The organism is Modestobacter sp. KNN46-3, assembly GCF_011039295.1.
The window spans coordinates 1-55,556 of sequence record NZ_JAAKGN010000007.1; the positions used below are offsets into that span (position 1 = coordinate 1).

Genomic DNA, 55,556 nt, shown 5'->3' on the forward strand with positions numbered 1-55,556 from the left:
GGCCCCGTGCAGGCTGACCACTTCGACCAGCAGAAGCTGCTGGCCCTCGCTGCGGAGGACGTCGCCCTCGCGCAACTCGCCCACCGCAAGCGCACCCTTCCCGAGCTCGCCGCCGTCGAGGCCGCCCCGGGGGCGGCCGCCGGCTCCAGCGGCACCGCATCGACCAGCCCCACGGCCGCGGCCAGCGCGTCGCTGACGCCGTGGCCGGCGGCCCGGTCGGCGTTGGTGTGCGCGACGAACAGCCCGATGCCGGCGCGCACCAGTCGGTGCACCACGCGGCCCTTGGGGTCGTCGGCCGGCACGCCGTGCACCGGGGTGAGCAGCAGCGGGTGGTGGGTGACCAGCAGGTCGGCGCCGGCGGCGATCGCCTCGTCGACCACGGCGGAGGTCGGGTCGACGGCGAAGAGCACCGAACGGACCCCCTCCGCCGGGTCACCGCAGACCAGCCCGACGGCGTCCCACGGCTCGGCGAGCGACGGGTCATAGCGGGCCTCCAGCGCGGCGATCACCGCACCGAGGGACCGGCCGGAGCCGCTCTGCTCGGCTGCCGGGCCGCTCATCGCCCACCTCGCACCGCGGTTGCCACGGGGAGGGACTGTAGGACAGCACCCTCCGTGGCGTGGGCACCGCTGCGCCGTCAGGTGACCACTCGCACCATCGCTACCCGCGGCCCGTGCCGGTCCAGTCCGAGCTCGGTCTCCCGGCGGCGCAACGCCTGCAGCCCGGGGGTCAGCTCGGTGGTCACCGACCAGCCGTGCCGGGCGTAGAACGGGGCGTTCCACGGGACGTCGGCGTAGGTGAGCAGCGTGACCCGGTCGGCGCCGGACTGCCGGGCCGCGTCCAGGGACGCCGCCAGCAGCGCGGTGCCGATCCCCCGCCGGCCGTGCGCCGGGTGCACCGACAGCTGCTCGAGGTGGACGGCGCCGTCCACCAGCTCCAGGACGGCGAACCCGGCGACCGGGCGGCCGGCGACCAGCACCCGCCAGGCCCGGGCGCGCTCCCCGGCGGTCGCGGGCAGCGGGAGGTCGGTGATGCCCAGCGGGACGAACAGCTCGTCAGCGGCGGCCTCCACGGCCGGGAGCTGCTGCAGGTCCTCCTCGTCGGCCACCCGCACCGGCGGTCCACCTGTCGACATGTCGGCACCCTGACACGTCGACCGATCGACGTGTCGACCGCGGCGGCCCTGCTCGTCGGACCCCGAGTGCGCAGAACTGGTCGACGACACACGCGGACTCGCCGGCGCGGGCAGCACCAACTGCTCACTCGGCGGACGCCTGCACGTTCTGGTCGTGGACGCGGGGGTCTGTCAGCCTGCCGGACATGGAAACCGGGGCGGTCATCACGGCGACGTCAGGGCAGGCGCCCGCCGAGCAGGTCTCTCGGCGATCGGTGGTCGTCCTGGCCGCCGCCCTGCTGCTGCCCGTGCTGGCCTACACCCTGACCGTGCTCGTGCCCTTCGCGACCAGCGACCTGGACGAGCTGCCGCTCCCCGAGCTCGCCGCCGGGGCGCTCGCCCCGGGGTGGCCGCACAGCGGAGCGCTGGACCTCGCCGGGGTCGCCGCACTGGTGCTGGTTCTGCTGGGGGCCCTGCTGTCACTCGGCGGCGCAGCGCTGCAGCTGCTCGCCCTGCTGCCCGCCGACCGGCGCACCCTCACCCCCTGGGTCGCGGCGGCGCTCGCGCTGGTCGCCGTCGGCAGCGTGGCCACCCTGTACTGGTTCCTCTCGCCGTTGGGCAGCGCGCTGACCAGCTGGCAGCTGGACTGAGTCCCAGCTCGTCCTCAGCAGGCCGGTGGACATCGACCACGTGAACGATCGACGGCCTGCTGGTCCAGATGGGCCGGACCTGTCAGCCTTCCCGGCATGAGCGCCGTGGCACAGGGGACGGTCAGCGCCCCGCCCCGACCGGTGGGTCGTCGCCGGGTCGCCCTGCTCGCCGGGTCGACCCTGCTCGCGGTGGCGCCCTACCTGGCCGGCATCCTGGTGCCCTACTACGTCAACGACCTCGACGTCCTGCCGCTGGCCGAGGTGTCCAGTGGCGCGTACGACCCCAAGGACCTCTGGCCGCAGGGCCCACTCGCCGGCCTCACCCAGCTCGCCGGCCTGCTCGCCATCAGTCTGACGCCGCTCGGCCTGCTGGCCGTGCTCACCGCCGCACTGACCGGCCTGGCCCCGCGCCGTCGGCGGAGCGCCCCGGTGGTGACGGCCGGTCTGGCGCTGGTGGCCCTGAGCTGCCTCGCCGCACTGGCGTTCTACTTCTCCCCGATGGGCGCGGCGCTCATGTCGTGGCGGCTGGACTGAGGACGGACCGCTCTGCCCCGGGCCGTGCTGCTCAGTCCATCAGCGGGTCGGCGTCCTCGTCGGCGGTGTAGGCGGCCCACAGTGCGGCGTAGGCGCCGCCGGCGGCCAGCAGCTCGGCGTGCGGGCCCACCTCGACGACCCGCCCGCCGTCGAGCACCGCCACCCGGTCGGCGCGGGCCGCGGTGGTGAGCCGGTGCGCCACGACCAGCGTGGTCCGCCGCCGGGCGACGACGTCGGCCGCCCGGGTGACCGCCGCCTCGGTGGCCAGGTCCAGTGACGCCGTCGCCTCGTCCAGCAGCAGGACGTCGGGGTCGACCAGCTGGGCCCGGGCCAGCGCCAGCAGCTGCCGCTGCCCGGCCGACAGCGACCGCCCGCGCTCCCCCACCCGCGTCCGGTAGCCCTGCGGCAGCCCGGCGACCATCTCGTGCGCGCCCACCGCGCGAGCCGCGGCCTCCACCTCCGCGTCCGAGGCGTCCGGCCGGCCGTAGGCGACCGCGTCGCGCACCGTGCCGGCGAACAGGAACGCCTCCTGCGGGACGACGCCGAGTCGGGCCCGGTACTGCAGCAGGTCCAGCGAGCGCAGGTCGGCGCCGTCGACGCAGACCGCCCCGGACGTCGGGTCGTAGAAGCGGGCGACCAGCTTCACCACCGTCGACTTGCCCGCCCCCGTCTCGCCCACCAGCGCCAGGGTCTCCCCCGGCGCCACGGTCAGCGAGACGTCGCGCAGCGCCGGGGGCGGGGCGCCGCGGTAGCTGAACGTGACGTCGACCAGCCGCACCTCCCCCCGCAGCCGGCCCACCGGCGCCGGGTCGGCCGCGGCCGGGGTGGAGGTCGGCGTCCGCAGCAGGTCGCGCAGCCGGCGAAGCCCCACCGCGGCCTGCTGGTAGCTGTCGAACACCTGGGACAGCTGCTGCACCGGGGAGAAGAACGTGTTCACGTACAGCACGAAGGCCAGCAGGACGCCGGCGGTGATGTCGCCGGCAGCCAGCCGTGCGGCGCCCACCGCCAGCACCGCGGCGGCGGCCACCTCGGAGAGGAACTCGACGAACGGGAAGTAGGTGGCGATGTACCGCTGGGCCCGCAGCCGCACGTCGCGGTAGGCCTGCGCGTACCCGCGGAAAGTGGCGGTCGAGTGCTCGGCCCGGTCGAAGGCCTGGGTCACCCGGATGCCGGCGACGTCCTCCTGCAACCGGGCGTTGACCGCGCTGACCCGCTCCCGGGCCTCGGTGTAGGCCGGCACCGACCGGGACCGGAACCACACGGTGGTGACCGCCAGCACCGGCAGCGACGCGACGAGCACCAGTGCCAGCACCACGTCGTAGAGGAACACCACGACCAGCACCCCGACCAGGGTCAGCACGCTGATCACCGCCGTGGTCAGCCCGGTCTGCAGGAACGCCGACAGTGCGTCGACGTCGGTGGTCATCCGGGTCATGATCCGGCCGCCGAGCTCGCGCTCGTAGTAGTCCAGCCCGAGCCGCTGGAGCTGGGCGAAGGTCTTCACCCGCAGCGTGTAGAGCAGCCGCTCGCCGGTGCGCCCGGTGAGCCAGGCCGCGCCCCGTCCCACGAGCAGACCGGCGCCGACGACGAGCAGGGCGATGCCGGCGACGCCGAACAGCAGGGACGTCGACCCGGCGGTGATCCCGTCGTCGACGCCCTTGCGCACCAGCGCCGGGATCGCCAGCTGCGCCGCGGTGTCCAGCGCCACCAGGACCAGCGCGCCGGCCAGCGGCCACCGGAACGGGCGGATCAGCCGCCACAGCGAGAACTCCCGGTCGCCGGCGCGGGCGCGGGCGGCCGGCACCTCGGGGTCGTCGACGGTCGGGGGCAGCCGGGCGACCAGTCGGCGCAGCACCGGCGTGGGCGCCGCCGCCGCCATCGCCGAGCCCCGCCCGCCGATGGAGGGGGCCGCGGGCCGCGCCGGGCCGTCGTCCTCGGCGACCGGCTCGGGCTGCGGCCAGGCGGCCGGGGTGGTCCTGCCGGCCGGCGGGGCGTCGTCCGCGGCCGGCTCGCCGCCGGTGCCGGACAGCAGCAGCCGGTACAGCGGTGAGCGCGCCTCCAGCTCCGCCGCGGTGCCGACGTCGACCACCCGCCCGGCGTCCAGCACGGCCACCCGGTCGGCCAGCGCCAGGGTGGAGCGGCGGTGCGCGACCAGCAGCGTCGTCCGGCCCCGGGCGGCGGTGCGCAGGGCGGCGTGGATCCGGGCCTCGACCGCGGCGTCGACCGCGGAGGTGGCGTCGTCGAGCACCAGCACCCGCGGGTCGGTGAGCAGGGCGCGGGCCAGCGCGACCCGTTGCCGCTGCCCGCCGGAGAGGGTCAGCCCCTGCTCACCGACGACGGTGTCGTAGCCGTCGGGCAGCTCGCTGATGAACCCGTCGGCCTGGGCGGCGCGGGCGGCGGCACGGACGTCGGCGTCGCTCGCGTCCGGGCGGCCGAAGGCGATGTTGGCGCGCACCGAGTCGGAGAACAGGAAGCTGTCCTCGAAGACGACGCCGAGCGCGCCGCGCAGCGCACCGAGGTCCAGGTCGCGGACGTCCCGGCCGCCGATCCGCACCGCCCCGACGGAGACGTCGTAGAAGCGGGGCAGCAGGCTCACCACGCTGGACTTGCCCGACCCCGAGGTGCCCACCAGCGCCAGCGTCTCCCCCGGCTCGACCCGCAGCGACACCCCGGAGAGCACCGGGCGGCCCGGCTCGTACCCGAAGGTCACCCCGGCGAGCTCGACCGGCAGCGGGCCTGCGGGCAGCGGGTCGGTGCCGGACACCAGCGTCGGCCGGGCGTCGATGATCTCCAGCACCCGCTCCACCCCGGCCCGGGCCTGCTGCCCGAGGGTGAGGACGGCGGCGAGCTGGCGCACCGGGGAGACGAGCACGGCCAGGTAGGTGGCGAAGGCCAGGAAGGTCCCCAGCGTGATGGAGCCGCGCAGCGCCAGCCACCCACCGAACGCCAGCACCCCCACCTGGCCCAGCGCCGGGACCGCCTGCAGCAGCGGGTTGTAGCGGGCGGTGAACCGGACCACCCGCATCCGGGCGCCGAACAGCCGGCGGGCACCGCCGTCGAGCCGGTCGAGCTCGCGGTCCTCCTGCCCGAACCCCTTCACCACCCGCACCCCGGTGACCGCGGCCTCGACGTCCCCGGCCACCACCCCGGCCTGCTGCTGGGCGGCCCAGTTGGCCGGGAACAGGTCCCGGCGGGAGCGCAGCGCCAGCCACCACAGCGCCGGGCCGACGGCGAGCGCGACCAGGGTGAGCAGCGGGGAGAGCCACGCCATGACGCCGAGGGAGACGACGAACAGCAGCGCGCTGCCGGTGAGGTTGGGCAGGAACGCCAGGAGCCCCTGCACGAGGGTGATGTCGCTGATCGAGCGGCTGACCGTCTGGCCGGTCTGCAGCCGGTCCTGGGCCGGGCCGTCCAGCCGGGACAGCGCCGCGGCGACGTCGTCGCGCAGGTCCAGTTGCACGTCCAGCGACAGCCGCCCGGCCAGGTAGCGGCGGACGAAGCCGGCCGCGAACCGGAGCACCCCGGCCAGCACGAGCGCGACGAGGAACGGCGTGACGCCGACGGGGCGCCCGGACTCCGCGCCGGCCACGACCCGGTCGACCACCTCGCGGGTCAGCAGCGGCACCCCGGCGGCGATCACCGAGCCGATCAGGGCCGCGCCGAACGCGCCGATCAGGTCGGCCCGGTGGCGCAGGCAGTAGCCGACGAGCCGGCGGAGCCAGCCGCCCTCGGGCACCGGGTCGGTCCGGTCGGCGGACGGTGCGGCGGTCTCCTCGACGGTGGCCGTCACTGCCGGGCCGGGCCGGTGCAGCGGTGGGCTCCCGGGCACGGCACGGCGTCCAGTGTGCGACGTCCTGGCCCTGCCCGCCGCGCCCGGGTGGGAGGCTGATCCTGTGGCGGAGCGGGGGTTGCGGGCGCCGGCCTGGCTCGAGGAGCTGGTGCGCACCAGCCCGGCGAGCGTGCCGTGGCGGGACGTCACCCGTTTCGCCCTGGTCATCCCCGGCCCGCTGGCCCTCGCCCTGGCGATCGGGGGCGTGCAGGGACCGGCGGTGGGGGCCGGGGTCTTCGCCACCATGGGCGCGCTGGCCGCGACGTTGGCGCCGCAGTCGGGCCCGCTCCGGGTCCGGCTGCGCCGGGTCGCCGCGGCGTCGCTGCTGGGGGGCGTCGGCCTGCTCGTCGGGCAGGGCCTGACCGGCGGCGGCTGGCAGCCGGTGCTGCTCATGGTCGTCGTCTCGGCGGTCGCCGCCCTGCTGAGCTCGATCAGCGGCGCCTTCTCCCTGGGCGCCCTGCAGCTGCTCATCTACACCGCGATCTCCTCCGGGCTGGAGACCCCGCTGTCGGCCGGCGTGGAGCTCGGCTTCTTCCTGATCGGGGCGGCGTGGGGGGCCCTCGCCGTGCTGGTGCAGGCGCGCACCGAGCAGCTGGACCCCGACCGGTCCGCCGTGGGGGTGGTGTTCACCCGGGTCGCCGAGCTGCTCGAGGCGATCGGCACCGACCGCACCGAGGAGGCCCGCCGCGAGCTCACCCTGGCGCTGAACGCCGGCTACGACCGGGTCCTCTACGCGCGCAGCCGCTCGGCCGGCCGCAGCCGGGAGCTCGCCGAGCTGGCCGGGGTGCTCAACGCCGCCGCACCGCTGGTGGAAGGCGCGGTGGCCAGTGCCCGGGGCGGGGTGTCGGCCGACTCCCGGGACATCGGGGCCGCGCACGCCCTGGCCACCGCCGTCACCAGCCGCCGGCCGGTGCTGGGCGAACGGCCGCCGCCGGTCGAGGACGCACCCGCGCCGCGCCGGGCGGTCCGGCACGGCCTGCGGCTGGTGTGGAACGTCGTCGGCGACCCGGAGGAGCGGGCCTCGGCGGCGGTGGTGCGCCCCGAGCTGGAGTGGCGGGTGCGGCTGCACGACCTGTTCGACCGCACCGTGGGCAACGCCGACTCCCGGGCGTTCGTCGTCCGGCTCACGCTGTGCATGACGGTCGCCGAGATCGCCCGCCAACTGCTGCCCATCGAGCGGCCCTACTGGGTGCTGCTGACCGTGGCCATCGTGCTCAAGCCCGACTACGGCTCGGTGTTCACCCGCGCGGTCCAGCGCGGGGCGGGCACCCTGCTCGGCGTCCTGATCGGGTCGCTGCTGCTGACCTTCTTGGAGCGGGACGCCTGGGTGCTGCTCCCCCTGGCACTGTCCGCCGGTGCACTGCCGTGGGCCCGCAGCGGCAACTTCGGGCTGTTCTCCGTCTTCCAGACCCCGCTGATCATCCTGCTCCTGGACCTGGCCACGCCCAGTGGAGCCGGGCTGGTCGGTGCCCGGCTGGTCGACACCCTGATCGGCTGCGCGATCGTGCTGGTGTTCGGCTACCTGCTGTGGCCGCAGACCTGGCGGGCCCCGCTGGACGACGCGCTGCGCAGCGCGACCCTGGCGCTGGACCGCTTCGTCGCCGCCGCGTTCACCGAGGGGCCCGAGGCGACCCGGCGAGCCCGCCGGGGCAGCTACCGGGCGCTGACCGAACTGCAGACCCAGCTGCAGCGCCGGCTGGCCGAGCCGCCGCCGATCAGCAGCCGGGCGGCGGCCTGGTGGCCGGTCATCGTGCAGCTGGAACGGACGTCGGACGCCGTCACCGAGGCGGTCATCGCGCTGCGCGCGGGCGAACCGGCCCCCGACCCGGCGCAGGTCGGCGTGCTGCGCAAGGCGATCCGGGAGCTGGAGCGGGACCTGCGCGAACACCGCGCCCCCGACGACGCCGAGATCGACGCCGACGGCGTCCTCGCCCCGGTCGCCCGGGAGGTGGACGCCGCCCGCCGGCTGATCCGGGAGACCACCCCGGGCCGGCGGTCCGGCGTCCGCGGCACCGACGACTGATCCCGGCAAGTCGCTCGCTCACACCGCCGGTTCCCGCTACCGTTCCCGCTCGCCCGGGGTCAGCAGCCGGACGGCATCGCCGTCGCAGGTCCTGCGTGTCGGCTCCGGGCATGCCATGTCAGGGCAGACGTCTGCGGAACGTCCGGGGGTTCGACTCCTCAGGCCGTCCGGCGCACGGTCATCCCGGCGCGACCGGCCTGCGGCACCTCGGTGCCCCCCGTCCGTGCCCGACCGCGCGCCGGACGGTCGCCCCGGCGGGCAGCCGGTCGAGCGAACAGGGAGAGGGCGCCGGTCGTGCGCATCATCGTCGAGGAGTGGGAGCGGGTCCTGGCCTACCGGGACGGTCGCTTCACGGAGGTCCTGGCACCGGGACGGCACCGCCGGGCGCGGCGGCGGCAGCGGTTCGTCCGGGTCACCGTGCGGCCGCGGCTGCTCGTGGTGCCCGGTCAGGAGGTGCTGACCGCCGACGGGCTGACGGTCAAGGTGAGCCTCTTCGCGACCTGCCGGACGGTGGACCCCCGCCGCTGGCACGAGGCGGTCGAGGACGCCGACGCGTTCGTCTACGCAGCGCTGCAGGTGGCGCTGCGCGAGGCGGTCGCCGGGCGGACCCTCGACGAGCTGCTGACCGCCCGGGAGGCCCTGCCGGCGGCGCTGCACGAGCCGGTCGAGGCTCGGGCGGAGGCGGTCGGGGTCACGGTCGAGGACGTCGCCCTGCGCGATGTGATGGTGCCCGCCGAGCTGCGGCGGGCCGCCGCGGAGGTCGCCGCGGCGCGGGCCCAGGGGCAGGCCGCCCTCGAGCGCGCCCGCTCCGCGGTGGCGGCCACCCGGGCACTGGCCAACGCGGCGCGGATGGTCGCCGAGCAGCCGGCGCTGCTCCAGCTGCGGACGCTGCAGGCGGTCGAGGCCGGTGGGGCGACCGTCGTCCTCACCACCACCTCGGCCGGAACCGAGACCGGGGCACGGCCGGTGCCCTGACGTCGCCGACGCCGGCCCGCAGTTGCGGCGTGGGTGTGGGGGTGGGCGCGGCAGGGATCGAACCTGCGACCGCTCGCTTGTAAGGCGAGAGCTCTCCCGCTGAGCTACGCGCCCGTGCGGCCAGGGTAGCGGGAGGTCGCCCGGACCCTGGCCGCCCGAGGGACTGCGGTGGGACGGCGGCTCAGGCCGCGACGAGCTGCCCGACTGCGTCCTTCCAACCCGACTGCGCCCGCGCGTCACCGGGCTGGTTGACCTCGGTGAAGACCAGCGTGCCCCCGGCGTCGACCAGGAACGTGCCGCGCAGCGCCATCCCGGCCCGCTCGTTGAACACCCCGTAGGCCTCCGCGGTCGCCCCGTGCGGCCAGAAGTCCGACAGCAGCGGGAAGGTGAGCCCCTGCTCGGCCTTGAACGCCTTGAGGCTGAAGGTGGGGTCGGTGCTGATGGCGACCACCTGCACCCCGGCGTCGGTGTAGGTGTCCAGGTCATCGCGCAGCTGGCACAGCTCGCCGGTGCAAGTGCCGGAGAAGGCGAACGGGTAGAAGACCACGAGCACCGGCGCCCCCCGCAGCCCGGCCAGGGAGACCACCTGCTTGTCCTGGTCGGGCAGGCTGAACTCGGGGGCGGCGTCGCCGACGGAGAGGGTCATCCCGCGATCGTGCCCCACCTCCGGCGCCGGCGCCGGGTCGAGCTCAGCGGCGGGAGCGGGCTGCCTTCGGGGTGACCAGCCGGATGCCCGACCAGTCCTTGGCCGCGGAGATGCTGGAGGTCTGTGCGAGCCCGGCGGTGGGGGCGGCCTCGGTGACGTCACCGGGCTCGACGTGGCCGGGGCGCCCGGACTTCGGCACGAGCAGCCAGACGACGCCGTCCTCGGCGAGCGAGGCGATCGAGTCGACGAGGGCGTCGATCAGGTCGCCGTCCTCGTCGCGCCACCACAGCAGGACGACGTCGGCCACCTCGTCGGAGTCCTCGTCGACCATCTCGCCGCCCGAGAGCTCGACGACGGAGTCGCGCAGGTCCTCGTCGGCGTCCTCGTCCCAGCCGAGCTCCTGCACGACCATGCCCGGCTTGATCCCCAGCCGGGCAGCCATGCTGGTGCTGCCCGAGTCGACGCTCATCCCTGCTGTTCCTCCGTGTGCTCGGCTGCCCGGTCTGGCCCGGACGGTCTCGTGTGCTGCTGTGCGGTCTTGCGCGCCTCGTCGCGTGGTGCGCCGGTGCGATGGTCCTGGGGGGATGGTGCCCTGTCCTGGCCCAGACTGCCTGGTCGGGACCTCTCGTGGACTCGACCCGACCCCCTCTGCCCGGGTGGAAGGCGGCCCCTGGCGTGCCCGTCCCCCGCGTCTGGCGGGGTCCGGGCCCACGCTGTCCGGGCCACCGTTGCAGCGGAGCGTAGGGCATGGACGGGCAGGCGCAAGGCCCTGACCGGGCGGCACGGCTGCGCCGCCGTCCCGCCTGGCAGGACACGACACGGGGCGGACGTGACGCGCGCCGCCTCGGCAGGAGACGATGGGGGCATGAGCGCAACGCAGCAGTCGGACGGAGACCCCGCCCGCACCCTCGGCAGCCCCCGTGCGGTCATCACCGACGGGCGGGCCAGCCAACTCCCGGACACCGACCCGGAGGAGACCCAGGAGTGGCTGGAGTCCCTCGACGCGGTCGTCGACCACGCCGGTCGGAACCGCGCCCGCTACCTCATGCTCCGCATGCTCGAGCGCAGCCGTGAGCAGCAGGTCGGCGTCCCCGCGCTCCGCAGCACCGATTACATCAACACGATCCCGCCGGAGCAGGAGCCGTGGTTCCCCGGCGACCTGGAGGCCGAGCGGAAGATCCGCCACGCCATCCGCTGGAACGCCGCGATCATGGTGCACCGCGCGCAGCGGCCGAGCATCGGCGTCGGCGGCCACATCTCCTCCTACGCGTCGTCGGCCATGCTCTACGAGGTCGGCTTCAACCACTTCTTCAAGGGCAAGGACCACCCGAGCGGCGGCGACCAGCTCTACTTCCAGGGCCACGCCTCCCCCGGCATCTACGCCCGCGCCTACCTCGAGGGGCGGCTCGACGAGCACCAGCTCGACGGGTTCCGCCAGGAGGTCAGCCACCCCGGCGGCGGGCTGTCGTCCTACCCGCACCCCCGGCTGATGCCGGACTTCTGGGAGTTCCCCACCGTCTCGATGGGGCTCGGCCCGCTGAACGCGATCTACCAGGCGCGGTTCAACCGCTACCTGCACAACCGCGGCATCGCCGACACCGCCGACCAGCACGTGTGGGCCTTCCTCGGCGACGGCGAGACCGACGAGCCGGAGTCGCTCGGCCCGATCGGGCTGGCCGCCCGTGAGGAGCTGGACAACCTCACCTTCGTCATCAACTGCAACCTGCAGCGCCTCGACGGCCCGGTCCGCGGCAACGGCAAGGTCATCCAGGAGCTGGAGTCCTTCTTCCGCGGCGCCGGCTGGAACGTCATCAAGGTGATCTGGGGCCACGGCTGGGACAAGCTGCTGGCCGCCGACCGCGACGGCGCGTTGGTCAACCTGATGAACTCCACGCCCGACGGTGACTACCAGACCTACAAGTCCGAGGACGGCGCCTTCGTCCGCGAGCACTTCTTCGGCCGCGACCCGCGCACCCGCAAGCTGGTCGAGGGCATGACCGACGACGAGGTCTGGCAGCTCGCCCGCGGCGGCCACGACTACCGCAAGGTCTACGCCGCCTACAAGGCCGCGATGGACCACAAGGGCCAGCCGACGGTCATCCTGGCCAAGACCATCAAGGGCTACACCCTGGGCAGCCACTTCGAGGGCCGGAACTCCACGCACCAGATGAAGAAGCTGACCGCCGAGGACCTGGTGGGCTTCCGCGACCGGCTGGAGATCCCGATCCCCGACGAGCAGCTGGACAAGACGCTGCCGCCCTATTACAAGCCCGACCCGGACTCCCCCGAGATGCAGTACATGCTCGAGCGGCGCCGTCAGCTGGGTGGCTCGATCCCGCGTCGCCGGTCGGAGCACAAGCCACTGAAGACGCCGGAGGACAAGGCCTTCGACGTCCTCAGGCGCGGCTCGGGCAAGCAGGAGGTGGCCACCACCATGGCCTTCGTCCGGCTGCTCAAGGAGCTGATCAAGGACAAGGAGCTCGGCCCGCGCTTCGTGCCGATCATCCCCGACGAGGCCCGCACCTTCGGGATGGACTCGCTCTTCCCGACGCAGAAGATCTACAACCCGCACGGGCAGAACTACACGTCGGTCGACCGCGAGCTGATGCTGGCCTACAAGGAGTCCAAGCAGGGACAGATCCTGCACGAGGGGATCAACGAGGCCGGCTCCACGGCGTCGTTCACCGCCGCGGGCACCTCCTACGCCACGCACGGCGAGGCGATGATCCCGATCTACATCTTCTACTCGATGTTCGGGTTCCAGCGCACCGCCGACTCGATCTGGGCGGCCGCCGACCAGATGACCCGCGGGTTCCTGCTGGGCGCCACCGCCGGCCGGACGACGCTGAACGGTGAGGGCCTGCAGCACGAGGACGGGCACTCGCTGCTGCTGGCCGCGACCAACCCCGCCGTCGTCACCTACGACCCCGCGTTCTCCTACGAGGTCGGGCACATCACCAAGGACGCCCTGGCGCGGATGTACGGCAACGACCCGGGCGCTCCGCTCGGTGGGCACCGCGACCCGAACGTCATGTACTACCTGACGATCTACAACGAGCCCTACCGGCAGCCGGCCGAGCCCGAGGGCCTGGACGTGTCCGGTCTGCTGGCCGGCATGTACCGCTACGCCGAGGGCCCGCAGACCGAGGGGCCCAAGGCGCAGGTGCTCGCCTCCGGGGTGGCCGTCCCGTGGGCGCTGCGGGCCCAGGAGCTGCTGGCGGACGACTGGGGGGTGTCGGCCGACGTGTGGTCGGTGACCTCGTGGACCGAGCTGCGCCGCGAGGCGCTCGAGGCCGACGAGTGGAACCTGGTGCACCCGGCCGAGGAGCCGAAGGTCCCCTTCGTCACCCAGCGGCTCAGCGGCACCGAGGGCCCGATCGTGGCCGTGTCGGACTGGATGAAGGCCGTTCCGGACCTGATCGCGCCGTTCGTCCCCGGTGGGCTGGCCAGCCTGGGCACCGACGGGTTCGGGCTCTCCGACACCCGACCGGCGCTCCGGCGGCACTTCCACGTCGACGCCGAGGCGGTCGTCGTCCGCACCCTGGCCTCGCTGGCCCAGCGCGGGGAGATCGACCGCGACGTCGTCCGTCAGGCGCTGGAGAAGTACCAGGAGCGCGACGAGCAGGCCGCTCCGGAGGAACAGCGCACGGACGACCACCCCGCCACCTGACCCCCGCGGCCACCGGCCGGCAACGATCAGGTGACCCGACCGAAGACGGTCCCCCCGCAGCAACGCTGGTGCGGGGGGACAGTCGGTGATCAGGTCACCTGATCACCGCTGACGCGCGTGGCGTCAGCCGGCGAGGGCCTGGGCCGCCATGAAGGCGTACATCGCCACCCCGGCCGGCAGGGCGTCCTCGTCGAAGACGACCAGGTCGGAGTGGTTGCCCGGGGCCGTCGCCGGGTCGAGCTCCGGCGGGCAGGCGCCCAGGAAGGCCATCGCGCCGGGCACCTGCTCCAGCACGTAGGAGAAGTCCTCGGCACCCATCAGCGGCGCTGCCATGACGGTGCTGGCCTGCTCACCCAGCAACTGCGCGGCCGCCGCGGTCACCTGGGCGGCCACCTCGCCGTCGTTGACGGTCACCGGGTAGCCCTCGACCCGGATGAACTCCGCCCGCAGGTCGTGGGCGGCGGCGACGTGCTCGGCGACCCGCTGCACCGAGGCCAGGACGTCGGCCCGCCGCTCCGGCGAGAGGGTGCGGATCGTGCCGTCCATGACCGCGAACGGCGGGATGATGTTGTCCTTGGTGCCCGCCTCCAGGTGCCCGACGGTGACCACGGCCGGGTCGAAGACGTCGACCCGGCGGGTGACCATCGCCTGCAGCGCCAGCACGATCTCGGCGGCGACCGGCACCGGGTCGGCGGCCAGGTGCGGGGTGGATGCGTGCCCGCCGCGCCCGTGCACGGTGATCCGGAACTGGTCGGCCGAGGCCATCATGGCGCCGGCCCGCACGTTGATCGTGCCGGTCGGGAACACCGTGGAGATGTGCAGCGCGAACGCGCCGCTGACCGGGGCATCGGGGACGACGTCGAGCAGCCCCTCCTCCAGCATGAAACGGGCGCCGTGGTGGCCCTCCTCCCCCGGCTGGAACATGAACACCACCTGCCCGGCCAGGCTGTCCCGGCGCTCGGCGAGCAGCCGCGCGGCGCCGGCCAGCATCGCCACGTGGGTGTCGTGCCCGCAGGCGTGCATCGCCCCGGGCACCTCGGAGGCGAACGGCAGACCGGTGGCCTCGGTCAGCGGGAGCGCGTCCATGTCCCCGCGCAGCAGGTACGTGGGGCCGGGGCGACCGCCGCGCAGCACCCCGACCACCGAGGTCGTGCTGGTGCCGGTGGTCAGCTCGATCGGCAGGTCCCCGAGCGCGGCCAGCACCATCGCCTGGGTCGCCGGGAGCTGCAGGCCGACCTCGGGCTGGCGGTGCAGCCGGCGGCGCAGGTCCACGGTGCGGTCGGCGTCGGCGCGGGCGGCGGCGAGCAGGTCAGGGGCGAGGGATGCGTCGGCAGGCATGCGGCCAGTCTGTAGCAGGGCTCAGCACCTGCACCAGGTCAGTCGGCCCAGGCCGGCCGGGCGGCGTCCAGTTGCCAGACCAGGACGGTGGCCGGGCCCTCGACCGGCCCGGCCCCCGGTTCCACGGTCACCTCGCCGTCCCGGGCGAGCACCCGCAGCCCGGGTGGCACCTCGGCGCCGGCCTCCCCCAGCCAGAGCCGGGCGTCGGGCCGGCCGAGGTCCACCCACCCGGTCGGCCGGAGCAGGACGTCGTGCGCCGGCTGCGCCCCGGGGTCGGCGGCCCGCAGGTACGTCTGGACGACGTGCGCTCCCCCGACGCCGGCCACCTCGTCGTGCTCCAGCCCACGGCCGGCGCGCAGGACGGCGACGTCACCGGCCCCCAGCACGGCCTCACGCCCCCAGGCATGCCGCAGCGAGCCGGCCAGCACGACCGCCACCACGTCGACGTCGGTGTGGGCGTGCCGCCCGTAACCGGTCGCCGCGCCGAGCCGGTCGTCGGCCATCCGCAGCAGCGGGCCCAGCGACCCGTCCTGGGGGGCCAGCAGTACCCGGGAGTCCAGCCCGCTCATCGGCGGGCCCCCGGACGGGCGGCGGGGACGGGGTGACCCGGAGGAGCGGTGTGCACCGCTCCACGATCCCTGACGCGGGGTGCGCCGTGACAGGCTGGTGGGATGGGAGCAGGTCCGGTGCGCACACAGCCCTCGGAGGCGACGTTGCGCCGGCTCGAGCGCTCCTCGGGAGCCCTGGCCACCCAGGCGGTGGCCCGGATGGACGAGGAGCTGTCCTGGTTCCGGGCGATGCCTGCCAGCCAGCGGTCCTGGGTCACCCTGGTCGCGCAGGCCGGCATCGCCTCGCTGGTCGAGTGGTGCCGCAACCCCGGCCGGCCGCCGCGGCTGACCGGAGAGGTCTTCGGCGCCGCCCCCCGCGAGCTGATGCAGGCCGTGCCGCTCAAGCGCTCGGTCGACCTGATCAAGGTGACCGTCGAGGTGGTCGAGGACCGGGTCGAGCAGGTCGCCGAGCCCGGCGACGCCGACCGGCTGCGGCTGACCGTGCTGCAGTTCAGCCGGGAGATCGCCTTCGCCGCGGCCCACGTCTACGCGAGCTTCGCCGAGAACCGCGGCGCGTGGGACGCCCGGCTGGAGGCGCTGGTCGTCGACGCCCTGGTCCGCGGTGACCGCTCCGACGAGCTGCCCGGCCGGGCCGCGGCCCTCGGCTGGACGGAGACCGAGCCGGTCGTCGTCCTGGTCGGTTCGGCACCGCCGGGTGAGGACGACGCCCGCGCCGCCGTCCGCCGGGCGGCCCGGTCGCTGGGCTGCGAGGTGCTCGTCGGGGTGCACGCCGACGAGCTGGTCGTCGTCCTCGGCGGTGCCGCCGACCTGGCCCAGATCACCTCCCGGGTGTGCCGAGAGTTCGGCCCCGGCCCGGTGGTGCTCGGCCCGCGGGTCGACTCGCTGGCCCACGCCGGGGAGTCCGCGACCGTGGCCCTGGCCGGGCTGCGCGCCGCTGCGGCGTGGCCCGGCGCGCCCCGGCCGGTCGAGGCCGAGGACCTGCTGCCCGAGCGGGCGCTGGACGGCGATCCCCTGGCCCGTTCCGCACTGGCCGACCGGGTGGTGGCGCCCCTGCAGGCGGCCGGCGCCGAGGTGCTGGAGACCGTGCGCACCGTGCTGGGCAACGGGGGCAACCTCGAGGCCACCGCCCGGGCGCTGTTCGTGCACACCAACACCGTGCGGTACCGGCTCAAGCGGGCCGCCGAGCTCACCGGCTACTCGGCCACCGACCCGCGGGGAGCCTGGACTCTGCAGTTGGCACTGGCCCTCGCGCAGCTCGAGGGTGGCCGCTCCCTCTGGCACTGAGGGGCCACCTGTTGTGGTCTCTCGGCCCGACACGCGGCCTCGCAGTCGGGTTGCCGGGCCCTCATTTGGAGGGATCCTCCAAGAAGAGGCCGTGGATCTTCGTGGGCGATGCCAGCCCGTGGAGGCCCCCGGGCTGGCACGGTGGACGCGTGTTGGCCGTTCTCGCCCCCGGACAGGGTGCACAGAAGCCCGGGATGCTCACCGACTGGCTCGAGCTCCCCGGCGCCGAGTCCTTCTTCCGCTGGGCCGGTGCGATCGCCGACGCCGACCTCCTGGAGCTCGGCACCACCGGTGACGCCGAGGCCATCAAGGACACCGCGGTCACCCAGCCGCTGGTCGTCGCGATGAGCCTGTTCATCGCCCGCGAGCTCGGTGGGATGCCCGGTCCGGTGGTGCACTCCCCGCACGCCGGGCGGGACGTCGTGATCACCGGGCACAGCGTCGGCGAGCTGACCGCCGCTGCACTGGCCGGTGTCCTCTCCGTCGAGGCGGCGATCGCGCTGACCGCCGTCCGCGGCCGGGCCATGGCCCGCTCCTGCGCGCAGACCCCGACCGGGATGTCCGCCGTCCTCGGTGGTGACCCCGACGAGGTGCTCGCCGCCCTCGAGCAGCACGGTCTGGTGCCGGCCAACCGCAACGGTGGTGGGCAGATCGTCGCCGCCGGTCCGCTCGACGGCCTGGCCGCCCTGAAGGCGGACCCGCCGGCCAAGGCGCGGATCATGCCGCTGTCGGTGGCCGGGGCGTTCCACACCCACCACATGGCCTCCGCCCGCGGGGAGCTCGAGGCGCTGATCGGTGGGCTCCGCCCGGCCGACCCGAGCCGGCTGCTGCTCTCCAACGCCGACGGCGCCGCGGTCGACAACGGCGCCGAGGTGCTCTCCCGGCTGGTCAGCCAGGTGACCAGCCCGGTCCGCTTCGACGCCTGCCTGGCCACCCTGCGCGACCTCGGGGTCACCGCCGTCCTGGAACTGCCGCCCGCCGGCGCACTGGCCGGCCTGGCCAAGCGCGAGTGGAAGGGCTCGGACATCGAGGTGCTGGCGCTGACCAGCCCCGCCGACCTGGACCGCGCCCGCGAGCTGATCGCCGCCGAGCGCGGCCGGGCCGAAGCCGAGCACTCCCCCGACTGGCGCGTCGTGGTCTCCCCCGTCCGGGGCACCGTGCGCCCGGCGGAGGTCCCCGAGGGCACCCGCCTCCCTGCCGGCAGCCCGCTGGGCTCCGTGCAGAGCCGGCGCGAGGAGGTCAACGTCTCCACCGGCTACGACGGCGTCCTCGCCGAGTGGCTCGTGCACGACGGCGACCTCGTCGACGCCGGTGACCCGATCGCCCGTCTCTACCCGGAGGTGTCCGCGTGACCACCATCAAGCTGCGGGAAGGAGCCCCCGGCGCGAGCATCCTCGGCCTGGGCTCCTACCGCCCCCGCCGCCGGGTGACCAACGACGAGCTCGCCCAGGTGATGGACACCAACGACGAGTGGATCCAGTCCCGGGTCGGCATCGCCGAGCGCCGCTGGGCGTCGGAGGACGAGACGCTGGTCGACATGTCCATCGCCGCCGGCGGCAAGGCGCTGGCGGCGAGCGGGCTGGCGCCGGACCAGATCGACCTGGTCATCGTGGCCAGCGCCAGCCTGACCGCGCCGATCCCGGGCATCGGCCCGCAGGTCGCGCACCGGCTGGGCATCCCGCGCCCCGGCGCCTTCGACCTCAACGCCGGCTGCGCCGGCTTCTGCTACGCGCTCAGCGTGGCCAACGACGCCATCCGCACCGGCGAGGCCACCAACGTGCTGGTGGTCGGGGTCGAGCGGCTCTCCGACGTCACCGACCAGACCGACCGCAGCACCGCGGTGATCTTCGCCGACGGCGCCGGGGCCGCCGTCCTGGGGCCCACCGACGAGCCGGGCATCGGCCCGGTCGCCTGGGGCAGCGACGGCGACCAGTACACCGCCATTGAGATCGCGGCCGGCCGCTCGACCATGACGATGGCCGGTCAGGCCGTCTACCGCTGGGCCACCACGAAGCTGACCCAGACGCTCATCGAGGCGATGGAGAAGGCCGGCGTCACCGCCGCCGACATCGACGTCTTCGCCCCACACCAGGCCAACCTGCGGATCATCGAGTCGATGGCCAAGAAGCTCGGCTTCGGCGAGGACACCGTGATCGCCCGGGACGTCGTCCAGTCGGGCAACACCTCGGCCGCCTCCGTCCCGCTGGCGCTCACCGCGCTGATGGAGTCCGGTGAGGCCAAGTCCGGTGACCTGGCCCTGGTGCTCGGCTACGGCGCCGGGCTCACCTTCGCCGGTCAGGTGCTGCGCCTCCCCTGAGGCGCGCGACCGACCGGCCACAGACCCCCGGGACACCCGTCCCGGACGAGGCGGAGACCCTCCCGGGCCCCCGCCACCCATGCCACAGAGAGGACCCCGCGTGCCCAGCACCGCAGACATCCAGGCCGGTCTCGCCGAGATCCTGGAGGAGGTGGCCGGGGTCGCCCCCGCCGACGCCACCCCCGAGAAGTCCTTCACCGACGACCTCGACGTCGACTCGCTGTCGATGGTCGAGATCGCCACCGCCGTCGAGGACAAGTTCGGCGTGGCGATCCCGGACGACGAGCTCGCCAACATCAAGACCGTCGGCGACGCGATGTCGTTCATCGAGAAGAACCAGGGCTGAGGGAGGACCACCCTTCCGGCCACGCCGCCAGCTCGGCGCGGGCCCCTGAAGGGTGGCCGACCAGCTCCACCCCCCGGCCGTCCGGCCAGACCCAGCTACTCCCAGGAGGAACGTCCATGAGCACCCCCACCGCTGACGTCGTCGTCACCGGGCTCGGCGCCACCACGCCCCTCGGTGGCGACGTGGCCTCCACCTGGGAGGCGCTGCTGGCCGGCCGGTCCGGGGTCAGCCGGATCACCGACGACTGGGCCAAGGACTTCTCGGCCCAGCTCGTCGCCCGGCTGTCCACCGAACCGGCCGACGTGCTGGACCGGGTGCGGATCCGACGGCTGGACCGCAGCCAGCAGGTCGCCGTGATCGCCGCCGAGGAGGCCTGGCGTGACGCTGCCGGCGCCGACTCCGGCGTCGCCCCCGAACGGATCGCCGTCGTCTTCGGCACCGGCATCGGCGGCGCGGTCACCCTGCTCGACCAGGACGACATCCTGGAGGCCAAGGGCCCCAAGCGGGTCTCCCCCTTCACCATTCCGATGCTGATGCCCAACGGCCCCGCCGCTGCGGTCGGGCTCGCGGTGGGCGCCAAGGCCGGCGTGCACGCCCCGGTCAGCGCCTGCGCATCCGGCGCCGAGGCCATCCGCTGGGGGCTGGACCTGCTCCGCCTGGGCCGCGCCGACATGGTCGTCGTCGGCGGCACCGAGGCCTGTGTGCACCCGCTGCCGATGGCCGGCTTCTCGGCCATGCGCGCGATGAGCACCCGCAACGACGAGCCCGAGCGCGCCTCCCGCCCGTTCGACAAGGGCCGCGACGGGTTCGTGCTCGGCGAGGGCGCTGCCGCCCTCGTCCTGGAGCGCGCCGACGCAGCCAAGGCGCGCGGCGCCAGGATCCACGCCCGGCTGGCCGGTGCCGGAGGCACCGCCGACGGCTACGACCTCGTCGCCCCGCACCCCGAGGGTGAGGGCGCCGGGCGGGCGATCGCCGCCGCCATCCGGGACGCCGGGCTGACCCCGGCCGACATCGGCCATGTCAACGCCCACGCCACCTCCACCCCGATCGGCGACACCGCCGAGGCCTCGGCGATCCACGACGCCATCGGTGACCACACGCTGGTCACCGCCACCAAGAGCCAGACCGGGCACCTGCTCGGCGCGGCCGGTGCGCTGGAGTCGGTGTTCTCGATCCTGGCGCTGCGCGAACAGATCGTGCCGGCGACCGCCAACCTCGACGACCCCGACGACAACGCCGCCGTCCAGGCCCTCGACATCGTCCGCCGCGAACCGCGGAAGGCGACCTTCTCCGCCGCACTGAACGACTCGTTCGGCTTCGGCGGCCACAACATGGCCCTGGTGTTCACGACGGCGTGACGCAGGACCCCGCTGCCCTCCACCACATGCGACCTCGCAGCGGGCCCTGCAGCGCGGCCGCACCCTCCCGACCCGCGCTTCGAGGAGTTGCTCATGACCACCGTCTCCGCCGCACCGCCGACCACTCCCACCATCGACCCGCGGGACCCCGAGGACCGGCTCGCCCGGTTCTTCGACCCCGGCTCGATGCAGTTGCTGACGGCTCGGGACACCTCGGGGGCGCTCGCCGCCCGGGGCACCGTGGCCGGCTCCCCCGCCGTCGCCTACTGCACCGACGCCACGATCATGGGCGGTGCCATGGGCCTGGACGGCTGCCGGCACATCGTCGACGCGATCGACACCGCCCTGCGGGAGCGGGTGCCGGTCGTCGGGATCTGGCACTCGGGTGGGGCGCGGCTGGCCGAGGGCGTCACCGCCCTGCACGCGGTCGGTGAGGTGTTCGCCGCGATGGTGCGCGCCTCGGGGCGGGTGCCCCAGGTCTCCGTCGTCCTCGGCCCGGCCGCGGGTGGGGCGGCCTACGGGCCGGCGCTGACCGACCTGGTGATCATGGGCCCGGCCGGGCGGGTCTTCGTGACTGGCCCGGACGTCGTCCGCTCGGTCACCGGTGAGGTCGTCGACCAGGAGCAGCTGGGTGGCCCGGACACCCACGGCCGGCGCTCCGGTGTCGTGCACGTGGTCACCGACACCGAGGCCGAGGCGCTGGAGACCGCGCGCCAGGCCGTCGACCTGCTCGCCGCCCAGGGCACCTTCGCCCCGGCCGCCGAGGAGCCCACCGTCGACCTGATGGCCCTGCTGCCCGAGCAGCGCAACCGGGCCTACGACGTCAAGCCGCTGGTCGCCTCGCTGCTGGACGGCCCCGGGCTCGAGCTGCACCCGCGGTTCGCGCCCAACGTGGTGACCACGCTGGGCCGGCTGGCCGGCCGGACGGTGGGCGTGATCGCCAACAACCCGCTGCGGCTGGGTGGCTGCCTGGACTCCGCGTCGGCGGAGAAGGCGGCCCGGTTCGTGCGGATGTGCGACGCCTTCGGGGTGCCGCTGGTCGTGTTGGTCGACGTCCCCGGCTACCTGCCGGGTGTCGGCCAGGAGTGGGACGGCGTGGTGCGCCGCGGCGCGAAGCTGCTGCACGCGTTCGCCGAGGCCGTGGTGCCGCGGGTGACGCTTGTGACCCGCAAGTCCTACGGCGGCGCCTACATCGCGATGAACGCCCGTTCGCTGGGCGCCACCGCCGTGTTCGCCTGGCCGGGCGCCGAGGTGGCCGTGATGGGCGCGAAGGCCGCCGTCGGCATCCTGCACCGCAAGAAGCTCGCCGCTGCCCCGCCCGGGGAGCGGGAGGCGCTGCACGCCCAGCTGGCCGCAGAGCACGAGCGGATCGCCGGCGGGGTCAACCGCGCCCGGGAGATCGGCGTCGTCGACGAGGTCGTGGAGCCGACGCAGACCAAGCGCCGGCTGGTCGCCGCGCTGGCGGAGGCGCCCTCCGGCCGGGGAGCGCACGGCAACATCCCGCTCTGAGCCCAGCACGTACAGCGGCCCGGCCCCCTCCGCAGAGGGGGCCGGGCCGTCGTGCGTCGTGGGCCCCTTGGATCAGGTGACCTGATCGTGGGGGGACCTACCGCGCGGTCTGCCGTGGGGTGGGTGCCCACACGGTGCGGGAGGACGAGCAGACGGCGGTCGAGTCAGGACGCCGTCCGCTCCCACTGCCCGCCGCGCTCACGAGCGTGGCGAGCAGGTCCTCAGACGACCTGGTGCAGCCAGGTGGCCGGGGTGGCGTCGCCGGCGTAGCGGTAGGCCTCGAGGTCGGCGTCCCACGCCGAACCGAGCAGGGCGTCGACGCCGTGCCGGAAGGCCTCCACCGAGGTGGCGGTCGCGGCCAGGTGCCGCAGCTGCTGCTCGCTGATGACCAGGTCGCCGTTGGCGCTGACCGGCGACCGGTGCACGCCGCGCCCGGGCACGTAGGACATGCGCTCGCCGTCGTTGCCGTGGCTGGCCTCTTCGGTGACCTCGAAGCGCAGCATCGGCCACTGCTTGAGGGCAGCGACTAGCTTGGCCCCCGTGCCGGGTGCGCCCGTCCAGGCGATCTCGGCACGGTAGGCCCCGTGCGCCACGGGCTGGTCAGCCCACGACAAAGACACCGGCGCGCCGAGGACGCTCTCGAGCGCCCATCCGACGTGCTGGCAGAGCGCCTTCGGGCACGCGTGCACGAAGATGACACCCTGGGTTGACCGTCGCTGCACGGCGCACCTCCATCGACTCGACTGGTTCGTCTTCCCCAACGGACCTGTCGCGCGATGACTGCATTCGTACCTCGGCGGCTCCAGGAGCAACCGATCGACAGTTTGCCTGATCGTGACCTTGCTGCGCCAGTGCGGAGCGGTGCAGATGAGACGTCTGGGACTGGAGTGGTCCAACGAGGCGGATGATCCAGCAGGTCAGGGCGTCGATTGGCGCGACACGTGGACATTCTGGGCCGAGAATGTCCATGGTGTCGGCGGCGCCTGCGCCGATCCCCGGCCCCTGCGAGGATCCCCGCATGCCGCGGACCCGGTCCCTGCCCCTCGCGCTGTGCGCCAGCATCTCATCACTGGCGCTCGTCGCCGGCTGCGGCGCGGACGGCAGCGCGGCAGAGGAGGAGGCCGAGGCCTCGGTCGGGCCCGCGGTGCCGGCGTACGTCAGCCGTCCCGACCTCACCGCCCCCGACATCGAGGTCACCACGGCGGCCGCCGCACCGGAGGCGGACGGGTCGGTCGTCCTGCTCGGGCCGAAGAGCGAGGGCGCGCCGCTCAACGGGGTGCTGATCGTCGACGAGACGGGTGAGCCGATCTGGATCCACCCGACCGAGAGCCGCAGCTACGACGTCCGCGTGCAGGAGCTCGACGGCGAGCCGGTGCTGACCTGGTGGCAGGGCACCAGCCCGGTGGTCGGGATGGGGCTCGGGGAGTTCGTCGTCGTCGACGACTCCTACCGGGAGATCGCCACGATCACCACCGGCGACGACGTCGAGCCGGGCCAGGCCGACATCCACGAGGGTCGGCTCACCTCCGACGGCACCGCGCTGATCGCCGCCTACGTCAAAGAGCAGATCGACCTCACCCCGGTCGGCGGCCCCGAGGACGGCTGGGTGTGGGACAACGTCGTCCAGGAGGTCGACGTCGACACCGGTGAGGTGCTGTTCTCCTGGCGGTCGCTGGACCACGTGCCACTGGAGGCGACCAAGAGCGAGTTCTCCGACGACGGCGGCACCGAAGAGGAGCCGTTCGACTACTTCCACGTCAACTCGGTCGCCGAGGACGCCGACGGGTCGCTGCTGATCTCGGCGCGGAACACCTGGGGGGTCTACGACGTCGACCGGGAGTCCGGCGAGGTGCTGTGGACCCTGGGCGGCGAGGAGAGCGACTTCGACCTCGGTGACGGGGTGGAGTTCGCCTGGCAGCACGACGCGGAGCGGCAGGCCGACGGCACGCTGACGCTGTTCGACAACCAGTCCGAACCGGACATCGGCCCGACCTCGCGGGGGCTGCGACTCGCGCTCGACGAGCAGGCCAAGACCGCGACGATGGTGACCGAGTACCTGCCGCCCGACCCCGACCGACTGGCCGGCAGCCAGGGCAGCCTGGAGGTGCTGCCGAACGGCAACGTGTTCATCGGGTGGGGGTCGCGGCCGTACTACTCGGAGTTCGACGCCGACGGCACGCTGCTCTGGGACGCCGCGCTGGGCAGCGGCGACAACTACCGCGCGTACCGAGCCGAGTGGAGCGCGACGCCGGCGGACCCGCCGGACGCGGTGCTGGAGGACGGCGCCGTGTACGTCAGCTGGAACGGTGCGACCGAGGTGGCCTCCTGGCGGCTGGTCGCCGGGGAGGACGAGGTGGCAGCCGAGGCCGGGGAGCCGGTCGCCCGGTCCGGGTTCGAGACCCGACTGCCGGTGGACGGCGACCCGGCGTACCTGGCCGTCGAGGCGCTGGACGCCGAGGGGCGCGTGCTGGGCAGCACCGTGCCGAGCGACTGAGCGCGACCGCTAGCGTGAACGCCCTGGGGCGGTAGCTCAGCCGGTCAGAGCATGGGACTCATAATCCCTGGGTCGTGGGTTCGAGCCCCACCCGCCCCACCACGTTGACCAGCACCTTTGCAGGACGCACCGCGCCCGCGGCGGACCGCGACGGTGGGTGCGCGGGGCAGGTTGCGGTGTGCCTGCCGGATGGTCGCCGGCGACGACCCGCGGTCGGCGCCCACGGCATCGCCTCAACGCCTGGGGCAGCCCCGACGAAGGCCGTCGGCCGATCTCGTCCTCCTGGACGTCTCGCCGTCCTCCGGGCAGCACCTGTTCCTGTCGGCCTTCCGCCGCACCGCCATCAGCGCGGGCCACCCCGGCTGAGCCCGACATGGCGCCCGGTCCTCGGCACACCGGTGTGGCCCGACACCGAATGGGCCCCCGCACCCGTCACCGTCTCACCCTGACGAGCGCTCCGCTTTCTCCCGGACCCAGCCGATACCTCTATCGCCACCCGTCCGGGCGTGGCTCACCCCCACGCCTGAACAGGACCCCCCATGTCGCTCTCCCCCACCCGCCGAGCTGCCGCCGTCGGCGCGCTCGCACTGGCCACCCTCCTCACCGGCTCCACCGTCGCGAACGCGGCCCGCGAGGACCGCCCGACCGCCGTCACCAGCGCTGGGTCCGACGTCCAGGTCACCACCGAGGGTCCGCGGGGCCAAGCCAACAAGAAGCCCAAGGCCACCGAGTCGCCCGCGCCCACCACCAGCGCACCCGTGGAGGAGCCGCCTCCCGCCACGACGTCGCCGGCGCCCACCGCCGCACCCACCGCGGCACCCACCGCGGCACCGGAGCCGACACCGACACCGGCGCCCGAGCCGACACCCACGCCGACACCCGAGCCGACCGCGGAACCGACTGCGAAACCGGAGCCGGTCGCCGCCGGCCGCGGACCCGCCGGGAACACCGTGCTGTGGTCCGACGACTTCGAGAGCGGCCTCGACTGCGGCGTGTGGGTGCACGTCCAGAACCACGAGACCGCGGCGTCGTCCAGCCTGTGCCCCGGGTGGGCGTCGGAGGGCTCGCCCACCCGCACGACGTTCCCCGTCATCGACGGGAACCGGGTCGCCCGCTTCGAGCTGCGCCAGGGCGACCGGTCCGCCGGCGGAGAGCGCTCCGAGCTGTCCCCCTCCTCCGCCGACAGGTCGGCCACCGCCCTCACCGAGGGCTTCGAGGGCTGGTTCCAGCAGCGGCTCATGGTCGACCCGTCCATGGAGCAGGAGCAGAACGGCCGGTTCTACATCCTGACCCAGTGGCACACCGGGATCTCCTCCCCCGCCATCACCCTGGGCCTGTCCGACGACAACGACCTGCTCCTCCGCGTCGGCATGGAGGGCAAGAGCCAGGTCCTGCTGCCCGCCGGTGAGTTCCGGCTCGGCGAGTGGTTCGACGTGAACGTGCACTTCGTGATGTCCAACGACCCGGCCACGGGCGGGGCCGAGGCCTGGGTCGACGGCGTGCAGCGCGCCGGCTGGCAGTACGGCCGCACGATGATGGACTCCGGGTCCTACCTGAAGATCGGCCAGTACCGCGACTCGCAGCCCACCACCGGGATCACCTACGTCGACGACGTCGTGCTCTCCACCAACCGCTGACCCCCGCCCATGCCCACCGACGAACTCGGCGGGTCAGCTCCCGGACGTGCCCTGCAGGACGTCGGCGCGCGGGGCGGTGTGGTGGCGGCCCATCGGGAGCATGAGCGGCTTGCCCGAGGTCGGGTCCACGATCACCTGGCTGTCCAGGCCGAACACCGCGCGCACGCACTCCTCGGTGAGCACGTCCTCCGGGGTGCCGGCGGCGTGGATCTGTCCGCCCGACAGCGCGACCAGGTGGTCGGCGTAGCGGGCGGCCAGGTTGAGGTCGTGCAGCACCATCACGATCGTCGTCCCGCGGGTCCGGTTCAGGTCGGTCAGCAGGTCGAGCACCTCGATCTGGTGCGCGACGTCCAGGAACGTGGTGGGCTCGTCGAGCAGCAGCAGGTCGGTCTGCTGGGCCAGCGCCATCGCGATCCACACCCGCTGGCGCTGCCCGCCGGAGAGCTCGTCGACGGCCCGGTCGGCCAGCGGCGTCGTCTCCGTGGCGTCGAGGGCGGCCGCCACCGCGGCGTCGTCCTCCTTGCTCCACCGGGAGAACACCCGCTGGTGCGGGTGCCGCCCCCGGCCGACGAGGTCGGCGACCGTGATCCCCTCCGGCGCGATCGGCGATTGCGGCAGCAGACCGAGCGTGCGGGCCAGCTCCTTGGCCGGCAGCCGGTGCACCGCCTTGCCGTCGAGCAGCACCCGACCGCTGCGCGGGGCCAGCAGCCGCGACATCGAGCGCAGCAGCGTCGACTTCCCGCAGGCGTTCGCCCCGACGACCGCGGTGATCCGCCCCGGCGGCACCAGCAGGTCCAGGCCCTCGATGACGGTGCGCTCGCCGTAGGCGAGCGTGAGGTCCTCGGCTGCCAGCGAGTGGGTGGCGGTCACAGGGAGCCTCCGGTGCGATTGCTGCGGACGATCAGGTAGATGAGGTAAGGCGCCCCGAGCACGCCGGTGATCACGCCGACCGGGTAGCGGGTGCCGAACGCGTACTGGCCACACAGGTCGGCCACGAGCACGAGGAGCGCCCCGACCAGCGCCGCGGGCACCAGCAGCGAGCCGTTCGGCCCCACGAGCCGGGCCGCGATCGGGCCCGCCAGGAACGACACGAACGCGATCGGACCACACGCGGCGGTGGCGAAGGCCAGCAGGGCGACCGCGGCGACGATCGCGATGATCCGGGTGCGCTCCACGCGGACGCCCAGCGCGGAGGCGGTGTCGTCGCCCAGCTGCAGCGCGGAGAGGTTCCGCGTCTGCCCGAGCAGGACCGGCCCGAACACCAGCAGCGCCACCAGGGCCGGCACGGTGGCCTCCCAGGTGCTGCCGTTGAGGCTGCCGGTCAGCCAGCGCAGCGCCTCCGCGAAGTCCCACGCCCCGGCCTTCGACAGCACGTAGGAGGTGATGCTCTTGGACATGGCGGCGACGCCGATGCCGATCAGGATCAGCCGGGTGCCGGCCACGCCGTCCTTGAACGCCAGCATGTAGATCAGCAGCGCCACCCCGAGCGCCGACACGATCGCGGTGATCGAGACCGCCGTGCCGGACCAGCCCAGGATCACGATCGCGAAGGCCGCCGCGGCGCTGGCCCCCGAGGTGATGCCGATGACGTCGGGGCTGGCCAGCGGGTTGCGCAGCATCGTCTGGAACGTGACACCGGCCAGGCCGAAGCTGAGCCCGGCCACCACCGCGAGGACGGCGCGCGGCAGCCGCAGCGTCCCGACCGTGAAGGACGCCCCGGGGACGTCGGAGCCCAGGACGACGCGGAGCACGTCCCCGGGCGGGTAGAAGGTGCGCCCCACCATCAACGTCACCGCGAAGGCGACCACGACGGCGAGCGCGAGCAGGGTGATCACCAGCCGCCGGCGCGCAGCACGGCGGACGCGCCCCCGGGCGACGGTGTCGACGGTCGAGGGCAGTGGGGTGACGACGGCGGTCACAGCTCGCGCACCTTCTGCCGGCGGACGATCGCGATGAAGAACGGGGCGCCGATGATCGCGGTGAGGATGCCGACGTCCAGTTCGGTCGGGCGGGCCACGATCCGGCCGAGCACGTCGGCGCCGGTCAGCAGGCACGCGCCGGCGATCGCGGAGAAGGGCAGCAGCCAGCGGTGATCGACGCCCACCAGCAGCCGGCACAGGTGCGGGACGACGAGCCCGACGAACCCGATCGGCCCGGCGACCGCGGTGGCGGCGCCGCACAGCAGGACCGACCCGAGCGCGGCCACGCCCCGGGCGAGGGTGACCCGTTCGCCGAGGCCGGCGGCGAGCTCGTCGCCCAGCGCGAGGGAGTTCAGGCTGCGCGCGGACAGCAGACTGATGACCAGCCCCACGAGGAGGAACGGAGCCACGGTGCCGATGCCGGCGAACGTGGCCCCACCGACACCGCCGATCTCCCAGGACACGACGTTCTCCACGATGTCACCGCGGGGCAGGGCCACCGCGGTGATGAACGACGTGAGCGCGGCCGAGGTGGCCGCGCCGGCCAGGGCGAGCTTGAGCGGGGTCGCCCCACCCCGGCCCAGGGAGCCGACGGCGTAGACGAAGACCGCCGCGACGGCGGCGCCGACGATCGCCGTCCACACGATGCTCGTCGCCGAGAACAGGCCGAACCAGGCGATGCCGGCGACCACCGCGAGCGAGGCGCCCATGTTGATCCCGAGCACCCCCGGGTCGGCCAGCGGGTTGCGGGTGACGCCCTGCATGACCGCGCCGGAGAGGCCCAGCGCAGCGCCGACGACCACCGCCAGGACCGTGCGCGGGATCCGCTTGGTCACCGCCGCCTGTCCGATGTTCTCCGTGGACCCACCGAGCGCGGCGACGATGTCGGACCAGCCGACCCCGCGGGAACCCACGGCGACCGAGAGGGCCATCAGGGCGACCAGCAGCCCGACCACGACCAGCAGCCAGAGGAACCGGACCGGCCCCGGGCGCCGCACGACGGCGGCGTCCGGGGCCGGGGTGGCCAGGACCGAGGTCATGCTGCCTTGTCAGCAGCCTCGGCGAGCATGGCGACGTAGTCCTCGAGCACCCAGGAGATGGCCAGCGGCGTCGGGTTCGCCGCGGTGCCCAGCGGGGTGTCGGGGAGCAGCACGATCGACCCGTTGGCGACCGCCGGGATCTGCGACAGCAGCGGGTCGGCGTTCAGCGCGTCGACCAACTCCTGGCCGCCGTAGGTCACGATGATGTCGACGTCGTCGAACACGTCGACCTGCTCGGCGCTGACCGTCCCGGAGAACTGCTCGCTGTCGGTGGAGGCCTCGGCCACGCTGGACGGGGTGGACAGCCCGAGGTCGGTGAAGAAGGCGCTGCGGGTGTCGTAGGGCGTGTAGTAGCTGACCTCGCTGAGGTCGGCGGTGTCCACGTGGGTGAGGAACATCGTCGACTTGCCCTCGAGCTCGGGGTGCTCGGCGACGGTGTCGGCGATGTCCTGCTCGATGTCGGCGATGAGCTCGTCACCCTCCCCGGCCATGCCCATGCCGGCGGCGTTGACCTGGATCATCTCCCGCCACGGGGTCGCCCACGGCGCCTCCGGGTAGGCCACGACCGGCGCGATCTCGCTCAGCGTGTCGTAGTCCTCCTGGGTCAGCCCCGAGTAGGCGGCGAGGATGACGTCGGGGTCGGTGTCGGCGACCGCCTCGAAGTCGATGCCGTCGGTCTCGTCGAACAGCACCGGGGTCTCGCCGCCGAGCTCCTCGAGCCGCTCGGAGACCCACGGCAGCATGCCGTCGCCGTCGTCGTCGCCGAAGTTGGCAGCGGCCATGCCGACCGGGACGACGCCCAGGGCCAGCGGCACCTCGTGGTTCGCCCAGTTCACCGTGGCCACCCGCTCGGGCTCGGACTCGATGGTCGTCGTCCCGAAGGCGTGCTCGACGGTGATCGGGGTGAAGTCCGCGGCGGCTTCGGTCTCGACGGCCGACGAGTTCGACGAGCAGGCGGCGAGGCCGCCGGCGAGCAGTGCTGCTGTGGAGACCGTGACCAGTCTCGGGGCGCGGCGCATGGGGTCCTTCCGGGTGGTGGTACAGCGCCCGTGCGGCACGGCGCGGGCCGGCGGGACGAGCAACTGAGGTTTGCCTAACGCAACTTAGGGTGTGCTTGCCCCGTTGTCGATCACGAGCTGGTCACAGTGCGGTCGACCCGGCGCGGACGGCGCGCACCGCCGACGATGGGGTCGTGCCCATCGACTCCGCCAGCAGCTACCCCGCCACCCCGGACGCCGTCCTCGCGCTCCTGACCGACGAGCAGTTCCTGCGCGACCGCGCCGCGGCGCTGGGCGCGCAGGTCCAGGAGGTGACCGTGGCCGACACCAGCACCACCGCCCGGCTCGCCGCCCCCACCGCCGGCATCCCGCCGGTGTTCGCCCGCTTCGTCGGCTCGTCGGTCTCGGTCGTGGAACGCAGCGCCTGGAGCCCGGACGGCGCCGGCGGCCACCGCAGCGAGCTCGACGTGCAGGCCGAGGTCTTCGGCCGGGTCGTCCAGGTCACCGGTGAGCGGCGGTTGGTCCCGGACCCCGCGGGCACCCGGTCCACGGTCACCGGCGACGCCACCGTCGACGCCCCGCTGATCGGCCGGCAGGCCGAGGGCGCGGTGCGGGAGCTGGTCGCGGTGGTGCTGCGCAAGGAGGACGAGCTGCTCCGCCGCCGACTCGGCTGACTCCGGCCGACGGTCAGGAGTGTCGGTCGGCTCGGCGAGGATGGCTGCCATGGTGGCCTTCTTCCTCCCGCGAGCCAGCGACGACGAGCAGGCCGAACGGCTCTACGAGGCCCTGGCCGAGTTCGCCGGCTGCGAGCCGGCACCGCCCGGGCGACGGGTGCACTCGATCGCCTTCGGGCAGGACGGCGCCCAGTGGGTCGCCGAGGTGGGCGAGCAGCTGTCGGGCCGCCGCACGACCCAGCAGCTGCGCCGGGGCGAGCTGATCGAGCGCACCGAGGAGCTCTCCTCCCCCACCCGGGTGCTCGCCGTGTACCCGGGGACGCCGTTCGTCGTCGTCACCGACGCCCAGCCGATCACCGGCGCCCCGTCGGAGTGGGCCAACCCGTTCACCGCCGCGCCCGACCAGGTCACCTGGTTCGACGCCCCGGGGGCTCAGCGCCCCTGACGCTCCCGGTAGCGGGCGGCCCGCTTGTCCGCTGCCGCCCGCCGCCTGGCGGTCTGCTCGGCGTCCCGGCCGACCTGTGCCCGGTCGCGGACCGTCTGGGCGGTGCCGACCGGGTAGCCGGCCTTCTTCACCCGGTTCTCGGTCGTCTCGGTCATGTAGGCGAAGGAGAAGATCAGCCCGAGCAGCAGCCCGCCGAGCGCGGTCATCCCGCGGATCCAGAACGGGCCCGGGACCAGCAGCAGGACCAGCGCGATCGGCACCGCCATCTGCACCCCCGCCCGGAGCACGTGCCGCCAGCCCCACGTGGCGGTCGTGGTGTCGTGCAGCACCCAGCTGGCGTGCCGCTCGGGCAGACCGCCGCCCATCGCGTACCAGAGCCAGCGCAGGGCGCCTGGCCGGACCGGCTCGCCGGTGGGCTCGGGTCCGGCGGACCTGCTCGTGGCCATGCCCTGCACGGTACCGAGGCCCAGCCGCCCCGGCCGTCGCCCTCTGTCATCAGGCGATCGCTCAACGGCTGGTTCGTGCCGGTACCGGATCAGCGCCGTCCGCGGTCGTTGACGCCTGGGGGGCGAGGCGGATCATCGAGTCATGGTCCCGGTCGTCGTGGACGACGTCGTCCCCTTCGAGGACTGGAGGGCGGCCGCCCGAGCCTCGCTCGCGTTCCTGCACCGCACCGTCGGCCTGGACGTGTGGATGGTCACCCACCTCGAGGAGCCGGCTCAGGTGGTCCTGTACGCCCACCCCCAGGAGGTCATCCCGCAGGGCACGATCGTGCCCTGGCAGCAGAGCTTCTGCCACACGATGGTCAGCGGGATCGGGCCCCGGGTCGCCACGGTCGCCGCCGCGACCCCCGCCTACCGCGACCTGATGACCGGGCACGCCGAGCGGGTGGCCGCCTACATCGGCGTCCCGCTGGTCACCCGCGAGGGCACGGTGTACGGGACCCTCTGCGGCGTGTCCTCCCGGGCCCAGCCCCGCACGCTGACCCGGCACCTGCCGCTGGTCGAGATGACCGCCCGGATGCTCAGCAGCCTGCTGCCCGCCCCCCCGGCGGAGGACCCGAACGACTGATCCCGGCCGCTCAGCGGTGGCCGGCCGCCCGCAGGGCCTGGACGCACCCACGTTCCAGCGCCCGTTGTCGCCGCACCCGCGCGCGCAGGCCCGGCACCGGTTCCAGGGCCCGGTCCTCGGCCGGCTGCACTCCGGTGAGCCGGCCGCCTGCAGCGTGGCCGCTGGTCACGTGCACGGTCCACCGCTCGACGTCGGGCACGGACAGCTCCTGACCGACCAGCACGGCCGGTCCGCGGGCGTCGGGCGGTGCCCCGGTCAACGAGAGCGGGTCGGCGTCCCAGTCGGCGACCCGGACGGTGCGCACGTGCAGCCCGTCGTCGTCGACGGCGAGCACCGCGTCGGCCGGGCCGTCGCGGCGCCCCACGGGGACGACGTCCACGGCATCCAGGAGCAGGACCAGCCGCGGCAGGTACCACCAGTGCTCCCGGCGCAGCATCGGTGAGTCGGCCAGCGCGCGGGACGGCGGGTGCTTGCGCAGCTCCTGGTCCAGGAGCTGCTCGGTGAACAGGCTGCCGTCGCCGTCCTCGACCAGGGTGAGCCGCCCGGTGGCCGCCAGCGGCTCCCAGCCCGGGCCGGTCAGCCGCGGGTCGGAGAGCACCAGCGCCGCCTCGCGACCCGCGGCGGCCGCGCGCGCCGCCTCGACCTGGGCCCAGGGCAGGGCCACCGCCGCCCGGTCCCCCAGCCACAGTGGCACCACGCCCAGTGCGCCGGGTGGCTGGCCATTGCGCCGCCACACCAGCTCGGCGACGCCGGCGGATCGGACCGCCGCGCCCAGGGTCGTGGTGCCGGTCACAGCAACTGTCTACTCTTCGCCCTGCGGTGGCCGCTCGGCCACCCAGGACGTGGGGGGTTGTCCGTGCCCGCATTCGCCGTGGCCGCCGTGGTCGGGGTGCTGTTCTTCCTCGGCTACCGGTACTACTCGAGCTACCTGGCCCGCAAGGTCTACGTCCTGGACCCGGCGTTCCGCACGCCCGCGCACGAGTTCAACGACGGCGTCGACTACGTGCCGACGAACAAGCACGTGCTCTTCGGCCACCACTTCACCTCCGTGGCCGGGGCCGCCCCGATCGTCGGCCCGGCCATCGCGGTGTTCTGGGGCTGGGGCCCGGCGCTGGCCTGGATCGTGCTCGGCACCATCTTCGCCGCCGGCGTGCACGACTTCGGGTCGCTGGTGGTGTCGGTGCGGCACAAGGCCAAGAGCATCGGGACGCTGGCCGGCGAGGTGGTCAACGGCCGGGCCCGGATGCTGTTCCTGGCGATCATCTTCTTCCTGCTGACCCTGGTGAACGCCGTCTTCGCGGTGGTCATCGGCAACCTGTTCGTCGCCAACCCGGGCGCGGTCATCCCGATCGTGGTCGAGATCCCGCTGGCCATGCTGATCGGCCAGTACATCTACCGGACCCGCTCCTCGGCGCTGATCCCCTCGATCGCCGGCGTCATCGTGCTGTACGCCCTGATCCTGGTGGGCAACGCCTTCCCGATCGAGCTCGACGGCCTGGCCGAGGCCCTCGGCGTCGAGCAGACCCGCAACGTCTGGGTCGTGCTGCTGTTCGCCTACACCTGGATCGCCTCCCGCATCCCGGTGTGGGTGCTGCTGCAGCCCCGCGACTACATCAACAGCCACCAGCTGTTCATCGCGCTGGCCGTCATCGCGGTCGGCGTCATCGTCGGGATGAACACCATCCAGGCCCCGGTGGTCAACGACGTCCCGGAGGGGTCGCCCAGCTTCTTCCCGTTCCTGTTCATCACCATCGCCTGCGGCGCCATCTCCGGGTTCCACTCGCTGGTCTCCTCGGGGACGACGTCCAAGCAGCTGGACACCGAACCGGACGCCCGCTACGTGGGCTACATGGGCGCGGTCGGCGAGGGCTCGCTGGCCACCGGCGCCGTGCTCGCCGCCACCGCGGGCGTGGCCGCCTCGCAGGCCGACTGGCAGGCGCTCTACCCCGACTTCGCCACCGCCTCCGGGGGCGCCACCGGCAACTTCGTCAACGGCGTCGCGGTGTTCGCCAACAACATCGGCGTCCCGCTGGACCTCGCCACCATCTTCGCCGCGGTGGTGGTGATCAGCTTCGCCGCGACCACGATGGACACCGGCGTGCGGCTGCAGCGCTACGTCGTGCAGGAGATCGGCGAGATCATCAAGGTCCGGGCGCTGGCCCGGAACCTCACCCTCGCCACCACGGTCGCAGTGCTCATCCCGCTGGCGATGGCGCTGCTCCCCGGCGGCGGCGAGGCCGGCTACACCTTCGGCGTCCTCTGGCAGCTGTTCGGGACGACGAACCAGCTGACCGCGGGGCTGGCGCTCTCGGTCATCGCGGTGTGGGTGACCCGCCAGGGCCGCAACCCGCTGGCCGTGCTGATCCCGCTGGTGTTCCTGCTGGCGATGACCTCTTGGGCGCTCATCGCCAACCTGCGGAACTTCGTCGAGGCCGACAACTGGGTGCTCGCCCCGCTGGACGCGCTGATCTTCTTCCTGGCGATCTGGCTGATGGTGGAGGCCGCCCTGGCGCTGCGGGCGGCGTTCCGCGAGCGTTCCCAGCCCGGCGCCGAGGCGCGGGGCACGTCCGACCCGGCGGTCGCCCGGGCCAACCCGACGTCCCCCACCGACGAGTCGGAGCTGGGCCAGACGTCCCGCGACGACCGGCAGTGAGGCACCGCGTCGTCCTGGTGCGGGGGCCCCGCGCCGCCGCGGGGTCGGGCGGCTGCTGCAGCGGGGCCGCCCGCCCCTTCGACGAGGGCGGCGGCCACCGGCACGCCGCCCCGGCCGACGAGGTCGGCGCGGTCTACCGGGCGCTGCGCACAGCACTCCCCGACGACGTCGCCGTGGAGGTCGTCGCGCCGACGAACTGGCTCTGGCTGGTCCCGGCCCTGGTCACCGACGGGCGCCGCCGCGGCCTGCGCGGCGCGGCGCTGCGGCGCTCGGTGCGGGCCGGGATTGCCGTGGAGTCGCTGATCGTCGACGGGGCGGTGCTGGCCTCGGGCCGGCTGCCCTCCCCCGCTGCCGCGGTCGCCGCGGTGACGGCCGAGCTCACGACCGCTGCAGCAGCTCCCGGTAGAACACCACCCCGCGGGCCAGCGCCGCCACGGTGAGGTGCTCGTCGGCGGCGTGCAGGGACGCCAGCTGCGCCGAGCTGAGGTCGAAGGGCATGAACCGGTAGACGCTGTCGCTGATCTGGGCGAAGTGCCGGGCGTCGCTGGCCTGCACCATCAGGTACGGGGTCACCGTCGCCGCCGGGTGGGCCGCCCGGATCGCCGCGGTCAGCGTCGCCCAGGCCTCGTTGTCCGTCCGCGACACCGGCGACGGGTCGTCGGCGCGGGTCGCCTCCAGCCGCACGCTCGGGTCGTCGATCACCCCGCGGATGCGCTCGATCGCCGACTCGGCGGTCTCCCCGAGCACCACCCGGACGTTGGCCATCGCCCGGGCCCGGGTCGCGAGCACGTTGGGTGCCCGGCTGCCCTCCAGCTGGGTGATCGCCACCGTCGTCCGCACCAGGGCGCTGGCCTCCCGGCCGGCACGGGACAGCAGGCCGGCGAGCGCCGGCCGCAGCAGCGCGGCGTGCGCGTACAGCGCCCGGGGCCCGGCCGGGGCGTGCCGGCCGACGGTGTCGACGAGCGCCAGCACCACGTCGCTGACCCGGGGCGGGAAGGGCTGCTCGTCCAGCCGGACCAGCGCGCGGGCCAGCCGTGCGGTCGCGCCGCCGCGGACCGGCGACGACGCGTGCCCGCCGGCGTCCTCGGTGGTCAGCTCCAGGTCCACGACCCCCTTCTCGGCGATGCCGACGACGGCGATCGGCCCGGGGACGCCGGGGAAGACCCCGGTGACCACGGCGCCGCCCTCGTCGACCACCGCCCAAGGCGTGATGCCGCGCGCGGCGAGCGTCTGGGCCGCCGTCCGCGCCCCGGTGCCGGCCACCTCCTCGTCGTTGCCGAAGGAGAGGTAGACGTCCCGGGCCGGGCGGAAGCCCTCGTGCAGCAGCGACTCCACCGCCTCCAGGACGGCGACCAGGGCGCCCTTGTCGTCGATCGCCCCCCGGCCGTGCACCACGCCGTCGACGACCTCGCCCGCGAACGGGTCGCGGGTCCACGCCTGTCCGTCGGCCGGCACGACGTCGTAGTGCGCCATCAGCACCAGGGGCTCCGCGCCGTTGCCGCTGCGCCAGTGGAACAGCATTGCGCCGGTGCCCAGCAGCTCCAGCTCGAGCTCCCGGTGCGTGCGCGGGTAGAGCTCGGCCAGCCGCTCCCGGAAGGCGCCGAAGACGGACTGGTCGACCTGCTCGGGGTCGCGCCGGGACACGGTCGGGATGCGGATCAGCTGTGCCAGGTGATCGGCGGCCCGGGTGGCGTCGATCGCCCCGACGTCCGCGTGCGGCACGTCCGGTCGGGCCGGCGGCCGGAAGCGGCGCACCCGGGTGAGGGCGGCGCCGGCCCCCACGGCGGCTCCGGTGGTCAGCAGCGTCCGGTTCATCCAGCTGTCTCCTCCCGGACCGCGGCGGCGCGGTCCTCGATCTGCTCGGGGTCGGCGAAGGCCAGCCGCGGGACGAACACCAGCGCGACGGCGGCGATCAGCGCCGTGGTGCCGCAGATGGTCCAGACCGTCACGTACCCGGTGAGCGATCCGGCCGTGCCCTCCACCCCGCCGGCCAGCAGCGGGGCTCCGGCGGCGAGGGCGAGGGCGAACACCGACGAGGCGAACATGCCGCCGATGACCTTGGTGGTGTTGGTGAGCCCGGTCGCGACGGCGGTGCGGCCGGCCGGAGCGGCGGCGGCCGCCGCGGCGGGCAGGGCGGCGACCAGCGCACCGGAACCGACCCCGGCGATCGTCATGCCGGCCAGCACCTGGCCGAGCTGGTCGTGGAAGGGCACCAGCAGCAGGTAGCCGGTGGCGACCAGGGCCGCCGCCCCGATCAGGGTCAGCCGCGGGGTGGTGAGCCGCGAGGCGCGGGCGAACTGGCTGGCCCCGACCAGCATCGAGATCACGTAGGCCCCGATGACCAGGGACACCGAGCTGGTCGACAGCCCCAGGCCGTAGCCGTAGACGTCCGGGTCGGTGCGGGCGAACGTGGACAGCGGCCCCTGCGCGCCCAGCACGCTGACCCCGAACAACCCCGCGGTCAGCTGGACCGGCCACATCGCCGAGCTGCGCAGCACCCGGAAGTCGACCAGCGGGTCCGGCTGCCGCAGCTCGTACCGCACGAACGGCACCACCAGGAGGAGGCCGGCTGCGACCACCAGCCAGGGCCAGGCCTGCTCCGCCCCGTTGAGCCGGACGAACGTCAGCCCCCCGGTGACCACCAGCAGGATCGCGGTCAACAGCGCGGCACCGCCGGAGTCGACCACCCCCTGCATCCGGTCGGTCCCCTCCGGCACCAGCCTCCAGACGACCACGACCACCCCGATGACCAGCACGCCGGGGGCCAGCAGCACCAGCCAGAGCGCGTCGCCCAGGAGGTCGCCGATCACCCCGCCGCTGAGCGCGCCCACGATGGCGCCGAGCTGCAGCGCGGCGACGATGAGGCCGGTGGCGCGCCGGGTGCGGGCCGCGGTGTCCGGCAGCCCGCGGGACCGGCTGTAGATCAGCGCCACCTGCAGCGGCAGCCAGGCCGCGTAGACGCCCTGCACCGCCCAGGCGAGCAGGAAGACCGGGAAGGTCTGGGCGAACGCCAGCACGATGGTGGCCACCGCGACGACGACCGCCGACCAGAGCAGCATCCGGCGGTGCCCGTGCAGGTCACCGAGCTTGGCCAGCACCGGGACGGCGATCGCCGACAGCATCAGCTGGCCGGCCTCGAGCCAGTTGACGTCGGCGTCGTTGATGCCGAGGTGCCGGGCGATGTCGGTGAGCAGCGGGATGTAGTACCCCTGCAGGACCCCGCTGGTGAACTCGACGAACACCAGGTAGCCGACGACGCCGGCCGTCATCCGGGCCTGCCACCGCCCTGCCCGGCTGCCGCTGCGCTGCGTCGCCGACTGCTGCATCGAGCCCGCTCCTCGCTGTGGTGGGTCCGCGGCGGTCAGCATCGACGAGGTGGTCGGCCGACGCAACGGTCGGTTCAGCGGGCGGAGAGCACCTCGCCGGCCTCGATCCGGCGGCGACCGACGTAGTAGAGCGTCGTCCCCTCGGCCACCGGGGTGTCCCAGGCCGGGCTGACCGTCAGGCCGTCGGGCCCGCGCAGCGCCAGCACCGTCGCCCCGAATGCCTGACCGAAGCGCACCTGGCAGTCACCGAAGGTGCCCAGCCGGTGCCCGGAGGGCAGCTGGACGGAGTAGGTGTTGCCGTGGCCGTGGCTGCTCATCAGGTCGCCGTAGACCTCGGTGAGCCCGGGGTCCAGCGCCTCCTCGGTGATCAGGAAGGGCATGTGCCACTGCACGCAGGCGATCCGGGGGTCGACGTAGCGCAGGTTGTCCCGGCGGTCCAGGTCGCGCAGCGCGGCGACCTTGTGCACGTCCGGGCCGGCGTGGTGGACCGCCACCGCGATGGCCAGCGTCTCGTTGTCGTCCCGCCCGTCGATCACCACGGAGCGGGCCGCGGCCACGTTGGCCCGGGTCATGACGTCGGCGTGGCTGAGGTCGCCGCGGACGAAGGACACCTCGGTCCGCTCCGGCAACGGGTTCTCCGGCACGTCCTCCCAGGCGCACAGCGCGACCCGGGTGCGCCCCTCGGCCGCGAGCTCGGTGAGCATCCGCTCGGTGCGGCCCGGGAAGTACCCCAGCACGACGACGTGATCGGTCAGGTCCAGCTCTCCCACACCCTTCAGGCGCCGGCTGCGGACCGACTGCAGGTAGTCGGCCAGCCGCGTGAACAGCAACGTCAGCGTGACGATGCCACCGATGATCACGTAGGCCCCGACGACGTGGCCGCCGGCCGAGGCCGGGAAGAAGTCGCCGTAGCCCACGGTGGCGGCGGTGACGACGAAGTACCACCAGTAGTTGGCCGGCGCGGCGATGTCGCTGTCGGCGCCCTCCACCAGGGCCATCGCCGGCCAGCTGGTCACGAAGACGAAGACCATGACGGCCAGCGGCAGCCGCCAGCCGCGCAGCCGCGCCTGGACCACCCGCGAGAAGCGCGAGAACAAGCCGAACACGGGTCTCCTGCCAGGTCGAGGTCCCGAGCAACCTAGCGTGCGCGTCGGAGTGGGGTCAGGGTGTCGTCATGACGACGCCGACCGACGACGACCTCCCCGAGCCCCGCGACATCGCCCTGGAGCAGGCCACCCCCGAGCAGGTCGAACAGCTCGAAGCAGCCAGCGAGCCGCCCGGCGAGTGATCGAGCAGGGGCTCGGGTAGCCCGGCGATCATGGAGAGCCGGGACCTGTTGCTGACCGCGTTCGACAACGTCGAGGAGGCCGTCCGCGGGGCGGTCGAGGGGATCGACCCGCAGCTGCTGAACGCCCGCGTCGACCCGGAGGCGAACACCATCGCCTGGCTGGTCTGGCACCTGACCCGGGTCCAGGACGACCACGTCTCCGAGGTCGCCGGGGTCGAGCAGGCCTACACGGCCAACGGCTGGGCCGACCGGTTCGAGCTGCCGTTCGACCCCAGTGCCATCGGCTACGGCTTCAGCAGCACCGACGTCGGACGGACGCAGGTCAGCGACCCGCAGCTGCTGATCGACCACCACGCCGACGTGCACCGACGCACCGCGGAGTTCGTGGGCACGCTCAGCGCCGGGGACCTCGACCGGGTCGTCGACGAGCGCTGGGACCCGCCGGTGACCCTGGGTGTCCGGCTGCTCAGCGTCGTCGGTGACGACCTCCAGCACGCTGGGCAGGCAGCCCTCCTGCGCGGCTCCCTGGAGCGGCGCTGAGCACACGGCACCCAGTGCCACCCGCGAGTAGCTTCGGACCGGTGAGCAACGACGCTTCCCCTGACTTCTACGCCCTCGACGACCTCCTGGAGTCGGAGGAGATCGAGCTGCGGGACCGGGTGCGCGACTTCTGCACGCGCGAGGTCACGCCGATCATCAACGACTACTGGGAGCGGGCGGAGTTCCCGTTCGAGCTGGTCCCGAAGATCGCTGAGCTGGGCGTGGCCGGCGGCACGGTCGCCGGGTACGGCTCGGCCGGGATGAGCGCGGTCGCCGCCGGGCTGGTCGCCGCCGAGTGGGCCCGCGCCGACGGCAGCCTGGGGACCTTCTACGGCGTCCACAGCTTCCTGGCCATGCAGTCGATCGCCCTGCTGGGCGATGAGGAGCAGCGCGAGCGCTGGCTGCCGGCGATGGCCCGGATGGAGCTGATCGGCGCGTTCGGCCTGACCGAGCCCGCGCACGGCTCGGACGCCGTCGCCCTGGAGACCAGCGCCCGCCGGGACGGCGACGAGTGGGTGCTCAACGGCGCCAAGAAGTGGATCGGCAACGGCACGATCGCCGACCTGGTGCTCATCTGGGCCCGCGACGAGGAGGGTGCGGTCGGCGGCTACGTCGTCCCCAAGGGGTCGATCGGCTGGACCGCGACCCGGATGACCGGCAAGACCGCGCTGCGGGCGGTGTGGCAGGCCGAGATCACCCTGGACGAGGTGCGGGTGCCGGCGGAGAACAAGCTGGCCAACTGCCGCTCGTTCAAGGACGTCTCGGTGGTGCTGGACCGCACCCGGTACACCGTGGCCTGGCGGGCCCTGGGCATCGCCGAGGCCGCCTACGACCTGGCCTTGAAGCACACGATGCAGCGGGAGCAGTTCGGCCAGCCGATCGCCGGCTACCAGCTGGTGCAGGAGAAGCTGGCCCGGATGCTGGCCGAGATCACCAGCATGCGGCTGCTGAGCTGGCGGTTGAGCAAGCTGGCCGACGAGGGCCGGATGACCGCGGCGATGGCCTCCATGGCGAAGATGAACAACTGCAAGAAGGCCCGGCAGATCGTCGCCGACGCCCGCGACCTCTTCGGCGGTGACGGCATCCTGCTGGAGCACCACATCGCCCGCCACCACGCTGACATCGAGGCGATCTACACGTTCGAGGGCACCGACCACGTGCAGGCGCTCATCGTGGGCCGGGACATCACCGGCATCTCGGCCATCACCGGCCGGCGGACGCCTCGGGCCGAGCAGAAGCCGGCCGAGCCGCCGCAGTCGATCTAGCCGACCTGTCGCAGTGCCGGCGCCGTGCGGCGCCGGCACTCGGCGCAGGTGTCGCGGCCACTGCTCATCCGCCCCCACCGTTGCGCACCCCAGATCTGCACGATCGCCCCGCACACGGCGAGCTCCACCTCCCCGTCGAGCTCGTCGGCTGGCCGGTGCGCCTCGACGGCGTGCCAGGACTTGGGCTGGTCGACCGGCTGGGCCCAGGATCGGCGATCCGGCCGGGCGAATCCGACGGCGTAGCTGTCCACGTCATCTCTGTGCCCCACGCCACAAGAACCCAATCATGAGCCGTTCCACCGCCCCGACGTCCGGCGCTCCGTCGCTGAGCCGGCACGTCCTCGAGCACGGCCCCCTGCCATTCCCGGGTCGTCGTCTGCTGCGCCTGCACCCGAACCCGGCACACCGGTCCGCTGCGGGCTCCACTGGCGTAGCGTCCCGGCCGTGGGGACTGCGCGGTCCGCCGAGGAACCGGACGAACCCGCGCCGCACACTGACATCGCCGCGCTCATCCCGATGGTGCGCCGCGTGATCGCCGCCCGCGTCGCCGACGCCGCGACGGTCGACGACCTGGTCCAGGAGACCCTGGTGCGGGTGCTCGCCGCCGCCGGACGGGTCGAGCCGGGCATGCTGGAGCCGTACGCGATCGTCACGGCCCGGAACGTGGTGACCTCTCAGTGGCGCGAGCGTGACCGGCACCAGCGGAACCAGCACCGGGTGGTCGACCTGCGCCCTTCCGCCGCGGTGGACGAGGACCTCCTCGCGCGCGAGGAGCGCGATGCGGTCGCCCAGGCGCTCACCCGGCTCTCGGCGCAGGAGCGCGACCTGCTGCTCGCCCACGAGGTGTCGGGGCGGGACACCCGGTCGCTGGCCGGGGAGCTCGGTTCGACCGCCGGGGCCGTCGCGGCCCAGCTGAACCGGACCCGAGCCCGGTTGCGAGTGGAGTACCTGCTCTCCGTCGAGGGCGTCGAGCCGCCCACCGATCGCTGCCGCCCGGTCCTGCTCGCGCTCTCCGGCGGCGACCGCCGGCGGCAGCGGGAGGTGGACGCCGGCCGCCACCTCCTGGAGTGCGGGTCGTGCGCACGCCTGAGCCAGCCCCTGATGGAGCGCGGTCAGCCCAGGGAGGACGAGGTCCGGGTCCGGGTCGAGTCCGACGCCGACATCGTGGCGGCGCGTCAGGCCGCCCGCGAACTGGCGTCCCGGCTCGGCTTCTCCCGGACCGACCTGACCTTGATCGCGACGGCCGTCTCGGAGATCGCACGCAACATCGTGCGCTTCGCCGGCTCCGGCGAGGTCCTCGTCGAACTGCTCGAGCACCCGCACCAGGGGGTGCGCGTCGTCGCGCGGGACACCGGACCGGGGATCGCCGACGTCGAACGGGCACTCACGGACGGCTACAGCACCTACGACGGGCTGGGACTGGGACTGCCCGGTGCCCGGCGACTGATGGACGAGTTCGCGGTGGTGTCGGAGATGGGCCGCGGAACGACGGTGACGATGACGAAATGGCGGACTGGACGATGACGGACCACGAGCACCACACCGCGCCGGCGGGGACGGCCCCGGTCTCACCTGAGTACCTGTACGAGCGGGACGACGAGCACCAACTGCTCCCTCAGCTGGTCGCCCACCTCCGCGAGCACCGGACGAGGTTGCGCCAGGAGTGGGCGGGGCGCATCCAGCAGTCCGGTCTGCTGCGGGCGATGACCCCGCAGGAGATGACGGTCGAGACCACCTCGGTCTACGACAACTACGTGGAGGTCCTGGAGACCGGCAGCGTGGAGGCGCTGCAGCGGTACGCCCGCGACCTGTCGGAGCGGATCATCCCCCGCGGGGTCGAGACGCACGAGGTGGTCGGGATCGTGCTGCTGCTGCGTGACGTCCTGGCCCGCTCCCTCTTCGAGAAGTACCAGCTCGACTTCGCCCTGCTCAACCGGGTGCTCGACGCCTACGAACCCGCCGCCAACCGCATCGCGATCACCGTCGCGGGGAGCTTCGTCGACGAGCGGGAACGGGTCATCCGCCAACAGCAGGACTCGATACGTGAGCTGTCCACGCCGGTGCTCCCCGTGCGGGAACGGCTGCTGATCCTGCCGATCATCGGCGTGCTGCACAGCGAGCGGGCACGTCAGCTCACCGAGCAGCTGCTGGCCGGCATCCGCACCCACCGCGCCAAGGTCGTCGTCGTCGACATCACCGGCGTGCCGGACGTCGACGAGGCGGTGGCCAACCACCTCGTCCAGACCGTCGACGCCTCCCGGTTGATGGGCGCCAGCGTGATCATCACCGGGCTCTCCCCGGAGATCGCGCAGACCCTGGTCACCATCGGGGTGGACCTCAGCAAGATGGACACCATCGGTGACCTGCAGGGCGGCCTGGAGGAGGCCGAGCGGCTGCTCGGCTACACCGTCACCCGGGACAGCGGCATGGCGAGCCCCTGATGTCCGGGCCGAAGCTGGTCTCCATCCTGCGCCAGGGCCCTCACCTCATCGCGTCCATCCACACGGCCCTCGACGACACGGAGATGGAGCGGTTCCGGGAGGACCTGGTCGAGCAGATCGGGCGGCACCGGTCCCGCGGGGTGGTGATCGACGTCGCCGCGCTCGACGTGCTCGACTCCTTCGGCGCACGCACGCTGCGCACCATCGGGGAGATGGCCCGGCTGCGCGGGGCGGTGACCGTGATCGTCGGCATCCAGCCCGACGTGGCGTTCGCGATGGTGTCGCTCGGCATGGACACCGGGACCGTGGCGACCGCGCTCGACCTGGAAGAGGGGCTGGCCTTCCTCGAGGGCAGCGGCGCCCGCCGGTCAGGGGCCGGGCGGATCGGTGCACCCGCCGCCCGGGCGGTGCCCCGGTGAGCCCGCTCGAGCGCCTCGCGCGCGACTACCGGGTGGCCCTCCTCAGCTACCTGCCGCGCCGCGAGGAGGCAGCACTGAACCGGGGGTACGAGCTGGGACGCTCGGCCGTCATCGAGCAGGTGGGGCTGCTGGAACTGGCCCGGGTCCACCACGACGTCTTCCTGGCCGTGTTGGAGGAGACCCAGGCCGACGACGTCCTGCCGGTGGCGGCCGCTGCCTCGGAGTTCCTGATGGAGGTGCTCGCCACGTTCGACATGACGCAGCGCAGCCTGCACGAGAGCCGGCCGGCCGCGCGGGGCCCTCGACCGGGAGGCGGGGTCACGGCCTCCCGGTCGAGGGCGGAGCACGCGGGACGGACCCGCGCGCGACGGGACTAGTTCTGCACGAGGCGGACTGGTCCCTGGTCGGTCTCGCAGACCGTCTGGGTGTCACCGCTGCGGTCCACGGCCTGACCGAGGACGGCGACCGGGCCGACCTTCACACCGCAGATGGTGGCGGCGACCTGGGCGGCGACGCCGATGTTGACGTCCTGGAGGACGGTGACGTCGCCGATCGCGACGTTGACCAGACCGTCCTGGTCGTTCACGGGCTGCGCGCTCGCCGGTGTGGCGACGCCCGCTGCGATGGCGGTCCCGACGAAGACCGTGGCGACGGTCCTGCGTGTCCAGCTGGCCATGAGATGCCCCTCTCGTGCACGTGCTCGACGCCTGGGACGACGGAGGTCCTCCCCGGCCTGCACGGATGAAGACCCCTTCGCACGGCGGCGATGACGACCCGGCTGCACGGGCTCTCCGCCGCTCGAGCGCCCTGGAGCCCGGTCGAGCAGCACCGACGTCCGCCTTCGGCCGCCGAGGTCGGCACCGTCGTCGCGTCATGCGCGGGCATCGAGAGCGTCCACCGCCACGCAGAGACGGGAACCGGGACCAGGGGCGCGAAAGGCCGCTGCCGTTGGCGAGATCCGCCAGAGACCACGCCGGCCGTTCGTGACGCGCACCACACAGTTCGCCGGCTCGACTGCCGATGTTGTCCACATGTCACGTCGGCTCGCAACGATGCGGACCTCGACCGAGCAGCAGGTCGCGGCCCAGCGGTCCCCGTCGCCCTGGTGGCGGTCAGCCGTGGTCTACCAGGTCTACCTGCGCTCCTTCGCCGACAGCAACGGGGACGGGATCGGTGACCTGGCCGGGCTGCGCTCGCGGTTGCCCTACCTGTCCTGGCTGGGCGTCGACGCCCTCTGGATCAACCCGCACTACCCCTCCGGCGGGGCCGACGGCGGCTACGACATCTGTGACTACCGGGCGGTCGACCCGGACTACGGCGACGTCGCCGACCTGGAGGCCCTGGTCGCCGACGCCCGCCAGCTCGGACTGCGCGTCGTGCTGGACGTCGTCCCGAACCACACCTCCGACCAGCACCCCTGGTTCCAGGCCGCGTTGGCCGACCCGGACTCCCCCGAGGCCGCCCGCTACCACTTCGCCCCGCCGTCGGAGGAGCCGCCGAACAACTGGCGCTCGCTGTTCGGCGGCCCGGCCTGGTCGCGCACGCCGGACGGCCGGTGGTACCTGCACCTGTTCGCCCCCGAGCAGCCCGACCTGAACTGGCGGGACCCGGCGGTCGCCGCCGACTTCGAGAAGACGCTGCGGTTCTGGCTGGACCGCGGGGTCAGCGGGTTCCGGGTCGACGTCGCCTACGGCCTGTTCAAGGACGCCGACCTGCGGGACAACCCGGGCGCCTACTCCCCCACCCTGTTCGGCCACGGGCCGGAGCAGGCGATGACCTGGAACCAGCCCGAGGTGCACGACGTGTGGCGCCAGTGGCGGTCGGTCTGCGACGAGTACCCCGACACCATGCTGGTCGGCGAGGTCTGCCTGGCCGACCTGGACGAGGTCGCGCTCTACTCGCGGCCCGACGAGATGCACCAGTCGTTCTCCTTCCGGCTGCTCAAGTCGCCGTGGGAGACCGCGGCGTTCGCCGACGGCGTGCAGACGGCGCTCGACGCCTTCGGTCGGGTGGGCGCCCCGGTGTCCTGGGTGCTGGGCAACCACGACAAGGACCGGCAGGTCACCCGCTTCGGCGGGGGCGCCCTCGGCACCGCCCGCGCGCGGGCCGCCGCCCTGCTGATGCTGGCGCTGCCCGGGTCTGCGTACCTGTACGCCGGGGACGAGCTGGGGCTGCCCCAGGCCGTGGTGCCGGACGAGGCGAAGACCGACCCGATCTTCTTCCGCAGCGGCGGCGAGCGCGCCGGCCGGGACGGCTGCCGGGTCCCGATGCCGTGGAACGACTCCGCCGGTGTCGGCTTCTCCCCGGACGGCGCGGCCGAGCCGTGGCTGCCGATCCCGGCCGAGTGGAGCGGCTACGCCGTCTCCAGTCAGACCCGGGACGGCGGCTCGATGCTGACCCTCTACCGGCGGGCACTCGCCCTCCGCGCGGCGCACCCGGCCCTGGGCTCCGGGGACGCCACGGTCCGCACGGACGGCGACGTCCTCACCGTCCGCTGCGTCGGGGACGAGGAGACCGTGCGCTGCGTGGTGAACATGGGCTCGGCCACGGTGCTGGTCCGCGCCCGCGGTGAGGTGCTGCTCGCCTCGACGTCGCGGGTGCATGCCTCGGCCGGCAGCATCGCGCTGCCACCGAACACCGCCGTCTGGCTCACCGAGGACTGATCCACCGGCCCCGTCGCAGCCGGCTGCTGGCTCCGGTGGCGTCGGGCCGGCCGCGGGTCAGCGCAGCACGGAGGACAGCAGCAAGCTGGTCTCGCTGTTCACGACGCCGTCGATCGAGCGGATGCGGCCGAGCAGCCGGTCGAACTCCATCAGGTCACGGGTGCGGACCTCCGCCACGAGGTCCCAGCCCCCGTTGGTGGAGTGCAGCGCATCGATCTCGGTGAAGCCCCGCAGCCGGCGGATCACCGCATCCGTCGAGCGACCCTCCACCTCGATCAGCGTCACCGCCCGCACCTCACCCGCGACCGCGTCCTCCCGCGCCCGCACGGTAAAGCCGACGATGACGCCCTGCGCGACCAGGCGGTCCATCCGACTGGTGACCGTGGCCCGGGAGATCCCGAGCCGGCGGGCGATCTCGGCGACGGGTGCACGGCCGTCCTCGCGCAGGACAGCGAGCAGTCGGCGATCGAGCTCGGTCAACGCGGTCATGCAGAAAGCCTAATCACGACGCGAAATCTGCTCAGCTGGCCGCCGGAGATCGAGCTGGATGTTCGTTGCGCGTGCACATCGCACGTTCCTAGCCTTAAGATCAACCCTGACAGGAAGGCTCGGATGACCTCGCTCGTCGACGTCCCGCACCGCTGGGCCGCCGCCCGTCGGATCACCGTCGACCCGGTCGGAGCCTGATGGCAGTGCCCGTGCAGGCGCCGGGAGCCGTCGTGCTCATCCGCCCGCACCGGTTCCGCCCCAACGAGCTGACCCGGGTCGACAACGCCTTCCAGTCGCTGCCCGCCGGGCCGGACCCCGCCGCCGTCGCCGCGCAGGCCCGCGACGAGGTGACCCGGCTGGCCGAGGCGCTGGAGTCGGCGGGGGTGGTCGTACACTTCTTCGAGGACCACGCGCACGACCGCCCGGACAGCGTCTTCCCGAACAACTGGCTGTCGACCCATCCCGACGGCCGGGTGGCGCTCTACCCGATGTTCGCCGTCAACCGGCGCAGCGAGCGGCGAGCCGACGTCGTCCAGCTGCTCCAGGAGCGGTACCGCGTGGACCAGGTCGTAGACTTCTCCGGCATGGAGCGGGACGGGCTGTTCCTCGAGTCGACCGGGGCGATGGTGCTCGACCACCAGGAGCGGGTCGCCTACGTCTCCCGCTCCCACCGGGCACACCCCGAGGCGCTGGAGCGGTTCTGCGCCACGTTCGGCTACGAGGCGGTGCTGTTCGACACGGCCGACGCCGAGGGCCGGGCGGTCTACCACACCAACGTGCTGATGTCGGTGGGCAGCGCAGTGGCGCTGGTCGGGCTCGGGATGATCCGAACGCCCACCGACCGGGCCCGGGTGGCCGACCGGCTGGCCGCGACGGGGCGAGACGTCATCGAGCTCTCCGAGCAGCAGGTCCGCGAGTTCGCCGGCAACGCCATCGAGCTGACCGGCCGGGACGGGCCACTGCTCGCGCTCTCCGCGCGGGCCGCCGCCAGCCTCACCCCGGCTCAGCGCCGGCGGATCGAGGCCACGACCCAGCTGCTGCCGGTGGCCGTGCCCACCGTCGAGCTGGCGGGCGGATCGGTGCGGTGCATGATCGCCGGGGTGCACCTCACGCCACGACCGGCGACCCTCCCGCGCGGGCCGCTGTTCGGAGCGCAGCCAGGAGCGGTGCGGGTGCCCGTCGCCCCCTGACCCAGCCGTCCGGCGTCGCCGACCTGCTGTCGCACCGCCGTTCGCCACCGCCACGCCGACCACGAGGCCGAGCCCGAGCGGGCGCTCGTCCACGAGCCGGCGTCAGCGCGCCAGCAGCGTCTCGAAGGTCCGTCCGCCGTCCGATGACTCCAGCACGGCGGCGGTGGTGACCACGACGATGCGCACCTCCTCGCCGTCCGACGTCGCCGTCACGGCCTCGGGAGCCGAACCCAGCTCCGCCACCTCGTCCCAGGTCAGGCCCCGGTCGGCGGTGACCCAGACGGCGCCGGCCGGAGTGGCGCCGATGGCCGAGCGCTCGTCGACCCAGGTGGCCACCTGCAGCAGGGGCGCCCCCTCGACGGACGACCAGGAGGACCCTGCGTCGGTGGAGCGGAGCAGGCCCTGCTCCGTGGTCGCCAGCACCTGCATTCCGTCCGGGGACGCCGCGAGCGTGTGCGGCTCCGCGGGGATGGGAAGCGGCTCCCAGGCGCGGCCGTCCTCGCTGAACAGCAGCGAGCCGTCGAAGCCGAGGACCCCGGCGTCGCTGACCGTCAGGCCGTGGAAGTCGGACTCCTCCTGCCGGGACAGCGGCGACCAGGTACGGCCGGCGTCGGTGGTCTCGATCAGACCGACCGGGTTCGGCAGGTCGGAGTGCAGCCCCGGGTGACCGGAGGCCAGGTAGTGGTCCGGGCCGACGACGGTGAAGCCCATCAGGTCGATCGTCGGCCCGACCGGGGTCACCGCCCCGTCGGCGACCTCGACCAGGCCCTCGTGGGTCGCCACCAGCACCGAGCCGCTGCCCGGGTCGATGCCGACGCCGTGCACGTGGCTGGTCGGCAGCCGCCCGGTCGCGGTGGCGACCGCGGTGTCCGGTGCTCGGTCGGAACCGGACGACGAGCACCCGGTCAGAACGGCGACGAGGAGCACCGAAACGGAGGCGGCGGGCGACCACCACTGGGCAGGACGGCGGCGGGCAGGGCAGGGCAGAACGGACATCAGGTCTCCTGGGGATCACGGGAACAGCGGGCCGGGCGCGGACGAGGGGCGGGGGCGGCGGACCCAGCTGCCGCCCCCGCCCCGGCGCTCAGCCGCCGAGCTCGTCGAGCAGGCGCTGCATCTCCTCGATCTCCTGGGTCTGGGTTTCGGCGATCGCCCGGGCCAGGTCGACCGCCTCGTCGTCCTGCCCCTCGTCGATCTCCGTCCCGGCCATGACGACGGCACCGTCGTGGTGCTCGATCATCGACTGCAGCCACATCCGGTCGAAGTCGGCGCCGGCCGGGGGCATGTCCGCCATGTCCATGCCGTCCATGTCCATGCCGCCGTGGTCCATGCCGTCCATGGAGTCCGGCTCGACCGGCTGGCCCCACTCCTCCAGCCACCCGGTCATGAGGTCGATCTCCGGTTCCTGCCCGGCCTCGATGCGCTCGGCCAGGTCGCGGACGCGCGGGTCCTCGGCACGGTCGACGGCCACCTCGGCCATCGTCAGGGCGCCCTCGTGGTGCGGGATCATGCCCTGCGCGAACGCGACGTCCGCGTCGTTGAACCCTTCGGCCTGGGCAGTGGCGCTGCCTGCGTCGGCGGCGGAGCCGTCCTCGCCGGCGCAGCCGGTGAGGACGACGGCGCCGGCGATGAGCCCACCGGTCAGGCGGGCGAGTCGTGCGGTGGTGCGGGTCATCGAGATGTCTCCTGTCTACCTGCGGATGAGGGCATGCCGGTGCTCCCCGTGCCAGCAGAGGTGCTGACGGGGTGGGGGCACTCGGCCTAGATCCGCAGGAGGCAGAGCGACGCGAGATCCGGCGCCGGGGCGGGCCGGTGGAGGTGCCGGAGCACGCGCAGCGACGGCGGCGGGCCTCGCAGCAGGAGGGTGAGCCGCCCGCGCCGGAGCGCCGCGACGCCCACGCAGGTCAGTACTGCGAACAGCACCGCCAGGCAGAGCGTCCAGATGTCCGCCCCATGAGCCGGCATGCCATCGGGGGCCGAGTCGAGCGGCATGGCTGCGGGCGCGGCGACGGGGTGCATCCCGTCGGCCGACCCCATGACGGCGCCATGGTGGGAGTCGAGCGAGGCTGACGCGGCCAGCGGGGTGTGGGGCGAGTCGACCCCGCCCATGCACTGCACGCCGTGCATGGCCAGGACGGCGGCCACGGCGAGCAGCGCCCAGATCAGCCGCCCCCGCATGACACCCCCGATCGTCCCCGCCTGCGTGGACCTGACCAACGGTCCGCCGACGCCTCGACGCTACCTGCGTGGAATCGAGATGGTCCGCACAACCGTTCAGGCCGTGTGGCATATACCCCCGGGGGGTACTATTGTCGGGGTGTGGGCACGAGCTCGACAGGAGCAGTGACACTCAGCAGAGAGGGCCCGGAAGTGGCTGTTGAGAGCATCGAGATCACGCGTCGCGGAACGCCTTCCGTGGCATCGGGCGGCTGTGGCAGCTGCAGCCCGGCTGCTCCGCAGCAGGCGACCACGCCCCCGGCCGGGATGCAGGCGACAGCGGCGTACGGGGTGGATGGCATGACCTGCGGACACTGCGCCGGCGTCGTGACCTCCGCGCTCCAGGGGCTCCCCGGCGTCACCGACGTCCTGGTGGACCTGACCCCGGGCGGGGTGTCCACCGTGACCGTCACCTCGACCGCACCCGTGTCCGCCGAGGACGTCGACACCGCTGTGCGCCAGGCCGGCTACCGCCTGGCCTGAGCAACGCCGTCACCGGGCACCCACCCCGACGGGCAGGTACCCGACCGCCGTCGGAGCCGCTGCCCCGGAGCCGTCCGGACGACCACGGGAACCCTGGCCGACGGCCCAGGCGACTGGCTCGTCCGAGCCTGCGGTGCGGCCGAGCCGCACCGCAGGCTCCTGCTCCTAGACCTGACTGAGGTCGCGCCCGAGGACGGCGCCGAGCGCCGCGGCGAGCCAGTCGGCGGCCTGCTGCTCCGACGGCGGTGAGGACGGGTACCGGGCGGCGACGTACCCGTCCGGCCGGACGAGCAGGACGCCGCCGTCCTCGACTTCCCGCAGGTCGGCCCAGGTGCCGTACGGGTCCTCGACGGGCTGACCCGGCCCGATCGAGACGGTGGTGATCGACAGCCCGGCCTGCTCGCCGAGGGTGCGGGAGGCTGCGAGCCACGCCTCCCCGCCGATGCCGGTCAGCACGCTGAACCGGCCACGGCCGACCAGGTCGAGGGTGGAGGTCTGTACCCCGCCCCGGGTGACCCAGGTGTGCGGCAGCTTGGCGCCGGGCCAGGTGGTGGGCTGGGCGTACAGCTCGGGGTCCCGCCGGTACTCCGGCATCGGCGTCCCGTCGGGGACCACCGCGGAGCTGGCGTACCGCTGGTTGTGCTCGACGCCGTGGGCGTCGAACTCGTGGGCCTTGTAGGCGATGGCCTCCCGGACGGCGGCCCGGATCTTCTCCCCCTCCGCGCCCGGCGCCTTCCACAGCGCGAGCTGGCGTTCGAGCGCGTCGGTCTCGGTGTGCTCGAGGTCGAGGGCGCTGAGGATCTTCCCGGTGTCGGCGATGCTCTGGTTGGCCCGCTCGACGACCTGCCGGGCGATCGGTGCGCGCTCGGCGTCGTAGGAGTCCAGCAGCGACGGGTCCGCCGTCCCGGCCACCACGTGCGCGAGCTTCCAGGCCAGGTTGTAGGTGTCCTGGATCGAGGTGTTGGAGCCCAGCCCGTTGGTCGGGGGGTGCCGGTGGATGGCGTCGCCGGCGCAGAAGACCCGCCCCCGGGCGATCGTGGTGGCGAAGTGGTGGTTCACCGTCCACGGGGAACGGGACTTCACCCGCATCTCGAAGTCGTCACTGCCGACCAGCCCGACCGCGAGCTCCCGGACCACCTCGTCGCTGAGGTCCGGCGGGCCGCCGGCGACCTCGTAGCCCCACATGAGCATCCACTCGGTCCACGGCTTGATCATCCGGAGCACGCCGAGGCCGACGCCCTCCTTCTCCGCGCCGGGCTGCAGCATCCAGTAGAGGACCGACGGGCGGTGCGCGACGAAGCGGGAGAGGTCGGCCTCGAAGACGATGCTCAGCGCACCACCGACGGCGCCGGGGCCCTCGTAGGGCAAGTCAAGGTCGGCGGCGACCTGGCTGCGTGCGCCGTCGGCCCCGATCAGGTACTTGGAGCGGACGGTGTACGTCGTGCCGGTCAGCCGGTCCTGCAGCGTGGTGGTGACGCCGTCGTCGTCCTGGACATGGGAGACGTAGCTGGTGTCGAACCGGACCCGCGCCCCGCGGTCCTGCGCGGCCTGCACCATGATCGGCTCGGTGATGGTCTGGGGCGCATCGAGCATCGCGCACGGGCTCTGCAGCTCGTAGTCGGCGTGCCGCACCGTGTCGGTGCCCCAGGACGGGACCCGGCCGAGCTCCTCGCCGGCGAGGCTGGTGCAGAAGGTCGTGTTGCCCATGAACTCCCAGGGCGTCGCCTCCCGCATGAGCCGCTCCTCCAGACCCACGTCGCGCAGCACCTCCATCGTGCGCTGGTTCGTGATGTGCGCACGCGGGGTGTCGGACAGCCGGCCATACTTGGTGACCAGCAGCGTCGACGTCCCGTAGGTCGCGAGGAGCAGCGCCGCGGCCGCCCCGGCCGGGCCGGAACCCACGACCAGGACGTCGGTGGCCACGGCGGGCTCTGCGGGGGCCGAGGCGTGCGGTGTTGGCACGGTCATCGAGTTCCTCTCTCGGATGCGAGACGGCAGCCGTCCGCCCGCGGACGGGCGTCGCAGCGGTTCAGCCGGGACTGTGCCATGCGTCACATCGGAATGGTCGAGCTCGGCGGCGACGTCCTGGGCCTGCGCCGTCGCTGCAGGCGATCAGGGCGCCCCGTAGACCTCGATCTCGGCCGCGCCGGTGTTGCCGCCACTGCTCTGCTCAGCGTCAATCTCCAGCACCTGCCCCGTGAACTCGGCCTCGTTGACGGTGAACGTGGTGCCGGTGTCGAACGGGCCGTAGGTCTCCCCGCCGTCGACGGTCACGGTGAAGGTCTCCACGACGGACGTGCCGTCGCTCATCGACCGGCTCCGCAGCGCCACCCCGACCACGTCCACCGGTCGACCCAGGTCGATCGTGATCGACGCATCGTCGCCGTCGCCGTCGCTGGACCACTCGGTCGCCAGGTCACCGTCGACGGCGTTGGCTGCGGCGAAGGCGTCGGAGAACACCGAGCTGACGTCGACGACCTCTGTGCCGAGCGCGACGTTCTCACCCGGCGTGCTGGGCGCCTCAGCAGGCGGGGTCCGGAAGCTCATCAGCTCGCTGCGGTAGAGGTTGCCGTCGGCCCCTGATCCCTGCACGCGGTAGAAGTACTCGCTGTCGGGCTGCAACCCGCTCATGACGGCTTCGTGGTCGGCGTGGGCCCCACCGCCCATGTCGACGTCGGTCGCGATCCCGTCACCGAGGGACTCGTTCCTCCCGAACACGACAGCGCAGGCCATCTCGAGGTCTGTCGAGACCTGCAGGGTGGCGAACGTGCCGGATGGGTCGGGCAGCACCACCGGATCCTCGACGAACGCCTCCTCGGCCGCGAGCACCTCCGGGCCCGTGGCCGTGGGATCTCCCGATCCGCCGCACCCTGACAGCAGCACGGCGACGCCCGACGCGGGGATCAGCAGGGGTCGGAGCACGCGGGATCTCATGCGCGGTCAACGGCGGCCGGCCAGGCGCCGTTCCTGCAGCCACGCTGCGGCCGCCCAGACAGACCCCCGCCCCAGACCGCCGGCCGTGTCGCCTCGGTTCCGATGTCGAGGTCCTGACCGCTACGGCCTCGGCTCCGGTCGTGCCGAGCCAGTGGCGCCCAGCCCCGCCGAGCCCGCGGTTGCGGCCGCGAGGAGCAGGACCGCACCTAGGTGGGAGACGGCTCGGATCCCGAAGAGGTCGGCGATCAGCCCACCGAGCAGGAGCTCGCCCAGCGTCAGCCCTCATGAGACGTCGCGTGGTGGTGACCGGCCGGGACGCCGCAGGCGGCAGTGCCGCATCTCAGGCCAAGAAGCGGCAGCCTGACCTCGACGTGGTGATGTTCGAGCGCGGCTGGGCGACCTCGTACTCCGCCTGCGGCATCCCGTATCGGCGGCACGGTGGGCAGTGAGGCCGAGCTCATCGCCCGCACTCCCGACCAGCACCGCGCCCTTCCCTGTGAGCAGACCGGCAACGTCGGCACCGTCCAGGGCAGCACGTGGCAGGTGGCGCTCGACGCGGGTTGGACCGACGCCGAGCTCACGAGACGTCGGCGCACGTCGCGCTCGACCTCTTCACCAACTACTTCAACCAGCTGGTGCAGACCGACCTGGACCTGTCGCCAGCTCCGCCTCTCTGAGTCGACGTGCCACGAGACCCTCCAACGCAGCAGAACCCGTGAGCCGGGGGCTGACCAGGTCGAGTTGTCGCCGTGACCGATGTCCTCGCAGTAGGGCCATCCGTGAACTCTGCGCCGCACCGATGGACGTCTCGACGGGCAGGGACCGGATCGCGCGGCCGGCGGACTCGACCTCCATCGAGACAGCAACTGCGGAAGCGTGTCGCCCGGCTCGGGTATGAGCTCCACGGGACATAGGCCACCGAAGGGAGCGGGCGCCACGTGACGGACGCACGGCAGCCGGGGATGCGCTCAGTGCTGAGGCAACCGGGCTTCCGCCGGTTGTGGGCGGCTCGGACCGTGAGCCAGTGGGGCGACGTCTTCAGCTTCGTCGCCCTGGCCATCCTGATCTACCGGCTGACCGGCTCAGGTCTGGGCGTCACCGGCGTGGTCGTCGCCGAGATCATCCCCGTGCTGCTGATCGCTCCGGCGGCCGGCGTCGTCGTCGACCGGCTGCCCCGCGTCGCGGTGATGATCACCGCCGACCTGCTC

Annotated in this window: 54 protein-coding genes and 2 tRNA genes (1 of these 56 running past the window's edge); 30 read left to right on the forward strand and 26 right to left on the reverse strand. The window is 73.6% G+C overall.

Annotated features, from left to right (window positions below):
• Both G5C62_RS03705 and G5C62_RS03710 read right to left on the reverse strand, forming a co-directional pair.
• Positions 1-560: Nif3-like dinuclear metal center hexameric protein (locus tag G5C62_RS03705; RefSeq protein WP_164699985.1), on the reverse strand; the 560-nt coding region annotated here is incomplete at its 3' end.
• A 77-nt stretch (positions 561-637) separates the two neighbouring features.
• On the reverse strand, positions 638-1,135 hold the full coding sequence (locus tag G5C62_RS03710; RefSeq protein WP_036334771.1) for a GNAT family N-acetyltransferase: 498 nt from the start codon (positions 1,133-1,135) through the stop codon (positions 638-640).
• A gap of 185 nt (positions 1,136-1,320) precedes the next feature.
• Here G5C62_RS03710 and G5C62_RS03715 point away from each other — a divergent pair, with 185 nt between their 5' ends.
• Entirely contained in the window at positions 1,321-1,764 is a 444-nt protein-coding gene (locus G5C62_RS03715) for a hypothetical protein (RefSeq protein ID WP_156119075.1), read from the forward strand.
• 96 nt (positions 1,765-1,860) lie between these two features.
• Positions 1,861-2,298, forward strand: a complete 438-nt coding sequence (locus tag G5C62_RS03720; RefSeq protein WP_164699986.1) for a hypothetical protein — start codon at positions 1,861-1,863, stop codon at positions 2,296-2,298.
• Between the two features lie 31 nt (positions 2,299-2,329).
• On the opposite strand, the gene G5C62_RS03725 is transcribed toward G5C62_RS03720, so the two are convergent.
• Positions 2,330-6,127 carry an ABC transporter ATP-binding protein gene (locus G5C62_RS03725; protein ID WP_241175682.1) on the reverse strand — a complete coding sequence of 1,266 codons (3,798 nt, stop codon included), beginning with the start codon at positions 6,125-6,127 and terminating at the stop codon, positions 2,330-2,332.
• A 64-nt stretch (positions 6,128-6,191) separates the two neighbouring features.
• On the opposite strand from G5C62_RS03725, the gene G5C62_RS03730 reads away from it, so the two are divergent.
• Positions 6,192-8,150: an FUSC family protein gene (locus tag G5C62_RS03730; protein WP_164699987.1), complete on the forward strand. Its 1,959-nt coding sequence runs from the start codon at positions 6,192-6,194 to the stop codon at positions 8,148-8,150.
• Positions 8,151-8,444: 294 nt separating this feature from the next.
• Positions 8,445-9,125 (forward strand): SPFH domain-containing protein, encoded by a 681-nt coding sequence (locus tag G5C62_RS03735; protein WP_164699988.1) that lies wholly within the window; start codon positions 8,445-8,447, stop codon positions 9,123-9,125.
• 42 nt (positions 9,126-9,167) lie between these two features.
• Here the strand turns inward: G5C62_RS03735 and G5C62_RS03740 are convergent.
• The 3 genes from G5C62_RS03740 to G5C62_RS03750 all read right to left on the reverse strand — a co-directional run bounded on the left by G5C62_RS03740 (position 9,168) and on the right by G5C62_RS03750 (position 10,240).
• Positions 9,168-9,239, reverse strand: a tRNA-Val gene (locus G5C62_RS03740).
• Between the two features lie 67 nt (positions 9,240-9,306).
• Complete coding sequence (locus G5C62_RS03745; protein WP_164699989.1) at positions 9,307-9,771, reverse strand: peroxiredoxin; 465 nt, start codon at positions 9,769-9,771, stop codon at positions 9,307-9,309.
• 43 nt (positions 9,772-9,814) lie between these two features.
• On the reverse strand, positions 9,815-10,240 hold the full coding sequence (locus tag G5C62_RS03750; RefSeq protein WP_164699990.1) for a DUF3052 domain-containing protein: 426 nt from the start codon (positions 10,238-10,240) through the stop codon (positions 9,815-9,817).
• Between the two features lie 396 nt (positions 10,241-10,636).
• Here G5C62_RS03750 and aceE point away from each other — a divergent pair, with 396 nt between their 5' ends.
• Positions 10,637-13,441, forward strand: coding sequence for a pyruvate dehydrogenase (acetyl-transferring), homodimeric type (gene aceE / locus G5C62_RS03755; RefSeq protein ID WP_164699991.1), 2,805 nt, complete (start codon positions 10,637-10,639; stop codon positions 13,439-13,441).
• Positions 13,442-13,564: 123 nt separating this feature from the next.
• On the opposite strand, the gene G5C62_RS03760 is transcribed toward aceE, so the two are convergent.
• Positions 13,565-14,779, reverse strand: a complete 1,215-nt coding sequence (locus G5C62_RS03760; RefSeq protein ID WP_164699992.1) for a M20 family metallopeptidase — start codon at positions 14,777-14,779, stop codon at positions 13,565-13,567.
• Positions 14,780-14,817: 38 nt separating this feature from the next.
• Positions 14,818-15,348 (reverse strand): pirin family protein, encoded by a 531-nt coding sequence (locus tag G5C62_RS03765; protein WP_164699993.1) that lies wholly within the window; start codon positions 15,346-15,348, stop codon positions 14,818-14,820.
• A gap of 117 nt (positions 15,349-15,465) precedes the next feature.
• On the opposite strand from G5C62_RS03765, the gene G5C62_RS03770 reads away from it, so the two are divergent.
• From G5C62_RS03770 to G5C62_RS03795, 6 genes are all read left to right on the forward strand, one after another.
• Complete coding sequence (locus tag G5C62_RS03770; RefSeq protein WP_231558549.1) at positions 15,466-16,632, forward strand: CdaR family transcriptional regulator; 1,167 nt, start codon at positions 15,466-15,468, stop codon at positions 16,630-16,632.
• Positions 16,633-16,781: 149 nt separating this feature from the next.
• Complete coding sequence (locus G5C62_RS03775) at positions 16,782-17,984, forward strand: acyltransferase domain-containing protein (RefSeq protein WP_164699994.1); 1,203 nt, start codon at positions 16,782-16,784, stop codon at positions 17,982-17,984.
• Entirely contained in the window at positions 17,981-18,949 is a 969-nt protein-coding gene (locus tag G5C62_RS03780; RefSeq protein WP_164699995.1) for a beta-ketoacyl-ACP synthase III, read from the forward strand. Before G5C62_RS03775 ends, G5C62_RS03780 begins: the two co-directional genes overlap by 4 nt.
• 79 nt (positions 18,950-19,028) lie before the next feature.
• Positions 19,029-19,295: an acyl carrier protein gene (locus G5C62_RS03785; RefSeq protein WP_164699996.1), complete on the forward strand. Its 267-nt coding sequence runs from the start codon at positions 19,029-19,031 to the stop codon at positions 19,293-19,295.
• Between the two features lie 116 nt (positions 19,296-19,411).
• A complete protein-coding gene (locus G5C62_RS03790) occupies positions 19,412-20,653 on the forward strand; it encodes a beta-ketoacyl synthase (protein ID WP_164699997.1) in 1,242 nt (413 codons plus the stop codon).
• Positions 20,654-20,746: 93 nt separating this feature from the next.
• Complete coding sequence (locus tag G5C62_RS03795; RefSeq protein ID WP_164699998.1) at positions 20,747-22,162, forward strand: acyl-CoA carboxylase subunit beta; 1,416 nt, start codon at positions 20,747-20,749, stop codon at positions 22,160-22,162.
• 221 nt (positions 22,163-22,383) lie between these two features.
• Here the strand turns inward: G5C62_RS03795 and G5C62_RS03800 are convergent, their stop codons facing one another.
• Positions 22,384-22,884 carry a DUF3145 domain-containing protein gene (locus G5C62_RS03800; RefSeq protein WP_164699999.1) on the reverse strand — a complete coding sequence of 167 codons (501 nt, stop codon included), beginning with the start codon at positions 22,882-22,884 and terminating at the stop codon, positions 22,384-22,386.
• A gap of 296 nt (positions 22,885-23,180) precedes the next feature.
• Here G5C62_RS03800 and G5C62_RS03805 point away from each other — a divergent pair, with 296 nt between their 5' ends.
• The 3 genes from G5C62_RS03805 to G5C62_RS03815 all read left to right on the forward strand — a co-directional run bounded on the left by G5C62_RS03805 (position 23,181) and on the right by G5C62_RS03815 (position 26,293).
• Entirely contained in the window at positions 23,181-24,656 is a 1,476-nt protein-coding gene (locus G5C62_RS03805; protein WP_164700000.1) for an arylsulfotransferase family protein, read from the forward strand.
• A 25-nt stretch (positions 24,657-24,681) separates the two neighbouring features.
• Positions 24,682-24,758, forward strand: a tRNA-Ile gene (locus G5C62_RS03810).
• A gap of 437 nt (positions 24,759-25,195) precedes the next feature.
• Complete coding sequence (locus G5C62_RS03815) at positions 25,196-26,293, forward strand: heparin lyase I family protein (protein WP_164700001.1); 1,098 nt, start codon at positions 25,196-25,198, stop codon at positions 26,291-26,293.
• A gap of 33 nt (positions 26,294-26,326) precedes the next feature.
• On the opposite strand, the gene G5C62_RS03820 is transcribed toward G5C62_RS03815, so the two are convergent.
• The 4 genes from G5C62_RS03820 to G5C62_RS03835 are packed head-to-tail and all read right to left on the reverse strand — an operon-like array spanning position 26,327 to position 30,271.
• On the reverse strand, positions 26,327-27,163 hold the full coding sequence (locus tag G5C62_RS03820; protein ID WP_036341474.1) for an ABC transporter ATP-binding protein: 837 nt from the start codon (positions 27,161-27,163) through the stop codon (positions 26,327-26,329).
• Positions 27,160-28,212 carry an iron chelate uptake ABC transporter family permease subunit gene (locus G5C62_RS03825; RefSeq protein ID WP_164700002.1) on the reverse strand — a complete coding sequence of 351 codons (1,053 nt, stop codon included), beginning with the start codon at positions 28,210-28,212 and terminating at the stop codon, positions 27,160-27,162. Before G5C62_RS03825 ends, G5C62_RS03820 begins: the two co-directional genes overlap by 4 nt.
• On the reverse strand, positions 28,209-29,252 hold the full coding sequence (locus G5C62_RS03830; RefSeq protein WP_164700003.1) for an iron ABC transporter permease: 1,044 nt from the start codon (positions 29,250-29,252) through the stop codon (positions 28,209-28,211). Before G5C62_RS03830 ends, G5C62_RS03825 begins: the two co-directional genes overlap by 4 nt.
• A complete protein-coding gene (locus G5C62_RS03835; protein ID WP_036341482.1) occupies positions 29,249-30,271 on the reverse strand; it encodes an iron-siderophore ABC transporter substrate-binding protein in 1,023 nt (340 codons plus the stop codon). The genes G5C62_RS03830 and G5C62_RS03835 overlap by 4 nt, the downstream gene beginning before the upstream one ends.
• 173 nt (positions 30,272-30,444) lie before the next feature.
• Between G5C62_RS03835 and G5C62_RS03840 the strand changes: the two genes are divergently transcribed.
• Together G5C62_RS03840 and G5C62_RS03845 are read left to right on the forward strand one after the other, a co-directional pair.
• Complete coding sequence (locus G5C62_RS03840) at positions 30,445-30,924, forward strand: DUF2505 domain-containing protein (protein ID WP_164700004.1); 480 nt, start codon at positions 30,445-30,447, stop codon at positions 30,922-30,924.
• A gap of 49 nt (positions 30,925-30,973) precedes the next feature.
• Positions 30,974-31,369, forward strand: coding sequence for a hypothetical protein (locus tag G5C62_RS03845; protein ID WP_206330454.1), 396 nt, complete (start codon positions 30,974-30,976; stop codon positions 31,367-31,369).
• Here G5C62_RS03845 and G5C62_RS03850 read toward each other — a convergent pair.
• Positions 31,357-31,815, reverse strand: coding sequence for a DUF5313 family protein (locus G5C62_RS03850; RefSeq protein WP_164700006.1), 459 nt, complete (start codon positions 31,813-31,815; stop codon positions 31,357-31,359). The genes G5C62_RS03845 and G5C62_RS03850 overlap by 13 nt on opposite strands.
• Before the next feature lie 142 nt (positions 31,816-31,957).
• On the opposite strand from G5C62_RS03850, the gene G5C62_RS03855 reads away from it, so the two are divergent.
• Positions 31,958-32,440: a GAF domain-containing protein gene (locus G5C62_RS03855; RefSeq protein ID WP_164700007.1), complete on the forward strand. Its 483-nt coding sequence runs from the start codon at positions 31,958-31,960 to the stop codon at positions 32,438-32,440.
• Between the two features lie 10 nt (positions 32,441-32,450).
• On the opposite strand, the gene G5C62_RS03860 is transcribed toward G5C62_RS03855, so the two are convergent.
• Positions 32,451-33,233: a pyridoxamine 5'-phosphate oxidase family protein gene (locus G5C62_RS03860; protein ID WP_164700008.1), complete on the reverse strand. Its 783-nt coding sequence runs from the start codon at positions 33,231-33,233 to the stop codon at positions 32,451-32,453.
• A 63-nt stretch (positions 33,234-33,296) separates the two neighbouring features.
• Between G5C62_RS03860 and G5C62_RS03865 the strand changes: the two genes are divergently transcribed.
• Both G5C62_RS03865 and G5C62_RS03870 read left to right on the forward strand, forming a co-directional pair.
• Complete coding sequence (locus G5C62_RS03865) at positions 33,297-35,093, forward strand: carbon starvation protein A (protein ID WP_164700038.1); 1,797 nt, start codon at positions 33,297-33,299, stop codon at positions 35,091-35,093.
• Entirely contained in the window at positions 35,090-35,533 is a 444-nt protein-coding gene (locus G5C62_RS03870) for a hypothetical protein (RefSeq protein ID WP_164700009.1), read from the forward strand. Before G5C62_RS03865 ends, G5C62_RS03870 begins: the two co-directional genes overlap by 4 nt.
• Here G5C62_RS03870 and G5C62_RS03875 read toward each other — a convergent pair.
• The 3 genes from G5C62_RS03875 to G5C62_RS03885 form a co-directional block, all read right to left on the reverse strand.
• Positions 35,472-36,908, reverse strand: a complete 1,437-nt coding sequence (locus G5C62_RS03875) for a M20/M25/M40 family metallo-hydrolase (RefSeq protein ID WP_164700010.1) — start codon at positions 36,906-36,908, stop codon at positions 35,472-35,474. The two genes, G5C62_RS03870 and G5C62_RS03875, sit on opposite strands and share 62 nt — an antisense overlap.
• Positions 36,905-38,419, reverse strand: coding sequence for an MFS transporter (locus G5C62_RS03880; RefSeq protein WP_241175683.1), 1,515 nt, complete (start codon positions 38,417-38,419; stop codon positions 36,905-36,907). The genes G5C62_RS03875 and G5C62_RS03880 overlap by 4 nt, the downstream gene beginning before the upstream one ends.
• Before the next feature lie 74 nt (positions 38,420-38,493).
• The gene (locus tag G5C62_RS03885; RefSeq protein ID WP_206330455.1) at positions 38,494-39,525 is read right to left on the reverse strand and encodes an ion channel; all 1,032 of its coding nucleotides are present in this window, start codon (positions 39,523-39,525) and stop codon (positions 38,494-38,496) included.
• Between the two features lie 212 nt (positions 39,526-39,737).
• On the opposite strand from G5C62_RS03885, the gene G5C62_RS03890 reads away from it, so the two are divergent.
• Together G5C62_RS03890 and G5C62_RS03895 are read left to right on the forward strand one after the other, a co-directional pair.
• A complete protein-coding gene (locus G5C62_RS03890) occupies positions 39,738-40,247 on the forward strand; it encodes a mycothiol transferase (RefSeq protein WP_036341505.1) in 510 nt (169 codons plus the stop codon).
• A 41-nt stretch (positions 40,248-40,288) separates the two neighbouring features.
• A complete protein-coding gene (locus G5C62_RS03895; RefSeq protein WP_164700011.1) occupies positions 40,289-41,512 on the forward strand; it encodes an acyl-CoA dehydrogenase family protein in 1,224 nt (407 codons plus the stop codon).
• On the opposite strand, the gene G5C62_RS03900 is transcribed toward G5C62_RS03895, so the two are convergent.
• The gene (locus tag G5C62_RS03900) at positions 41,509-41,763 is read right to left on the reverse strand and encodes a hypothetical protein (protein WP_036341512.1); all 255 of its coding nucleotides are present in this window, start codon (positions 41,761-41,763) and stop codon (positions 41,509-41,511) included. The genes G5C62_RS03895 and G5C62_RS03900 overlap by 4 nt on opposite strands.
• Before the next feature lie 193 nt (positions 41,764-41,956).
• On the opposite strand from G5C62_RS03900, the gene G5C62_RS03905 reads away from it, so the two are divergent.
• Genes G5C62_RS03905 through G5C62_RS03920 form a run of 4 tightly spaced genes read left to right on the forward strand, consistent with a single transcriptional unit; the run spans position 41,957 to position 44,749 of the window.
• Positions 41,957-43,036: a sigma-70 family RNA polymerase sigma factor gene (locus tag G5C62_RS03905; protein WP_241175684.1), complete on the forward strand. Its 1,080-nt coding sequence runs from the start codon at positions 41,957-41,959 to the stop codon at positions 43,034-43,036.
• The gene (locus G5C62_RS03910; RefSeq protein WP_231558554.1) at positions 43,018-43,953 is read left to right on the forward strand and encodes an STAS domain-containing protein; all 936 of its coding nucleotides are present in this window, start codon (positions 43,018-43,020) and stop codon (positions 43,951-43,953) included. The genes G5C62_RS03905 and G5C62_RS03910 overlap by 19 nt, the downstream gene beginning before the upstream one ends.
• Positions 43,953-44,372: an STAS domain-containing protein gene (locus tag G5C62_RS03915; RefSeq protein ID WP_036341515.1), complete on the forward strand. Its 420-nt coding sequence runs from the start codon at positions 43,953-43,955 to the stop codon at positions 44,370-44,372. Before G5C62_RS03910 ends, G5C62_RS03915 begins: the two co-directional genes overlap by 1 nt.
• Positions 44,369-44,749, forward strand: coding sequence for a phosphatase RsbU N-terminal domain-containing protein (locus G5C62_RS03920; RefSeq protein ID WP_164700012.1), 381 nt, complete (start codon positions 44,369-44,371; stop codon positions 44,747-44,749). Before G5C62_RS03915 ends, G5C62_RS03920 begins: the two co-directional genes overlap by 4 nt.
• On the opposite strand, the gene G5C62_RS03925 is transcribed toward G5C62_RS03920, so the two are convergent.
• Positions 44,746-45,048 (reverse strand): hypothetical protein, encoded by a 303-nt coding sequence (locus G5C62_RS03925; RefSeq protein WP_036341521.1) that lies wholly within the window; start codon positions 45,046-45,048, stop codon positions 44,746-44,748. The two genes, G5C62_RS03920 and G5C62_RS03925, sit on opposite strands and share 4 nt — an antisense overlap.
• A 376-nt stretch (positions 45,049-45,424) precedes the next feature.
• On the opposite strand from G5C62_RS03925, the gene G5C62_RS03930 reads away from it, so the two are divergent.
• Complete coding sequence (locus G5C62_RS03930) at positions 45,425-47,035, forward strand: glycoside hydrolase family 13 protein (protein ID WP_241175685.1); 1,611 nt, start codon at positions 45,425-45,427, stop codon at positions 47,033-47,035.
• A gap of 57 nt (positions 47,036-47,092) precedes the next feature.
• On the opposite strand, the gene G5C62_RS03935 is transcribed toward G5C62_RS03930, so the two are convergent.
• Entirely contained in the window at positions 47,093-47,524 is a 432-nt protein-coding gene (locus G5C62_RS03935) for an Lrp/AsnC family transcriptional regulator (protein WP_036341527.1), read from the reverse strand.
• A gap of 197 nt (positions 47,525-47,721) precedes the next feature.
• Between G5C62_RS03935 and G5C62_RS03940 the strand changes: the two genes are divergently transcribed.
• A complete protein-coding gene (locus G5C62_RS03940) occupies positions 47,722-48,714 on the forward strand; it encodes a citrulline utilization hydrolase CtlX (RefSeq protein ID WP_164700014.1) in 993 nt (330 codons plus the stop codon).
• Positions 48,715-48,816: 102 nt separating this feature from the next.
• Here the strand turns inward: G5C62_RS03940 and G5C62_RS03945 are convergent, their stop codons facing one another.
• The 3 genes from G5C62_RS03945 to G5C62_RS03955 form a co-directional block, all read right to left on the reverse strand.
• A complete protein-coding gene (locus G5C62_RS03945) occupies positions 48,817-49,710 on the reverse strand; it encodes a F510_1955 family glycosylhydrolase (protein ID WP_241175686.1) in 894 nt (297 codons plus the stop codon).
• 88 nt (positions 49,711-49,798) lie between these two features.
• Positions 49,799-50,389, reverse strand: a complete 591-nt coding sequence (locus G5C62_RS03950) for a DUF305 domain-containing protein (protein ID WP_164700015.1) — start codon at positions 50,387-50,389, stop codon at positions 49,799-49,801.
• A gap of 86 nt (positions 50,390-50,475) precedes the next feature.
• Positions 50,476-50,892 carry a hypothetical protein gene (locus G5C62_RS03955; RefSeq protein WP_164700016.1) on the reverse strand — a complete coding sequence of 139 codons (417 nt, stop codon included), beginning with the start codon at positions 50,890-50,892 and terminating at the stop codon, positions 50,476-50,478.
• 339 nt (positions 50,893-51,231) lie between these two features.
• On the opposite strand from G5C62_RS03955, the gene G5C62_RS03960 reads away from it, so the two are divergent.
• Positions 51,232-51,414 carry a heavy-metal-associated domain-containing protein gene (locus tag G5C62_RS03960; RefSeq protein WP_241175687.1) on the forward strand — a complete coding sequence of 61 codons (183 nt, stop codon included), beginning with the start codon at positions 51,232-51,234 and terminating at the stop codon, positions 51,412-51,414.
• Between the two features lie 165 nt (positions 51,415-51,579).
• Here G5C62_RS03960 and G5C62_RS03965 read toward each other — a convergent pair whose 3' ends face one another.
• A complete protein-coding gene (locus G5C62_RS03965; protein WP_164700018.1) occupies positions 51,580-53,382 on the reverse strand; it encodes an FAD-dependent monooxygenase in 1,803 nt (600 codons plus the stop codon).
• Between the two features lie 144 nt (positions 53,383-53,526).
• Positions 53,527-54,336 (reverse strand): discoidin domain-containing protein, encoded by an 810-nt coding sequence (locus tag G5C62_RS03970; protein WP_164700019.1) that lies wholly within the window; start codon positions 54,334-54,336, stop codon positions 53,527-53,529.
• Positions 54,337-54,632: 296 nt separating this feature from the next.
• On the opposite strand from G5C62_RS03970, the gene G5C62_RS03975 reads away from it, so the two are divergent.
• Together G5C62_RS03975 and G5C62_RS03980 are read left to right on the forward strand one after the other, a co-directional pair.
• Entirely contained in the window at positions 54,633-54,797 is a 165-nt protein-coding gene (locus G5C62_RS03975) for a hypothetical protein (RefSeq protein WP_241175688.1), read from the forward strand.
• A 513-nt stretch (positions 54,798-55,310) separates the two neighbouring features.
• On the forward strand, positions 55,311-55,556 hold the 5' end (the start) of the coding sequence (locus G5C62_RS03980) for an MFS transporter (protein ID WP_164700020.1). The gene runs 972 nt beyond the window's last position; only the first 246 of its 1,218 coding nucleotides appear in the window; its start codon is at positions 55,311-55,313; its stop codon lies off the right edge, out of view.

Bases quoted from the DNA above. Each gene is read 5' to 3' on its own strand.
- G5C62_RS03950 (WP_164700015.1), bottom strand. From the start codon at position 50,389: ATGACCCGCACCACCGCACGACTCGCCCGCCTGACCGGTGGGCTCATC.
- G5C62_RS03805 (WP_164700000.1), top strand. From the start codon at position 23,181: ATGCCGCGGACCCGGTCCCTGCCCCTCGCGCTGTGCGCCAGCATCTCA.
- G5C62_RS03955 (WP_164700016.1), bottom strand. From the start codon at position 50,892: ATGCGGGGGCGGCTGATCTGGGCGCTGCTCGCCGTGGCCGCCGTCCTG.
- G5C62_RS03890 (WP_036341505.1), top strand. From the start codon at position 39,738: ATGGAGAGCCGGGACCTGTTGCTGACCGCGTTCGACAACGTCGAGGAG.
- G5C62_RS03785 (WP_164699996.1), top strand. From the start codon at position 19,029: ATGCCACAGAGAGGACCCCGCGTGCCCAGCACCGCAGACATCCAGGCC.
- G5C62_RS03875 (WP_164700010.1), bottom strand. From the start codon at position 36,908: ATGAACCGGACGCTGCTGACCACCGGAGCCGCCGTGGGGGCCGGCGCC.
- G5C62_RS03720 (WP_164699986.1), top strand. From the start codon at position 1,861: ATGAGCGCCGTGGCACAGGGGACGGTCAGCGCCCCGCCCCGACCGGTG.
- G5C62_RS03930 (WP_241175685.1), top strand. From the start codon at position 45,425: ATGCGGACCTCGACCGAGCAGCAGGTCGCGGCCCAGCGGTCCCCGTCG.
- G5C62_RS03960 (WP_241175687.1), top strand. From the start codon at position 51,232: ATGACCTGCGGACACTGCGCCGGCGTCGTGACCTCCGCGCTCCAGGGG.
- G5C62_RS03915 (WP_036341515.1), top strand. From the start codon at position 43,953: ATGTCCGGGCCGAAGCTGGTCTCCATCCTGCGCCAGGGCCCTCACCTC.
- G5C62_RS03855 (WP_164700007.1), top strand. From the start codon at position 31,958: ATGGTCCCGGTCGTCGTGGACGACGTCGTCCCCTTCGAGGACTGGAGG.
- G5C62_RS03940 (WP_164700014.1), top strand. From the start codon at position 47,722: ATGGCAGTGCCCGTGCAGGCGCCGGGAGCCGTCGTGCTCATCCGCCCG.
- G5C62_RS03795 (WP_164699998.1), top strand. From the start codon at position 20,747: ATGACCACCGTCTCCGCCGCACCGCCGACCACTCCCACCATCGACCCG.
- G5C62_RS03715 (WP_156119075.1), top strand. From the start codon at position 1,321: ATGGAAACCGGGGCGGTCATCACGGCGACGTCAGGGCAGGCGCCCGCC.
- aceE (WP_164699991.1), top strand. From the start codon at position 10,637: ATGAGCGCAACGCAGCAGTCGGACGGAGACCCCGCCCGCACCCTCGGC.
- G5C62_RS03835 (WP_036341482.1), bottom strand. From the start codon at position 30,271: ATGCGCCGCGCCCCGAGACTGGTCACGGTCTCCACAGCAGCACTGCTC.
- G5C62_RS03710 (WP_036334771.1), bottom strand. From the start codon at position 1,135: ATGTCGACAGGTGGACCGCCGGTGCGGGTGGCCGACGAGGAGGACCTG.
- G5C62_RS03910 (WP_231558554.1), top strand. From the start codon at position 43,018: ATGGCGGACTGGACGATGACGGACCACGAGCACCACACCGCGCCGGCG.
- G5C62_RS03830 (WP_164700003.1), bottom strand. From the start codon at position 29,252: ATGACCTCGGTCCTGGCCACCCCGGCCCCGGACGCCGCCGTCGTGCGG.
- G5C62_RS03850 (WP_164700006.1), bottom strand. From the start codon at position 31,815: ATGGCCACGAGCAGGTCCGCCGGACCCGAGCCCACCGGCGAGCCGGTC.
- G5C62_RS03790 (WP_164699997.1), top strand. From the start codon at position 19,412: ATGAGCACCCCCACCGCTGACGTCGTCGTCACCGGGCTCGGCGCCACC.
- G5C62_RS03815 (WP_164700001.1), top strand. From the start codon at position 25,196: ATGTCGCTCTCCCCCACCCGCCGAGCTGCCGCCGTCGGCGCGCTCGCA.
- G5C62_RS03750 (WP_164699990.1), bottom strand. From the start codon at position 10,240: ATGAGCGTCGACTCGGGCAGCACCAGCATGGCTGCCCGGCTGGGGATC.
- G5C62_RS03745 (WP_164699989.1), bottom strand. From the start codon at position 9,771: ATGACCCTCTCCGTCGGCGACGCCGCCCCCGAGTTCAGCCTGCCCGAC.
- G5C62_RS03765 (WP_164699993.1), bottom strand. From the start codon at position 15,348: ATGAGCGGGCTGGACTCCCGGGTACTGCTGGCCCCCCAGGACGGGTCG.
- G5C62_RS03975 (WP_241175688.1), top strand. From the start codon at position 54,633: ATGAGACGTCGCGTGGTGGTGACCGGCCGGGACGCCGCAGGCGGCAGT.
- G5C62_RS03945 (WP_241175686.1), bottom strand. From the start codon at position 49,710: ATGTCCGTTCTGCCCTGCCCTGCCCGCCGCCGTCCTGCCCAGTGGTGG.
- G5C62_RS03965 (WP_164700018.1), bottom strand. From the start codon at position 53,382: ATGACCGTGCCAACACCGCACGCCTCGGCCCCCGCAGAGCCCGCCGTG.
- G5C62_RS03925 (WP_036341521.1), bottom strand. From the start codon at position 45,048: ATGGCCAGCTGGACACGCAGGACCGTCGCCACGGTCTTCGTCGGGACC.
- G5C62_RS03935 (WP_036341527.1), bottom strand. From the start codon at position 47,524: ATGACCGCGTTGACCGAGCTCGATCGCCGACTGCTCGCTGTCCTGCGC.
- G5C62_RS03880 (WP_241175683.1), bottom strand. From the start codon at position 38,419: ATGCAGCAGTCGGCGACGCAGCGCAGCGGCAGCCGGGCAGGGCGGTGG.
- G5C62_RS03845 (WP_206330454.1), top strand. From the start codon at position 30,974: ATGGTGGCCTTCTTCCTCCCGCGAGCCAGCGACGACGAGCAGGCCGAA.
- G5C62_RS03760 (WP_164699992.1), bottom strand. From the start codon at position 14,779: ATGCCTGCCGACGCATCCCTCGCCCCTGACCTGCTCGCCGCCGCCCGC.